This window comes from Streptomyces sp. NPDC004788 (assembly GCF_053601115.1).
This window is the reverse complement of the sequence record NZ_JBSGBF010000030.1, coordinates 1-57,671: the sequence shown is the minus strand read 5'-3', so window position 1 is coordinate 57,671 and position 57,671 is coordinate 1. Positions and strand designations below refer to the sequence as shown.

44 protein-coding genes (1 of these 44 running past the window's edge) are annotated in these 57,671 nt (G+C 71.4%); 23 read left to right on the top strand and 21 right to left on the bottom strand.

All coding sequences use genetic code 11. From position 1 onward, the window contains the following. The 3 genes in view from ACWEJX_RS16020 to ACWEJX_RS16010 are tightly spaced (at most 54 nt apart) and all read left to right on the top strand, a layout consistent with a single transcriptional unit that may run on beyond the window. Nucleotides 1-58, top strand: partial view of a glycosyltransferase family 2 protein gene (locus ACWEJX_RS16020; protein WP_451608052.1) — the end only. 851 nt of this gene lie to the left of the window's left edge; only the last 58 of its 909 coding nucleotides appear in the window; the start codon falls outside the window, past its left edge; it ends in the stop codon at nucleotides 56-58. A 49-nt stretch (nucleotides 59-107) separates the two neighbouring features. Beyond that, nucleotides 108-2,384: a bifunctional glycosyltransferase/CDP-glycerol:glycerophosphate glycerophosphotransferase gene (locus ACWEJX_RS16015; protein ID WP_451608051.1), complete on the top strand. Its 2,277-nt coding sequence runs from the start codon at nucleotides 108-110 to the stop codon at nucleotides 2,382-2,384. A gap of 54 nt (nucleotides 2,385-2,438) precedes the next feature. Then, a complete protein-coding gene (locus ACWEJX_RS16010) occupies nucleotides 2,439-4,010 on the top strand; it encodes a hypothetical protein (RefSeq protein WP_451608050.1) in 1,572 nt (523 codons plus the stop codon). 124 nt (nucleotides 4,011-4,134) lie between these two features. On the opposite strand, the gene obgE is transcribed toward ACWEJX_RS16010, so the two are convergent. The 19 genes from obgE to ACWEJX_RS15915 all read right to left on the bottom strand — a co-directional run bounded on the left by obgE (nucleotide 4,135) and on the right by ACWEJX_RS15915 (nucleotide 30,666). Continuing rightward, nucleotides 4,135-5,574: a GTPase ObgE gene (gene obgE, locus ACWEJX_RS16005; RefSeq protein ID WP_451608049.1), complete on the bottom strand. Its 1,440-nt coding sequence runs from the start codon at nucleotides 5,572-5,574 to the stop codon at nucleotides 4,135-4,137. A gap of 107 nt (nucleotides 5,575-5,681) precedes the next feature. Then, the gene (gene rpmA, locus ACWEJX_RS16000) at nucleotides 5,682-5,936 is read right to left on the bottom strand and encodes a 50S ribosomal protein L27 (protein WP_403792942.1); all 255 of its coding nucleotides are present in this window, start codon (nucleotides 5,934-5,936) and stop codon (nucleotides 5,682-5,684) included. Nucleotides 5,937-5,950: 14 nt separating this feature from the next. After that, the gene (rplU, locus tag ACWEJX_RS15995) at nucleotides 5,951-6,271 is read right to left on the bottom strand and encodes a 50S ribosomal protein L21 (protein WP_265862363.1); all 321 of its coding nucleotides are present in this window, start codon (nucleotides 6,269-6,271) and stop codon (nucleotides 5,951-5,953) included. Nucleotides 6,272-6,459: 188 nt separating this feature from the next. After that, the gene (gene galU, locus ACWEJX_RS15990) at nucleotides 6,460-7,380 is read right to left on the bottom strand and encodes a UTP--glucose-1-phosphate uridylyltransferase GalU (protein WP_451608048.1); all 921 of its coding nucleotides are present in this window, start codon (nucleotides 7,378-7,380) and stop codon (nucleotides 6,460-6,462) included. Between the two features lie 98 nt (nucleotides 7,381-7,478). Then, nucleotides 7,479-11,231 (bottom strand): Rne/Rng family ribonuclease, encoded by a 3,753-nt coding sequence (locus ACWEJX_RS15985; RefSeq protein ID WP_451608047.1) that lies wholly within the window; start codon nucleotides 11,229-11,231, stop codon nucleotides 7,479-7,481. A gap of 235 nt (nucleotides 11,232-11,466) precedes the next feature. Beyond that, nucleotides 11,467-12,258: a TIGR03936 family radical SAM-associated protein gene (locus tag ACWEJX_RS15980; RefSeq protein WP_451608046.1), complete on the bottom strand. Its 792-nt coding sequence runs from the start codon at nucleotides 12,256-12,258 to the stop codon at nucleotides 11,467-11,469. A gap of 122 nt (nucleotides 12,259-12,380) precedes the next feature. Further along, nucleotides 12,381-13,961, bottom strand: coding sequence for a hypothetical protein (locus ACWEJX_RS15975; RefSeq protein WP_451608045.1), 1,581 nt, complete (start codon nucleotides 13,959-13,961; stop codon nucleotides 12,381-12,383). Between the two features lie 70 nt (nucleotides 13,962-14,031). Continuing rightward, a complete protein-coding gene (locus ACWEJX_RS15970) occupies nucleotides 14,032-15,963 on the bottom strand; it encodes a TIGR03960 family B12-binding radical SAM protein (protein WP_451608044.1) in 1,932 nt (643 codons plus the stop codon). Between the two features lie 52 nt (nucleotides 15,964-16,015). After that, entirely contained in the window at nucleotides 16,016-17,569 is a 1,554-nt protein-coding gene (locus tag ACWEJX_RS15965) for a CYTH and CHAD domain-containing protein (protein WP_451608043.1), read from the bottom strand. Between the two features lie 109 nt (nucleotides 17,570-17,678). Then, complete coding sequence (gene rodA / locus ACWEJX_RS15960; protein WP_451608042.1) at nucleotides 17,679-18,878, bottom strand: rod shape-determining protein RodA; 1,200 nt, start codon at nucleotides 18,876-18,878, stop codon at nucleotides 17,679-17,681. A gap of 3 nt (nucleotides 18,879-18,881) precedes the next feature. Beyond that, nucleotides 18,882-21,152 carry a penicillin-binding protein 2 gene (gene mrdA / locus ACWEJX_RS15955; RefSeq protein WP_451608041.1) on the bottom strand — a complete coding sequence of 757 codons (2,271 nt, stop codon included), beginning with the start codon at nucleotides 21,150-21,152 and terminating at the stop codon, nucleotides 18,882-18,884. Between the two features lie 19 nt (nucleotides 21,153-21,171). Next, nucleotides 21,172-21,840 (bottom strand): rod shape-determining protein MreD, encoded by a 669-nt coding sequence (gene mreD, locus ACWEJX_RS15950; protein WP_451608040.1) that lies wholly within the window; start codon nucleotides 21,838-21,840, stop codon nucleotides 21,172-21,174. Continuing rightward, nucleotides 21,837-22,859 carry a rod shape-determining protein MreC gene (mreC, locus tag ACWEJX_RS15945; protein ID WP_451608039.1) on the bottom strand — a complete coding sequence of 341 codons (1,023 nt, stop codon included), beginning with the start codon at nucleotides 22,857-22,859 and terminating at the stop codon, nucleotides 21,837-21,839. Before mreC ends, mreD begins: the two co-directional genes overlap by 4 nt. A gap of 115 nt (nucleotides 22,860-22,974) precedes the next feature. Beyond that, nucleotides 22,975-23,994: a rod shape-determining protein gene (locus ACWEJX_RS15940; protein WP_403792923.1), complete on the bottom strand. Its 1,020-nt coding sequence runs from the start codon at nucleotides 23,992-23,994 to the stop codon at nucleotides 22,975-22,977. Between the two features lie 309 nt (nucleotides 23,995-24,303). Then, the gene (gene ndk, locus ACWEJX_RS15935; RefSeq protein WP_403792921.1) at nucleotides 24,304-24,717 is read right to left on the bottom strand and encodes a nucleoside-diphosphate kinase; all 414 of its coding nucleotides are present in this window, start codon (nucleotides 24,715-24,717) and stop codon (nucleotides 24,304-24,306) included. A 67-nt stretch (nucleotides 24,718-24,784) separates the two neighbouring features. Beyond that, on the bottom strand, nucleotides 24,785-25,141 hold the full coding sequence (locus tag ACWEJX_RS15930) for a DUF4233 domain-containing protein (protein WP_451608038.1): 357 nt from the start codon (nucleotides 25,139-25,141) through the stop codon (nucleotides 24,785-24,787). A gap of 5 nt (nucleotides 25,142-25,146) precedes the next feature. Then, a complete protein-coding gene (folC, locus tag ACWEJX_RS15925) occupies nucleotides 25,147-26,673 on the bottom strand; it encodes a bifunctional tetrahydrofolate synthase/dihydrofolate synthase (protein ID WP_451608037.1) in 1,527 nt (508 codons plus the stop codon). 60 nt (nucleotides 26,674-26,733) lie between these two features. Then, nucleotides 26,734-27,876: a sensor histidine kinase gene (locus ACWEJX_RS15920; protein WP_451608036.1), complete on the bottom strand. Its 1,143-nt coding sequence runs from the start codon at nucleotides 27,874-27,876 to the stop codon at nucleotides 26,734-26,736. Between the two features lie 168 nt (nucleotides 27,877-28,044). After that, nucleotides 28,045-30,666 (bottom strand): valine--tRNA ligase, encoded by a 2,622-nt coding sequence (locus tag ACWEJX_RS15915; protein ID WP_451608035.1) that lies wholly within the window; start codon nucleotides 30,664-30,666, stop codon nucleotides 28,045-28,047. A 150-nt stretch (nucleotides 30,667-30,816) separates the two neighbouring features. Here ACWEJX_RS15915 and ACWEJX_RS15910 point away from each other — a divergent pair, with 150 nt between their 5' ends. The 15 genes from ACWEJX_RS15910 to ACWEJX_RS15840 all read left to right on the top strand — a co-directional run bounded on the left by ACWEJX_RS15910 (nucleotide 30,817) and on the right by ACWEJX_RS15840 (nucleotide 48,039). Continuing rightward, nucleotides 30,817-31,785 (top strand): hypothetical protein, encoded by a 969-nt coding sequence (locus tag ACWEJX_RS15910; RefSeq protein WP_451608034.1) that lies wholly within the window; start codon nucleotides 30,817-30,819, stop codon nucleotides 31,783-31,785. A gap of 149 nt (nucleotides 31,786-31,934) precedes the next feature. Continuing rightward, on the top strand, nucleotides 31,935-33,695 hold the full coding sequence (locus ACWEJX_RS15905) for a peptidoglycan D,D-transpeptidase FtsI family protein (RefSeq protein ID WP_451608033.1): 1,761 nt from the start codon (nucleotides 31,935-31,937) through the stop codon (nucleotides 33,693-33,695). A gap of 61 nt (nucleotides 33,696-33,756) precedes the next feature. Then, the gene (locus ACWEJX_RS15900) at nucleotides 33,757-35,451 is read left to right on the top strand and encodes a UDP-N-acetylmuramoyl-L-alanyl-D-glutamate--2,6-diaminopimelate ligase (protein WP_451608032.1); all 1,695 of its coding nucleotides are present in this window, start codon (nucleotides 33,757-33,759) and stop codon (nucleotides 35,449-35,451) included. A 4-nt stretch (nucleotides 35,452-35,455) separates the two neighbouring features. Then, entirely contained in the window at nucleotides 35,456-36,886 is a 1,431-nt protein-coding gene (locus ACWEJX_RS15895) for a UDP-N-acetylmuramoyl-tripeptide--D-alanyl-D-alanine ligase (protein WP_451608031.1), read from the top strand. After that, nucleotides 36,883-37,953 (top strand): phospho-N-acetylmuramoyl-pentapeptide-transferase, encoded by a 1,071-nt coding sequence (gene mraY / locus ACWEJX_RS15890; protein ID WP_403798289.1) that lies wholly within the window; start codon nucleotides 36,883-36,885, stop codon nucleotides 37,951-37,953. The genes ACWEJX_RS15895 and mraY overlap by 4 nt, the downstream gene beginning before the upstream one ends. Continuing rightward, nucleotides 37,950-39,374, top strand: coding sequence for a UDP-N-acetylmuramoyl-L-alanine--D-glutamate ligase (gene murD, locus ACWEJX_RS15885; RefSeq protein WP_451608030.1), 1,425 nt, complete (start codon nucleotides 37,950-37,952; stop codon nucleotides 39,372-39,374). The genes mraY and murD overlap by 4 nt, the downstream gene beginning before the upstream one ends. 58 nt (nucleotides 39,375-39,432) lie before the next feature. After that, the gene (ftsW, locus tag ACWEJX_RS15880; protein WP_451608029.1) at nucleotides 39,433-40,776 is read left to right on the top strand and encodes a putative lipid II flippase FtsW; all 1,344 of its coding nucleotides are present in this window, start codon (nucleotides 39,433-39,435) and stop codon (nucleotides 40,774-40,776) included. 6 nt (nucleotides 40,777-40,782) lie between these two features. Next, nucleotides 40,783-41,874, top strand: a complete 1,092-nt coding sequence (gene murG / locus ACWEJX_RS15875; RefSeq protein WP_451608028.1) for an undecaprenyldiphospho-muramoylpentapeptide beta-N-acetylglucosaminyltransferase — start codon at nucleotides 40,783-40,785, stop codon at nucleotides 41,872-41,874. A gap of 144 nt (nucleotides 41,875-42,018) precedes the next feature. Further along, a complete protein-coding gene (locus ACWEJX_RS15870; protein ID WP_451608027.1) occupies nucleotides 42,019-42,798 on the top strand; it encodes a cell division protein FtsQ/DivIB in 780 nt (259 codons plus the stop codon). Nucleotides 42,799-43,077: 279 nt separating this feature from the next. Beyond that, entirely contained in the window at nucleotides 43,078-44,289 is a 1,212-nt protein-coding gene (gene ftsZ, locus ACWEJX_RS15865) for a cell division protein FtsZ (RefSeq protein ID WP_451608026.1), read from the top strand. A 4-nt stretch (nucleotides 44,290-44,293) separates the two neighbouring features. Next, nucleotides 44,294-45,034, top strand: coding sequence for a peptidoglycan editing factor PgeF (pgeF, locus tag ACWEJX_RS15860; RefSeq protein ID WP_451608025.1), 741 nt, complete (start codon nucleotides 44,294-44,296; stop codon nucleotides 45,032-45,034). 13 nt (nucleotides 45,035-45,047) lie between these two features. Continuing rightward, the gene (locus tag ACWEJX_RS15855; RefSeq protein ID WP_451608024.1) at nucleotides 45,048-45,767 is read left to right on the top strand and encodes a YggS family pyridoxal phosphate-dependent enzyme; all 720 of its coding nucleotides are present in this window, start codon (nucleotides 45,048-45,050) and stop codon (nucleotides 45,765-45,767) included. Between the two features lie 138 nt (nucleotides 45,768-45,905). After that, entirely contained in the window at nucleotides 45,906-46,529 is a 624-nt protein-coding gene (locus tag ACWEJX_RS15850) for a cell division protein SepF (protein ID WP_451608023.1), read from the top strand. A 75-nt stretch (nucleotides 46,530-46,604) separates the two neighbouring features. Then, nucleotides 46,605-46,895 carry a YggT family protein gene (locus ACWEJX_RS15845; RefSeq protein WP_451608022.1) on the top strand — a complete coding sequence of 97 codons (291 nt, stop codon included), beginning with the start codon at nucleotides 46,605-46,607 and terminating at the stop codon, nucleotides 46,893-46,895. Nucleotides 46,896-46,959: 64 nt separating this feature from the next. Continuing rightward, nucleotides 46,960-48,039, top strand: a complete 1,080-nt coding sequence (locus ACWEJX_RS15840; protein ID WP_451608021.1) for a DivIVA domain-containing protein — start codon at nucleotides 46,960-46,962, stop codon at nucleotides 48,037-48,039. 866 nt (nucleotides 48,040-48,905) lie between these two features. Here the strand turns inward: ACWEJX_RS15840 and ileS are convergent. Continuing rightward, nucleotides 48,906-52,046 carry an isoleucine--tRNA ligase gene (ileS, locus tag ACWEJX_RS15835; RefSeq protein WP_451608020.1) on the bottom strand — a complete coding sequence of 1,047 codons (3,141 nt, stop codon included), beginning with the start codon at nucleotides 52,044-52,046 and terminating at the stop codon, nucleotides 48,906-48,908. A 563-nt stretch (nucleotides 52,047-52,609) separates the two neighbouring features. Between ileS and ACWEJX_RS15830 the strand changes: the two genes are divergently transcribed. Genes ACWEJX_RS15830 through ACWEJX_RS15815 form a run of 4 tightly spaced genes read left to right on the top strand, consistent with a single transcriptional unit; the run spans nucleotide 52,610 to nucleotide 55,597 of the window. After that, nucleotides 52,610-53,491 (top strand): TraR/DksA family transcriptional regulator, encoded by an 882-nt coding sequence (locus tag ACWEJX_RS15830; protein WP_451608019.1) that lies wholly within the window; start codon nucleotides 52,610-52,612, stop codon nucleotides 53,489-53,491. Between the two features lie 34 nt (nucleotides 53,492-53,525). Beyond that, nucleotides 53,526-54,113, top strand: coding sequence for a signal peptidase II (gene lspA, locus ACWEJX_RS15825; protein WP_451608018.1), 588 nt, complete (start codon nucleotides 53,526-53,528; stop codon nucleotides 54,111-54,113). Nucleotides 54,114-54,152: 39 nt separating this feature from the next. Beyond that, the gene (locus ACWEJX_RS15820) at nucleotides 54,153-55,094 is read left to right on the top strand and encodes an RluA family pseudouridine synthase (protein ID WP_451608017.1); all 942 of its coding nucleotides are present in this window, start codon (nucleotides 54,153-54,155) and stop codon (nucleotides 55,092-55,094) included. Next, the gene (locus ACWEJX_RS15815) at nucleotides 55,091-55,597 is read left to right on the top strand and encodes a GNAT family N-acetyltransferase (RefSeq protein ID WP_451608016.1); all 507 of its coding nucleotides are present in this window, start codon (nucleotides 55,091-55,093) and stop codon (nucleotides 55,595-55,597) included. The genes ACWEJX_RS15820 and ACWEJX_RS15815 overlap by 4 nt, the downstream gene beginning before the upstream one ends. 125 nt (nucleotides 55,598-55,722) lie before the next feature. On the opposite strand, the gene ACWEJX_RS15810 is transcribed toward ACWEJX_RS15815, so the two are convergent. Then, nucleotides 55,723-55,911, bottom strand: a complete 189-nt coding sequence (locus ACWEJX_RS15810) for a hypothetical protein (protein WP_451608015.1) — start codon at nucleotides 55,909-55,911, stop codon at nucleotides 55,723-55,725. Nucleotides 55,912-55,988: 77 nt separating this feature from the next. Between ACWEJX_RS15810 and ACWEJX_RS15805 the strand changes: the two genes are divergently transcribed. Beyond that, a complete protein-coding gene (locus ACWEJX_RS15805) occupies nucleotides 55,989-57,575 on the top strand; it encodes a Na+/H+ antiporter (protein WP_451608014.1) in 1,587 nt (528 codons plus the stop codon). The last annotated feature ends 96 nt before the right edge of the window (nucleotides 57,576-57,671 follow it).

Genomic DNA, 57,671 nt, shown 5'->3' with positions numbered 1-57,671 from the left:
ACAGTCGAAGACCATACGAACCCTCCTCGGCTACGCCCTGTCGACGAGCCGACGCTGACCCGGCGGCCACGCCCCCTGTCTCCCACGTCAGATTCCACGGTATTGAGATGACTCAGACGCAAACCTCCTCCGGCTCCGAAGCCCCCCTCTTCAGCATCATCGTTCCCACGTACAAGGTGCAGGCGTTCCTGCGGGACTGCCTGGACTCGGTCCTCGAACAGTCCTTCCAGGACTACGAGCTCCTCGTCGTCAACGACTGCTCGCCGGACGGTTGCGGTGCGATCATCGACGACTACGCCAAGGCCGACCCGCGGGTCGTACCGATGCACCTGGAGCAGAACGTCGGCCTCGGCCGGGCCCGCAACGCCGGCATGGCCCGCGCCAAGGGCACGTACCTGCTCTTCCTCGACAGCGACGACACGATGCTGCCCGGCTCGCTCCAGGCCATCGCCCGCCGCATCGCCGAGACCGGTGACCCGGACCTCGTCGTCTTCGACTACTCCCGCACCCACTGGGACGGCCGCGTCACGCCGAACGCCCGCGCCGACGTGCTGGCCGAGGCCGCGAAGCACGGCACCTTCGCGCTGAAGGACCAGCCGGAGCTGCTCAACCTGCTCCAGGTCGCGTGGAACAAGGCGTACCGCCGGGACTTCATCGAGCAGTGGGGCTTCGAGTACCCGTCGGGCTACTACGAGGACACCCCCTGGACCTACCCGGTCATGATCGCCGCGGAGACCATCTCCGTCCTCGACCGCGTCTGCGTCTACTACCGCCAGCGGCGCCAGGGCAGCATCCTGCACAGCACCAGCCGCAAGCACTTCGACGTGTTCGACCAGTACGAGCTGGTCTTCAAGTTCCTCGCCGACAACCCGCAGTTCGACGAGTACCGGGGCGCCCTGTACGACCGGATGATCAACCACTTCCGCGTCGTCGACGTCTCCCCCGGCCGCCTCCCGGACGACGCGCGCGACGAGTTCCGGCAGCGCTGGGCCGAGGTCGACGCCCGGCTCCGACCGCAGGGCCACGTCGCGCCGAAACAGAAGGCCCAGCGGCTCAAGGGCCGGCAGTTGTCGACGGCCCGCAAGGCGGTCCGCGCCCTGCGGAACAAGAAGTCCGTGCCGGCCAAGCTGAAGAAGAAGCTGCGCAAGCGGCTGCTCCAGGGTTACTACCGCACCCAGCGGATGCTCCCGATCCAGCAGGACGTCGCCGTGTTCGCGGCGTACTGGAACGGCTCGTACTCCTGCAACCCGGCGGCCATCCACGAGAAGATGAAGGAACTGGCCCCCGGCATGAAGGCGGTGTGGGTCCTCAAGAACGAGGCCACCAGCCGTCCGCCGAAGGGCGTCCCGACCGTCCACCCCGGCTCGCTCGGGTTCTGGAAGGCCATGGCGCGCGGCAAGTACTTCGTCAACAACGTCAACTTCCCGCCGTCCATCGTCAAGCGCCCCGGTCAGGTCCACCTCCAGACCCACCACGGCACCCCGCTCAAGCGCATGGGCGTCGACCTGGCGGAGTACCCGGTCGGCCGCCGCGGCATGAACCTGGTCCGGCTGATGGACCGGGTGGACCGCTGGGACTACAGCCTCACGTCCAACAGCTTCTCCACCGCCGCCTGGGACCGCGCCTACCCGTCGTACTACGAGCCGCTGGAGTACGGCTACCCGCGCAACGACCAGCTCGTGAACGCGACGGCGGCGGACGTGGCCGCGGCGCGCAAGAAGCTCGGCGTGGCCGAGGTCACCAAGGTGATCCTCTACACGCCGACGCACCGCGACTACCACGACGCGCCCAGGCAGATGCTGGACCTGGAGAGGTTCGCCGAGACCCTCGGCTCCGGCTTCACCGTCATGGTGCGCGCGCACTACTTCTACGACCAGAGCCTGCTGGCCTCCGGTTCGAGCGGCAGCGCGCGGCTCGTCGACGTCAGCTCGCACCCCTCGGTCGAGGAGCTGTACCTGGCCGCGGACTGCCTGCTCACGGACTACTCGTCGGTGATGTTCGACTACGCCAACCTCGACCGTCCGGTCGTCATCTACGCGAACGACTGGGAGGTGTACCGCACCACCCGCGGCACCTACTTCGACATCACCGTCGACTCCCCCGGTCTGACCGTGCAGACCGAGGAGGAGCTGACCGAGGTCTTCACCTCCGGCCGCTGGAACGGCGCCGAATCGGATGCCAACCGGGCCGCCTTCCGCCGGACCTTCTGCGAGTTCGACGACGGCCGGGCCGCGGAGCGCGTGGTCCGCAAGGTGTTCCTCGGCCAGGACGAGGTGCCGCCGGTGCTGCCGCTCGACCAGCGGCCCGTGCCGCCGCGCCCGGGGCAGCAGCCGCTGTCCGAGGTGGCACGGCCGCGCGACCGAGAGACCGTCTCCACCGACTAGCCTCTCCTCGAACGAGCCGAAACGTCCGTCTTCGACCAGCCCAGCGGAGCCGAGTTGAAACTCCCGCGCAACGCCATTCTCAGCAAGCAGTGGAATCGAATCCCTGAGAAACGCAGACTGCCCCTCGCGGTCTACGCGACGACCCAGATCCTCTTCCTGCTGTGGTGGGCGGCGTTCTTCCCAGGAGCGCTGAGCTACGACTCGATCACCTACATCTGGCACGTCACCACCGGGCCGTGGGAGTCCAACCACTCGGTGGTCTACGACTCCCTGGTGTGGCTGACCCTCAACCTCACCGGTGACCTGTGGCTGCTGACGCTGGCACAGATCATCGCGATGTCGGCGGTGCTCGCCTACTGCTCCGGCACCCTGCGCGAGTGGGGCGTCCGGCAGCGGTGGGCGGCCATCGCCGCGTCGGTGCCGGCACTGGCTCCGCCGACGGCCGTCTTCGTCATCTTCGTGTGGAAGGACGTGCCGTACGTCATCGGCGCGATCCTCGCCTTCGGCGCGGCGGGCCGGCTCGCGGCCCGGCGGGCCGCCGGGCGGCAGGCCGTCCGTGACCGGTACTTCTACCGCACGGTCGGGCTGCTCTTCCTGGGCTTCCTGATGCTGGCGGTGTTCCGCAACAACGGCCTGCTCGTCGCCGTCGTCGCCGCGCCGATCCTGCTGATCGCGCTGCCGTCGATGCGGCGCTGGGTGCTCGCGGCGACGGCCGTGCCGGTCGCCGTCATGGTGATGCTGTCCACCGTGATCTACCCGGCGTCCGGCATCAAGACCCCGCCGAAGGACGCGGTGTACGCCTTCTTCTACGCGGACATCGCCGTCGCCTACGGTCAGCACCCCGGCTACTTCACCAAGGAGGACACGGCGCTGATGGCCTCCATCGCGCCGCTGTCCCACTGGAAGGGCCGCGCGGCCAACTGCTACAACGCCGACTGGGCGATGGAATCGCCGCCGATGAACCGGCCGCTCGCGGCCAAGCGCAACGACGAGCTCATGGCGCTGTGGAAGCGGGTCCTGAACCGGACCCCGGACCTGGTCATCGGCGCGCGGGTGTGCCGGGCGCACATCGCCTGGGCGATCTTCCCCGGCCCCAAGGAGCTGCGGGCGAACACGCTGCTGAGCGACCCGAAGACGTCGAAGACGCTGTTCACGTACCTCAACAACAACAAGGACATCCAGCAGAGCCCGTACCGCCCGAAGCTGAAGATCCGCCCGCTGTCGGAGCCGCTGCACAGTCTCGCGGACTTCTCGTGGCGCGCTTCCAAGGTGCCGCAGATGCAGTGGCTGTTCTTCCGCGGGGCGATCTGGTGCTACCTCACGTACCTGATCGTGCTGCTGTTCCGCCGCCGCACCAAGCTCAAGGGCACGCTGGCGCTGCTTTCGGTCACGCTCGGCCTCCAGCTGACGGTCCTCGCGGCGAACCCGGCCCCGCTGTGGCGCTACATGATCGGCCCGATCTTCATCGGCATCCTGATGCTCCCGCTGTGGCGCGCCAAGCCCCGCTTCGACGCGGCGGACGCCTCCGGGACCCTGGAGGCCAAGAAGTCCAAGCAGCCCAAGGACGCCAAGGACTCCGGTCAGCAGGACCCTGACCCGGAGCCCGAACCGGCCCAGGTCGCCTGACGCACGACAAAGGGCCTGTGCTCCCCTCGCGAGGGGAGCACAGGCCCTTTGTCGTGCGCCCGCGGATCGCTCCGGACGGCTGCGCCGGACTCCGTCCGACGGTCCCGGCGACCGCCGTGCGGTGCTAGAACGCCTCGAACTCGTCGAACTCGCGCTGCGCGTCGTCCTTCTCCGCCTGGCGCTCCTTACGGCGCTGCGTGGCCGGGCGGGGCGCGTCGAAGCGGTGGTCCTCGCCTCGGCGGCCGAGCATTTCGGCGCCGGCCATCATGGTGGGCTCCCAGTCGAAGACGACGGAGTTCTCGTCGGAGCCGATCGCGACGCCGTCGCCGGCGCGGGCGCCGGCCTTCATGAGTTCGTCCTCGACGCCGAGGCGGTTGAGGCGGTCGGCGAGGTAGCCGACGGCCTCGTCGTTGTTGAAGTCGGTCTGGCGGACCCAGCGCTCGGGCTTCTCGCCGCGCACGCGGTAGACGTCCTCGTGCTCGTCGTAGGTGACGCTGAAGCCGGCGTCGTCGACCGCCTTCGGGCGGATGACGACACGGGTCGCCTCCTCCTTCGGCTTCGAGGCGCGCGCCTGCGCGACGATCTCGGCGAGGGCGAAGGAGAGCTCCTTCAGGCCCGTGCGGGCGACCGCGGAGACCTCGAAGACTCGGTAGCCGCGCTCCTCCAGGTCCGGGCGGATCATGTCCGCGAGGTCCTGGCCGTCCGGGATGTCGATCTTGTTGAGGACGACGATGCGCGGACGGTCGTCGAGGCCGCCGTACTGCTTCAGCTCCTCCTCGATGACGTCGAGGTCGGTGACCGGGTCGCGCTCGGACTCCAGCGTCGCCGTGTCCAGGACGTGCACGAGCACCGAGCAGCGCTCGACGTGGCGCAGGAACTCCAGGCCCAGGCCGCGGCCCTGGCTGGCGCCCGGGATGAGGCCGGGGACGTCGGCGATGGTGTAGACGGTCGAGCCGGCCGTGACCACGCCGAGGTTCGGGACGAGCGTCGTGAAGGGGTAGTCCGCGATCTTCGGCTTGGCCGCCGAGAGGACGGAGATCAGCGAGGACTTGCCGGCGCTCGGGTAGCCGACGAGCGCCACGTCGGCGACGGTCTTGAGCTCCAGGACGATGTCCTGGAGGTCGCCGGGCTCGCCGAGCAGCGCGAAGCCGGGCGCCTTGCGCCGCGCCGAGGACAGCGCCGCGTTGCCGAGGCCGCCGCGGCCGCCCTGCGCGGCGACGTACGTGGTGCCCTGGCCGACCAGGTCCGCGAGCACGTTGCCCCGCTTGTCGAGGACGACGGTGCCGTCGGGGACGGTGAGGACCAGGTCCTGGCCGTCCTTGCCGGCCCGGTTCCCGCCCTCGCCGGGCTTGCCGTTGGTCGCCTTGCGGTGCGGCGAGTGGTGGTACTCGAGGAGCGTCGTGACGGACTGGTCGACGACCAGCATCACGTCACCGCCACGGCCGCCGTTGCCGCCGTCGGGGCCGCCGAGCGGCTTGAACTTCTCCCGGTGAACGGAGGCGCAGCCGTGGCCTCCGTTACCCGCGGCGACGTGCAGCTCGACGCGGTCCACGAAGGTGGTCATGGTTGTGCCTCCAGAAAGCTATGTGTCGGAATGTCTATCTAGTAACACGCGAAAGGCGGACCCGCTTCCCGACCGGGAAGTGAGGTCCGCCTCCGCAAAGTTTCCGATCAGGCGACCGGAACGATGTTCACGACCTTGCGGCCGTGGTGGGTGCCGAACTGCACCGCACCGGCCTGCAGGGCGAACAGCGTGTCGTCGCCGCCACGGCCGACGCCCGCGCCCGGGTGGAAGTGGGTGCCGCGCTGGCGGACCAGGATCTCACCCGCGTTGACGACCTGACCGCCGAAGCGCTTCACGCCGAGCCGCTGGGCGTTGGAGTCGCGACCGTTCCGGGTGGACGATGCGCCCTTCTTGTGTGCCATTGCTCAGTCCCTCTTTACTTCGCGGCCGTCGGGATGGACGTGACCTTGATCGCCGTGTACTGCTGACGGTGACCCTGGCGACGGCGGTAGCCGGTCTTGTTCTTGTAGCGCAGGATGTCGATCTTGGCGCCCTTGGTGTGGTCCACGACCTCGGCCTGGACCTTGATGCCCGCCAGGACCCACGGGTCGCTGGTCACGGCGTCGCCGTCGACAACGAGCAGGGTCGAGAGCTCGACCGTGTCGCCAGCCTTGGCGGTGGAAATCTTGTCAACCTCAACGATGTCGCCGACAGCAACCTTGTGCTGGCGACCACCGCTGCGCACGATGGCGTACACGCGGATCTCTCTCTCACTCGGTAATCGGGGCCTCTGACGCCAGCCGCCCACGCGCGGGCCGATGGCCCGCTGCGATCCGGAATCGGACGAGCGGCCTCTCCCGGCGAGCCGGGAGGGAGGTGCTCAGAGGATGCGGCATGTCAGTCGACACGCCGACGGTCTAGGTTACGGGCGGCTCCCGTAGGGGGTCAAATCCCGGCGGTCGCGTCCGTCTCGGCCACGAAGCCCTTCAGCCAGGCACGGAAGTCCGGGCCCAGGTCCTCGCGCTCGCAGGCCAGGCGCACGATGGCGCGCAGGTAGTCGCCGCGGTCACCGGTGTCGTAGCGGCGGCCCTTGAAGACGACGCCGTGCACCGGGCCGCCGAGTTCCGCGTCGACCGCCATCTTCTGCAGGGCGTCGGTGAGCTGGATCTCGCCGCCGCGGCCCGGCTCGGTCCCGCGCAGCACGTCGAAGACGGCCGGGTCGAGGACGTAACGGCCGATGATCGCGAGGTTGCTGGGCGCCTCGGCGGTGTCCGGCTTCTCGACGAGACCGGTGATGCGGACGACGTCGGCGTCACCGGTCGGGTCGACGGCGGCGCAGCCGTACAGGTGGATCTGCGACGGGTCGACCTCCATCAGCGCGACGACGCTGCCGCCGTGCTCGCCGAGGACCTCCAGCATGCGGGCGAGCAGCGGGTCGCGCGGGTCGATCAGGTCGTCGCCGAGCAGGACCGCGAAGGGCTCGTCGCCGACGTGCGGGGCGGCGCACAGCACGGCGTGGCCGAGGCCCCGCGGGTCGCCCTGGCGCACGTAGTGCATGGTGGCGAGCTCGCTGGACTCCTGGACCCTCGCGAGGCGCTCGTCGTCACCCTTGCGGGTGAGCGCCTCCTCCAGCTCGTAGTTGCGGTCGAAGTGGTCCTCGAGCGGACGCTTGTTACGGCCGGTGATCATCAGGACGTCGGAAAGCCCTGCCGAGACCGCCTCCTCCACGACGTACTGGATGGCCGGCTTGTCGACGACCGGCAGCATCTCCTTCGGCGTCGCCTTCGTGGCGGGAAGGAAGCGCGTTCCGAGACCGGCGGCGGGGATGACGGCCTTGCGTACGCGGGGAGCGGGGGTGTTGTTCATCCGGTGGGTTTCCTGGTTCCGATCGGGGGCAATGCCGTGTGGACCGTCCTCCGGGGGGAGGGACGGTCCACACGGTTCGCGGCATGGACTCGATCGAGTCAGTCCTGCGCGGGGGCGGCGGTCTTCTCGGCTGCCTTCTTCACGGCCTTCTTCGCGGTCGTGGTCTTCTTCGCCGCGGTCTTCTTGGCCGCCGTCTTCTTGGTGGCGGCCTTCTTCGCGGTGGCCTTCTTGGCGGTCTTGCGGACCGCCTTCTTGGCCGGGGCGGCCTCCTCGGCGACCGGCTCGGCCGCCTCCGCGACCGGCTCGACGGCCTCGGCGGGAGCCGTCGAAGGCACGACGACCACAGCGGCCTCCTCGGCACCGGACGGCGAACCGGCCGGGGCGGTGACCTTGCGGACCACCCGGCGGCGCGCCCGCGGCGGGGCGGCCACGGGGGCCTCCTCCACGACCGGCTCCACGACCGGCTCGGCGACCGGCTCTGCAGCGGCCGGGGCCTCCACCGCAGCCTCCTCGGTCACGACGGCCGGCTCGGCGACCTGCCCGGCGACGGCCTCGGGGGCCGGGGCCGAGACCTTGCGGGTGGCGCGACGGCGGGTACGAGGCGCCGGGGCGGCCTCCTCGACGACGGGCGCGGCGGCCGGCTCGGGCGCGGCGACGGGCTCCTCGGCCTTCGGCTCCGGGACGACGACCTCGTAGGTCTCCGTCTCGGTGACGACCGGCGAGGACACCGGCGCCGAGACCCGGCGGGTCGCCCGGCGACGGCCACGGCCGCGCGTGGCGGCCGCCTCGGCCTCCGCGGCGCTGCCGTACAGCTCCTCGTCCGCGCCGATCGGCTCGGGCAGCGCCACCGGGGCGGCCAGCTCGGCCGCGACCTCGGCCGCGGTCTCGACGTGCTCGGCCTCGGCCGGGGCCTCGACCTCGTGCGCGGCCTCGTGGACGTGCTCGTGCTCGCCGCCGCGGCCGCGCTTCTTCGAGCGCTTGCCGCCGCCACCGCCGCCGTGCGCGGCCGGCTGCTCCATGTGGACGATCACACCGCGGCCGTTGCAGTGGACACAGGTCTCCGAGAAGGACTCCAGGAGGCCCTGGCCGACCCGCTTGCGGGTCATCTGCACCAGGCCGAGCGAGGTGACCTCGGCCACCTGGTGCTTGGTCCGGTCCCGGCCCAGGCACTCCAGGAGGCGCCGGAGCACCAGGTCGCGGTTGGACTCCAGGACCATGTCGATGAAGTCGATGACGACGATGCCGCCGAGGTCGCGCAGCCGCAGCTGGCGGACGATCTCCTCGGCCGCCTCCAGGTTGTTGCGGGTGACGGTCTCCTCGAGGTTGCCGCCCTGACCGGTGAACTTGCCGGTGTTGACGTCGATGACGACCATCGCCTCGGTCTTGTCGATCACCAGCGAACCGCCGGACGGCAGCCAGACCTTGCGGTCCAGGGCCTTCATCAGCTGCTCGTCGATCCGGTACGTGGCGAAGACGTCGACCTCGCTCGTCCACTTCGACAGGCGGTCGGCCAGGTCGGGCGCGACGTGCGAGACGTACCCGTGGATGGTCTCCCACGCGTCGTCGCCGCTGACGATGACCTTGGAGAAGTCCTCGTTGAAGATGTCGCGGACGACCCGGACGGTCATGTCCGGCTCGCCGTAGAGCAGGCTCGGCGCGGACGTCGAGATCTGCGCGGCCTTCTTCTGGATGTCGGCCCACTGCGCCTGCAGCCGCTCGACGTCACGGCGCAGCTCGTCCTCGCTCGCGCCCTCGGCGGCGGTGCGCACGATGACGCCCGCGTCCTCGGGGACGATCTTCTTGAGGATGGTCTTCAGACGGGCGCGCTCGGTGTCCGGGAGCTTGCGGCTGATGCCGGTCATCGAGCCCTCGGGCACGTACACCAGGTAGCGGCCGGGCAGCGAGACCTGGCTGGTCAGGCGGGCGCCCTTGTGGCCGATCGGGTCCTTGGTGACCTGCACCAGGACCGACTGGCCGGACTTCAGGGCGGCCTCGATGCGGCGCGGGCCGTTGCCCATGCCGAGCGCCTCGAAGTTGACCTCGCCGGCGTACAGGACGGCGTTGCGGCCCTTGCCGATGTCGACGAAGGCGGCCTCCATCGACGGCAGCACGTTCTGGACCTTGCCCAGGTACACGTTGCCGACGTACGAGGTGGCCTGCTCCTTGTTGACGTAGTGCTCGACGAGCACGTTGTCCTCGAGGACGCCGATCTGCGTGCGCTCACCGTTCTGGCGGACGACCATCACGCGCTCGACGGCCTCACGGCGGGCCAGGAACTCGGCCTCGGTGATGATCGGCACGCGGCGGCGGCCCTGCTCACGGCCCTCGCGGCGGCGCTGCTTCTTGGCCTCCAGGCGGGTCGAGCCCTTGATGGACTGGACCTCGTCGGACGGCTCGGCCTTCTCGCGGGCCGGACGCGGCTCACGGACCTTGACGACCGTGCGGACGCCGTCCTCCTCGGTCGCCTCGGCCTCGGCACCGCCCTCGCCGGTGCGGCGGCGACGGCGACGGCGACGGCGGGAGCTGCTGGAGCCGAACGCGGCGGCCTCGGCCTCCTCCTCGGCCTCCTCGTCCTCGGCGTGGAGCTCCTCGGCGGCCTCCTCGGCCTCCTCCGGCTCCTCGCCCTCCTCGGCCTCCGCCTCGGCGAGCTCGCCACGGCGACGGCGACGGCCGCCACGGCGGCGACGGCGGGACGGGCGCTCCTCGTACCCCTCGGTCTCGTCGGCCTCGGCCTCGACCTCGGTCTCCGCCTCGGGGGTGGACTCGACCTCCGGCTCCTCGGCGACGGTGGCCGGCACCGGCTCGACGGCGACGGGCTCGCCGCGGCGACGCCGGCGGCGGCGCGAGCCGCTCTCGGCGCGCTCGGCGGTCTCGACCGCCGGGGCGGCCGTCTCGGCCTGCTCCTCGACCTCCTCGATCTCCTCGATCTGCTCCTCGAGCTCCTGCTCGGCGGCCTCGCGGGCCACGGCGGCGGCCGCGGTCTCCGGGGTCTGGAACATCGGCTCGGCGAAGACCGGGGCCTGGAAGACGGCGACGGCCGGGCGGGCGGCACGGCGGGTGCGCGGCGCCTCGGGCTCGGCCTCGGCGGGGGTGAACTGCGGCGAGGTGGCGCGACGGCGGGTACGGCCGCGGGTGGCGGCCTGCTCGGCGGCGGCGACCTCGACGGCGTGCGAGGCGATCTCCTCGACGGTGTCCGCGGGCAGCGCCTCGCCGGACGTATCGGCGGCGATCTCCGCGGCGGCGTCCTGGCTCACGGCCGGGGCCTGCTCGGGCGCGGTGGCCTTACGGGTGGCACGGCGGCGCGTCCGCGGAGCCGGAGCGGCCTCCTCGACGACGGGCGGGACCTCTTCGGCAACCGGGGCCGCGGCCTCGGCGACGACCGGCTCCGGGGCCGGAGCGGCAACGGCGCGGGTCGCGCGACGGCGGGTACGCGGAGCCGGAGCGGCCTCCTCGACGACCTCGGCAGCCGGGGCCTCGGCCTCGGCGACGACCGGCTCCGGGGCCGGAGCGGCAGCGGCGCGGGTCGCGCGACGGCGGGTACGGGGGGCCGGAGCGGCCTCCTCGGCCACGGGCGCGACCTCTTCGGCGGCCGGAGCCTCGGCCTCGGCCTGGACCGGAGCGGGCGCGGTGGCCTTACGGGTGGCTCGGCGGCGGGTACGCGGGGCCGGAGCGGCCTCCTCGACGACCTCGGCGGCCGGGGCCGGAGCGGTCTCGACGACCTCGGAGGTCTCGGCGGCGGCCTCGGCCGTCACCGGCGGACCGGCCGGCCGGGAAGCGGCGCGGCGACGACGTCGCGGCGGCAGCTTGTCACCGGGTGCGTTGTTCTCGTGTTCTTCGTGCTGTTCGAGCATGCGGGCGGTTCTCCCGTCACGCCCCCGGGCGCCGCGTCCGGTTCCGGTCCGGCGGCACGTACGCGCGTCGAGCGCGGTGCCGCCGTCCGGGGCGCGGGCGCCGCACGGGAGCTGTATGTCTGGCTCGCCGGTTCCGTACGCCTTGTGCGGACGGCCTGGCGAAAGTCTCCTGGTCAGTGCGCTGCCCGACCCAGGTGGCTCCCGAGTACCAGGGCTGCGCTACGACGACCGCTCCCTACGCGGTACCGGCACCCGGCGCCGTCGCTGAGGCGGTCGCGGCGGCCGTGGATGAAGCGGCCGTGACTGCCTCGCGGTCGGGCGCGAGCGGGTCGGTCACCGTGCCGGACTCCTCGTCGAAGAGCCCCTGCGCCAGCCTGGTCACCGCAGCGGGGACCGGCGGCGCCAGGTCGGCCACAGCTCGGAGACCGGACAGGACGTCGTCGGGTCGCACGGCAGGTGTCACGTGCCGAACAACCAGCCGCAGTATCGCACAGGCGCTGTCCACCGGCCTATCACCCCGGGGATCGCCCTGGGCGGGGGCCGCGGCCAGCTCCACGACGGCACCGCGGGTGTCGAAGGTACGGATTCCGTTCTTCGTCTTGCGCTGTACTTCCACGGTCTCGGCCGCGAGAAACGCCTCGACGGCCTTGTTCGCGTCGTCGACGCTCACGCCGTCGAGCCGCAGCTCCCACACGGAGGCGGTGAGCCGGTCGGCGAGACCGGAGGTCCGGGCCTCGACGGCGTCGACGATGTCGAGGCCGGTCGGCATGGACTCGTCGAGCAGGGCCCGCAGGGTCTCCGGGTCGCGCTGCTCGGTGAGGGCGATCTCCAGGTACTCGGCCTCGGAGCCGGTGCCCGTCGGTGCGGCGTTCGCGTACGACACCTTGGGGTGGGGGGTGAAGCCGGCCGAGTACGCCATGGGCACCTCGGCACGGCGCAGCGCACGCTCGAAGGCGCGCTGGAAGTCACGGTGGCTGGTGAACCGGAGGCGGCCGCGCTTGGTGTAGCGCAGTCGGATGCGCTGCACCGCAGGTGCGGGCGGCGGGCCTTCGGGCTGTCGCTTGCCCAGTGGTTCTTCTCCTCGGTGCGGGGCGGGCGCGGGGACGCGCCGCCCTCGAAATGCGGTGTGTCCCGGGGGTCCCGCCCGGCTCACCCCCGCTCGTGCGGGGAGATCTCGGGTGCGGGCGCCGCGCCGGGGACGTTCGTTGTACTACCCAGAGTACGCGCCCGGGCCACCTCCGGTTCCCCGACCAGGGCCCGCCAGGCGTCACGGCGGGCCTGCCGGACCGTGTCCCGGGCGGACGCGAAGGCGGCCCGCGCGGACTTCCGGGCCTCGGCGGCGGCCCGGCGCGCCGGACCCCACACGGCGTCCCGCACCCAGTGCCCGACGGGAGTGCACACCTCGCGGTACGCCCAGACCAGCGGCCGCCGCACCAGATTCCGCCCGAGCCAGCCGATGGGCCGCACGACCAGATTCCGAGCCGCCCAGGCCACGGGCCGCACGACCAGGTTCCGAGCCGCCCAGACCAGACCCCGAACCACCCAGGCGACCGGCCGCACGACCAGGTTCCGAGCCGCCCAGACCAGACCCCGAACCACCCAGGCGACCGGCCGCACGACCAGGTTCCGGGCCAGCCAGGCGAGGCCGCGGCCGACCGCGCGGGAGACGAAGCCGGCGGCGCGCCAGCAGATCGCGAGGGCGTCGCGGACCTCCCGGGCGAGGGGGACCAGGACGCGCCGCCAGATCCAGCGGACGGGGACGACGACGCCGTACGTCACGAACGGGACGAGCAGATGGCGCCAGGGCCAGACGAAGAGAAGGGTGCCGAGCCCGACGGCGACGAGCACGAGGCCACGGCCGAGCCGGGTGAAGGCCCGTCCGAGCCCGCGGCCGAGCCCGGTGAACGCCCAGGCGAGCCCGCGCAGGACGTGCCCGGCCGCCCACGCGATGCCCCGGCCGATCCCCGTGAACGCCCAGGCCAGGGCCCGCCCCGAACGGGTGAGCAGCCGGCCGGTCGCACCTGCGACCGGGGCCAGGACCCAGCGGTGGAGCCAGGCGACCGGGGCGACCACCCCGTACCGCCAGAGGGCACCGCCGGCCGGGGCGAGCAGTTGCCGCCAGAGCCACCGGGCCGGGGCGGCGACCCCGTGACGGGCGACCGGCACGATCACGTACCGCCAGACCACGACGAAGGGCCAGGCCAGCGCCCTGCCCAGCCACGGGCCCGCCACCGCGAGCCCCCGCCCGATGCCGGTGACCACCCAAGCCAGCCCACGAACGATCCCGGCACACGCCCGGCCGAGCCCCCGCCCGGCCGTGGTGAACGCCCAGCCGAGCCCGCGCCCGAGGCCGCCGAATGCCCAGGCGAGGCCCCACCACACCCCGCCGAAGGCCCACATGCCCCCGCGCCGAATCGCCACCGCGATCCGGGCGACGCCCCGGCCCACCCGGGCCAGGGCGCGCCCCACCGGGCGGAACGCCCATGCCAGGACCCGCGTCGTCCCGTCCACCAGCCGTTCCAGACCGTCGCCGATCGCGCCGCCCAGCCACGCCAGGCCCCGCCCGACCGGGCGGACGACGGTGCGTTCGAGAAGGTGGCCGGCGGCCTTGAGGGCGTCCCAAGTCAGACGGACCGGGAGGACGAGGAGCAGCACGACGACGCGGACCGGGATGCGGATCAGCGCATGCGGGGCGGGCGCCGGAGGCGGTGCCGAGGTTTGCGTGCTCATGTCCGACAGGACGCCGACGGCCCGGCGGAGGGTTCACCCTCCGCCGGGCCGTCGCGACAGCGTTACACGCCTACTTGTTCACGACCGTCAGCGGCAGCAGCTTCTTGCCCGTCGGGCCGATCTGGATGTGCGTGTCCATCTGAGGACACACGCCACAATCGAAGCACGGCGTCCAGCGGCAGTCCTCGACCTCGGTCTCGTCGAGGGCGTCCTGCCAGTCCTCCCAGAGCCAGTCCTTGTCGAGGCCGGAGTCCAGGTGGTCCCAGGGCAGGACCTCCTCGTAAGTGCGCTCGCGCGTCGTGTACCAGGCGACGTCCACGCCGAAGTCGGGGAGCGTCTTCTCGGCGCACTGCATCCAGCGGTCGTACGAGAAGTACTCGCGCCAGCCGTCGAAGCGGCCGCCGTCCTCGTACACCGCGCGGATGACGGCGCCGACGCGGCGGTCGCCGCGGGAGAGCAGGCCCTCTACGATGCCGGGCTTGCCGTCGTGGTAGCGGAAGCCGATCGAGCGGCCGTACTTCTTGTCGCCGCGGATCTTGTCCCGGAGCTTGGCCAGGCGCTCGTCGGTCTCCTCGGCGGAGAGCTGCGGGGCCCACTGGAAGGGGGTGTGGGGCTTGGGCACGAAGCCGCCGATGGAGACCGTGCAGCGGATGTCGTTCTGGCCGGAGACCTTGCGGCCCTCGGCGATCACGTTCATCGCCATGTCGGCGATCTGCAGGACGTCCTCGTCCGTCTCCGTCGGCAGGCCGCACATGAAGTACAGCTTCACCTGGCGCCAGCCGTTGCCGTACGCGGTGGAGACGGTCCGGATCAGGTCCTCCTCCGAGACCATCTTGTTGATGACCTTGCGCATGCGCTCGGAGCCGCCCTCGGGGGCGAAGGTGAGACCGGAACGGCGCCCGTTGCGGGTCAGCTCGTTGGCGAGGTCGACGTTGAACGCGTCCACGCGGGTCGAGGGCAGGGAGAGGCCGACCTTGTCGTCCTCGTAGCGGTCGGCGAGGCCCTTGGCGATCTCGCCGATCTCCGTGTGGTCCGCGGAGGAGAGGGAGAGGAGGCCGACCTCCTCGAAGCCGGTCGCCTTCAGACCGCGGTCCACCATCTCGCCGATGCCGGTGATGCTTCGCTCCCGCACGGGGCGCGTGATCATGCCGGCCTGGCAGAAGCGGCAGCCGCGGGTGCAGCCGCGGAAGATCTCGACGGACATGCGCTCGTGGACGGTCTCCGCGAGCGGGACGAGCGGCTGCTTGGGGTAGGGCCACTCGTCGAGGTCCATGACGGTGTGCTTGGAGACGCGCCACGGCACACCGGACTTGTTGGGGACGACACGGCCGATGCGGCCGTCCGGCAGGTACTCGACGTCGTAGAACGCCGGCACGTAGACGCTGCCGGTCTTCGCGAGGCGGAAGAGGACCTCCTCGCGGCCGCCGGGCCGGCCCTCGGCCTTCCACTGGCGGATGATCTCGGTCATGTCGAGCACGGCCTGCTCGCCGTCGCCGATGATCGCCGCGTCGATGAAGTCAGCGATCGGCTCGGGGTTGAAGGCGGCGTGGCCGCCGGCGAGCACGATCGGGTGGTCGACGGTGCGGTCCTTCGACTCCAGCGGGATGCCCGCGAGGTCGAGGGCGGTGAGCATGTTGGTGTAGCCGAGCTCGGTGGAGAAGCTCAGGCCGAAGACGTCGAACGCGCCGACCGGGCGGTGGCTGTCCACGGTGAACTGCGGCACACCGTGCTCGCGCATCAGTTCTTCGAGGTCCGGCCACACGCTGTAGGTGCGCTCGGCCAGGACGCCCTCGCGCTCGTTCAGTACCTCGTAGAGGATCATGACGCCCTGGTTGGGCAGGCCGACCTCGTACGCGTCCGGGTACATCAGCGCCCAGCGGACGTCGGCGGACTCCCACGGCTTGACCGTGGAGTTCAGCTCTCCACCGACGTACTGAATCGGCTTCTGCACGTGCGGGAGCAGAGCTTCGAGCTGCGGGAAGACAGACTCGGCAGCAGACATCTCGAACCTTCGTGAGCTGGCAGGGGGGCGACTCTCAAGCGTACCCCGGTGCTCAGTGGCTCAGCGCCGCCCGGATTTCCGGGGCCGCGGCCCGCTTCCAGAGCGCGGGGAGCTCGCGCTCGCCTGCCTGGGCGGCGGCCTCCTCGCGGCCGTACAGAAGTCCCCAGGTGAAGGCGGTCTCGCCGGCCGCGTGGGCCTGGACGGCGATCTCGCGCAGCGCGACGCGGGCGACGACGCTGTCCTGGTGGTCGCCGAGCAGTGACTGGACGGCCTTGACGCGCTTGGCGAGCCGCTTCGCGGGTTTGCCGAGGGTGGGGCGGGCGGCGTCGGCGGCGTAGCGGGTGCGCTTGGCGGCCTTGCGGGCGGCGTGCAGGGCGAGGTCGCGCTCGTGGCCGGGGTCGAGCGCGAGGGCGTGCTCGACCCGGCCGGCGAGCCGGTCGAAGTCCTTGCGGACGGCGTGGGCGAGGACCTCGGGGGCGTCGTGGGCGGCCGCTTCGCGCAGGGGCGGGTCGGCGAGGAGCGCGGCGAGGGCGTCGAGGAGCGCCAGGTGGCGCGGGGAGTCCAGGGCGGCGAGGGCCCTCGCCCGGGCGTCCTCGGCGCGGCGGGCGCCGCGGGCGCGCAGCCGGGCGCGGACGGGGCCGAGGCGGAGGGTGTTCGGCAGCTCGTCGAGACGGGCGTTCAGGCGGGCGGTCAGCACTTCCTCGTCGCGGGCCGCGCCGAGCTCGCCGGCGAGCCACTTGAGCTCCTCGCCGACGCGGTCGGTGACCTCGCGGTCGAGGACCTTGCGGTACGACTTGAAGGCGCTGCGCAGCCTGCGGCAGGCGACCCGCATCTGGTGCACGGCGTCGGGCAGGTCGCGCCGGACGGCGGGGTCGAACGCGACGACGGCGTCGATCTGGTCCCGTACGTAGGCGAGGACGGCGTGCCCGGCGGTCCCGGGGGCTCCGCCCGCGTCCTCTCGTGCGGGCAGGGAGGCGCCCGTCTCCGCCAGGGCCCTGGCCAGCTTCGACGCCGACTCCGACGGGTGGATGCCGGCCTTCTTCAGGCGTTTCTCGACGGCGTCGAGGAGGGCCTCGTCGGCGCCGTCGGCGAGTTCGACCTCGATCTCGGTCCAGGCGGCCTCGCCCGTTCCGGTGAGGCGGTCGGCGTGGACGGTGTCGACGGAGAGTTCGGCGAGCGGGCGGCCGTCGAGGTCGAGCAGGTGGCGGACGTCGCGGCTGGAGCGGAGGCGGACGACGGGGACGACCGCGGCGCCGCGGACGCGGGAGCGCAGGAGCCCCGCCAGGGAGGCCGGGAGGGTCTCCGAGAGCGGGGCTCTGATCTCGTCGCGGATTCCGGAGGCGACGGGGAACTTGAGGTGCCAGCCCTCGTCCGCGCCGCCGGTGCGGCGGCGCAGCGTGAGGGCGTCGGCGGCGAGCCGCAGGTCCTCGGTGTCGTAGTAGACGGCGTCCAGTTCCATGACGCCCTCGTCCCGGACGGCGGCCACTCCCCCGGTGCCGACGAGGTCGGGCACCGCCGTCTGCTCCGTGGCCTCGTACTTGCGCTCGATCTCGCGTTTCGTCTCCGGCCGCTTCTCCTGCTGCTTCTCCTGCCGCTTCTCCGCCATGCAACGAATCTACGACCGGAGGACGGCGAGGGGGAGGCGAACTACGCCGTTGTCCGCACCCCGCCGTTGTCCGTACTACGCCGTTGCCGGCACTGCGCAGCCACCGGCACTACGCCGACATCGGCCGCTGCACCCTGATCGACTGCAGCAGGCCGATCGCCACCCACACCGCGAACATGGACGAGCCGCCGTACGACACGAACGGCAGCGGCAGGCCCGCCACCGGCATGATGCCGAGCGTCATGCCGATGTTCTCGAACGACTGGAACGCGAACCACGCGATGATGCCGGCCGCCACGATCGTGCCGTACAGCTCGCTCGTCTCCCGCGCTATCCGGCAGGCGCGCCACATGATGACGCCGAGCAGGAAGAGGATGAGGCCCGCGCCGACGAAGCCGAGTTCCTCGCCCGCGACCGTGAAGACGAAGTCGGTCTGCTGTTCGGGGACGAACTGGCCCGTGGTCTGGGAGCCCTTGAAGAGGCCGGCGCCGAGGAGGCCGCCGGAACCGATGGCGATACGGGCCTGGTTGGTGTTGTAGCCGACGCCGGCCGGGTCGAGGTCGGGGTTGGCGAAGGCGGCGAAGCGGTTGATCTGGTACTCGTCGAGCATGCCGAGCGCGGTGACGAGGACCGCGCCGAGGACGCCCGCGCCGATCAGGCCGAGCACCCAGCGGTTGGAGGCGCCGGAGGCGAGGAGCACGCCGAGCACGATGACCGCCATGACCATCACGGAGCCGAGGTCCGGCATCAGCATGACGATGCCCATGGGGAGGGCGGCGAGGCCGAGGGCCTTGGCGACGGTGCGGTGGTCGGGGTGGAGCTGGTCGCCGGCGTCGACCTTCGCGGCGAGCAGCATGGCCATCACCAGGATGATGGTGATCTTGACGAACTCGCTCGGCTGGAGCGAGAAGCCGCCGCCGATCACGATCCACGCGTGCGCGCCGTTGATGGTCGCGCCGAGCGGGGTGAGGACGGCGAGGATCAGCAGGATCGAGAGGCCGTAGAGGAAGGGCACGGCCCCGCGCAGGGTGCGGTGGCCGAGCCAGATCGTGCCGACCATCAGGGCGAGGCCGATGCCGGTGTTGAGGACGTGCCGGAACAGGAAGTAGTACGGGTCGCCCTGGTTGAGCTGGGTGCGGCCGCGGGTCGCGGACCACACGAGCAGCGAGCCGATGAGCGAGAGCGCGAGCGCCGAGAGCAGGATCGGCCAGTCGAGCCGGCGCAGCACCGAGTCGCGGGCGGTGAGCCTGGCGAGGGCGCCGCGCTCGGGTGCGTACCGCGAGACGGAGAAGCCGTGGGGTGCGGTCATCGGTCAGAGCCTCCCGCGGGTGGCGGGCGGGCCCGCGAGCTGTGGGTCGTCGTCCGGCTTCTTGGGGGGCGTGACGGGGTCGGTCGGCGGGGCCGGGGGCTGGGTGCCGCCGGGCTGGACGCCGTCGACCTGCTGCTTCGTCTCGTCGACCTTCTGCTCGTCGGGGTCGTACGGCTTGATCTTCGGCGCGTCGATCGACCCGTCCGCCTCGATCTTCGGCAGCGTCTGCTGGGGCTGCGGCAGCAGCGCCCGCTTCAGGTCCTGCTTGCCGGAGTCGTCGAGGCCGTACAGCGCGTCGTAGATGTTGCGCACGGCGGGGCCGGAGGCGCCGGAGCCCGTACCACCCTGGGAGATCGTCATGACGATCGCGTAGTCCTTGGTGTACGTGGCGAACCAGGAGGTCGTCTGCTTGCCGTAGACCTCGGCGGTACCCGTCTTGGCGTGCATCGGGATCTTGTCCTGCGGCCAGCCGACCTGGGCGAAGCGCCAGGCGGCCGTACCGCGGGTGGCGACTCCCGCGAGGGCTTCGTCTATCAAGTCGCGGGTGGCCTTGTTGAAGGGCAGCCGGCCGTGCGACTTGGGCTTGATCTCGGTGACCTTCTTGCCGTCGGCGCTGATGACGGCCTTGCCGACGGTGGGGTTCCACAGGGTGCCGCCGTTGGAGATGGCGGCGTAGATGGTGGCCATCTGGATGGGGGTGACGAGCGTGTCGCCCTGTCCGATGGAGTAGTTGACGGAGTCACCGGCGCGCATCAGGTTGCCTTCGAGGCAGTTCTCGTAGGAGAGCTGCTGGACGTAGGTGCCGCCCTTCTTGCCGTTCTTGCACCACCAGTCCTTGTTGTCCTCCCAGAACCGCTGCTTCCACTGGCGGTCGGGGACGCGGCCGGTGACCTCGTTGGGCAGGTCGATGCCGGTCTCGGCGCCGAGGCCGAACTGATGGGCCGTCTTGTAGAACCAGTCGCCCGGGTTCTTCTTCGGCTTCATCCCGCCGTCCTTGATCCACTGCTGGTGGGCGAGGGCGTAGAAGACGGTGTCGCAGGAGACTTCGAGGGCGCGGCCGAGGGAGATGGGGCCGTGGTTCTGCGACTCGAAGTTCTTGAAGACCTGGTTGCCGATGGAGTACGAGCTGGTGCAGGGGTAGCGGCCGTCGAAGTCGTAGCCCGCGTTGACGGCGGCGGCGGTCGAGACGACCTTGAAGATGGAGCCGGGCGCGGCCTGGCCCTGGATGGCCCGGTTGAGCAGCGGGAAGTTGGAGTTCTTGCCGGTGAGGGCCGCGTAGTCCTTGGCGGAGATGCCGCCGACCCAGGCGTTGGGGTCGTAGTCGGGCTGGGAGGCCATGGCGACGACGCGGCCGGTCTTGGCCTCCATGACGACGACGGCGCCGGCGTCGGCCTTGTAGTTCTCGTTGGTGTTCTTGTCGAAGGTCTTGCGGGCCTCGACCATCGCGTTGTGCAACTCCCATTCGGCGACCGCCTGGACGCGGGCGTCGATGGAGGTGACGACGTTGGCGCCGGGCTCGGCCGGGTCGCTCTTGGCCTGGCCGATGACGCGGCCGAGGTTGTCGACCTCGTAGCGGGTGACGCCGGCCTTGCCGCGCAGCTGCTTGTCGTAGGTGCGCTCCAGGCCGGAGCGGCCGACCTGGTCGGAGCGCAGGTACGGCGAGTCGGTGTCCTTGGCCTTCTCGATCTCCTGGTCGGTGACCGGCGAGAGGTAGCCGAGCACCTGGGAGGTGCGGGACTTGCCGGGGGCCGGGTAGCGGCGGACGGCGGCGGGTTCGGCGGTGATGCCGGGAAAGTCCTCGGCGCGCTCGCGGATCTGCAGGGCCTGCTGGGTGGTGGCCTTGTCGGTGACCGGGATCGGCTGGTAGGGCGAGCCGTTCCAGCAGGGCTTGGGCGTCTTGGAGTCGCAGAGCCGGATCTTGTTGACGACGTCCTGGGGCCGCATGCCGAGGACGTCGGCGAGCCGGGTGAGGACGGCCTTGCCGTCGTCCTTCATCTTCATCAGCTCGGTGCGCGAGGCGGAGACCACGAGCCGGGTCTCGTTGTCGGCGAGCGGGACGCCGCGGGCGTCGAGGATGGAGCCGCGCACGGCGGGCTGGACGACCTGCTGGACGTGGTTGTTCTTCGCCTCGTCGGTGTACTCCTTGCCGTTGCGGATCTGGAGGTACCAGAGGCGTCCGCCGAGGGTGAAGAGCAGGGAGAAGACGAGGACCTGGATGATCACGAGCCGGATCTGGACCCGGGGGGTCCGCCCGGTCTCGGGGATGTTGCTCATGCTGCCGCTGCCCCCTGGATCACAGTCGCTTGACTCCCTTGATGCGTCCGGCGCGCGCGGCGCGGTTCCGTGCGGCCTTGACGCGCAGGCCGCCGCGCTGGGTTCCGATCCTCAGGCCGGTGCCGGAGGAGAGCCAGCCGGAGGAGACGTCGGCGCCGCCCGCGCCTTCGGCGCCGGCCAGCGGGTCGTTCTCGGCGCGCCGGGCGACGGCCATGATGAGCGGCACAGTGAACGGCGCGAGGAGCAGGTCGTAGAGGGCCGCGGTGAACAGCAGGAAGCCGAGGCCGACATGGCGGGCGGCGGTGTCGCCGACGAGGGCGCCGACGCTCGCGTAGAGCAGGGTGGAGCCGAGGGCGGCGACGACGACCACGGTCATCGGGCCGCTGGCGGACTTGAGCCGGCCGTTGTCGGGACGGGCGAGGCCGCAGAGGTAGCCGACGACGCAGAGCACGAGGGCGTACCGTCCGGCGGCGTGGTCGGCGGGCGGGGCGAGGTCGGCGAGCAGGCCGGCGGTGAAGCCGACGAGGGCGCCGGTGACGTGCCCGTACACCAGGGCGAGGGCCACGACGGTGAGCAGGACGAGGTCGGGGACGGCGCCGGGGAGCTGGAGGCGGGCGAGGACGGAGACCTGGACGACGAGGGCGACGACGATCAGCGCGGCCGAGAGGAGGATGCGGTTGATCTTCATCGTGTCTCCCCCTGGTCCTGCTGCTGGTTCTGCTGGTCCCCCGGCTGCTGGGCCGCCCCGGGCTGCTGGGCACCACCGGGCTGCTCGCCGGGCTTCTGCTGTCCGTCCGGCGCGGTCGGCGTCGGAGTGACCGTCACGGTGACGGTGGGCGCGGGCTTGGGCTTCTGCGGCAGGACCATGTCGCGCGGGTCGGTGCGCGGGGCCTGGACGACGACGCCGACGATGTCGAGCTTGGTGAAGCCGACGAACGGGCGGACGTAGACGTTACGGGTCAGGCCGCCGCCGGACGGGTCGACGCGGACCACCTGGCCGACCGGCACGCCGGGCACGAAGGGCTTGTCGGCCTGCGAGCCGAAGGTGACGAGCCGGTCGCCGGGCTTGACCTTGGCCTTGCCGTTGAGGAGCTGGACGAGCAGCGGGCGGTCGCCCTGGCCGGTGGCGAAGCCGAGTTCGTCGGTCTTCTCCATCCGGGTGCCGACGGTGAAGTCGGGGTCGTTGGCGAGCAGCACGGTCGACGTGGAGGGGCCGACGGTGGTGACCCGGCCGACCAGTCCCGAGCCGTTGAGCACGGTCATGTCGCGCCGGATGCCGTCGCGGGCGCCGACGTCGATGGTGACGGTCCAGGAGAAGCCCTGGGCCGACCCTATGGCGATGACCTCGGCGCCCTTGATGCCGTACTGGCCGGCGCCGGCGGTCTTCAGCATGGCGTCGAGTTCGCGCAGCCGGCTGCGGTTGCGGTCGTCGCTGCCGAGCTTGGCCTTGAGGGCGGCGTTCTCCTGTTCGAGCGCGGCGATGCGGTTGTGCCGCTCGCCGGAGTCGCGAACGGCCCCTATGGCGTTGCCGATCGGGTCGACCGCCGAGGCGACTCCGTTCTCGACGGGACCGAAGACCGCGGCCGCGGCCTGTCGGGCACCGTCGACCGGCGACTCCTGGCCTCCTCGGATGTCCACCGTGATCAGTGCGAACGCGATGGCGATCAGCAGCACCAGGAGCAGCCGGCTCTCTCGTGTGTCCCTCACGTGCGGCGGCCGTGCCCTTCCTCAGTAAGACGGGATGTGACGGGTGATGAGGTTGATGAAGTCGGTGATGGAGTTGTACGTGGGTGCGGGGCGCCCCGGGCGGGCGCCCCGTCGGTCAGCGGCGCGGCTGGGCGTCGAGGACCTGCTGCAGCGCCTCGAACTCCTCGACGCACTTGCCGGAGCCGAGGGCCACGGAGTCCAGCGGGTCCTCGGCGATGTGGATCGGCATGCCCGTCTCGCGGCGCAGCCGCTCGTCGAGGCCGCGCAGCAGAGCGCCGCCACCCGTGAGAACGATGCCGCGGTCCATGACGTCACCGGAGAGCTCCGGCGGGCACTTGTCGAGGGTGGTCTTCACCGCGTCGACGATGGCGTTGACCGGTTCCTCGATGGCCTTGCGGACCTCGGCGGCGGAAATGACCACGGTCTTGGGCAGGCCGGAGACCAGGTCGCGGCCGCGGATCTCGGTGTGCTCGTCCTCGCCGAGGTCGTAGGCGGAGCCGATGGTGATCTTGATCTGCTCGGCGGTGCGCTCGCCGAGGAGGAGCGAGTACTCCTTCTTGACGTGCTGGATGATCGCGTTGTCGAGCTCGTCGCCGGCCACCCGGATGGACTGTGCCGTGACGATTCCGCCGAGGGAGATGACGGCCACCTCGGTGGTGCCGCCGCCGATGTCGACCACCATGTTGCCGGTGGCCTCGTGGACCGGGAGGCCCGAGCCGATGGCCGCGGCCATGGGCTCCTCGATGATGTGCACCTGACGGGCACCGGCCTGGGTGGACGCCTCGATGACGGCGCGGCGCTCGACGCCGGTGATGCCGGAGGGCACGCAGACGACGACCCGCGGGCGGGCCAGGTAGCGGCGCTTGTGGATCTTGAGGATGAAGTAGCGGAGCATCCGCTCCGTGATCTCGAAGTCGGCGATGACGCCGTCCTTCAGCGGGCGCACGGCGACGATGTTGCCGGGCGTCCGGCCGATCATCTTCTTCGCCTCGGCACCCACCGCGAGGATGCCACCGGTGTTGGTGTTGATCGCGACGACGGACGGCTCGTTCAGAACGATGCCTCGACCCCTGACGTACACCAGCGTGTTGGCGGTCCCGAGGTCGACAGCCATGTCACGGCCGATGAACGACATTGAGTTCCCCTTGTTTCCCATGAGGATGCGTCGGGCCTTCCCTAGCGGAGCGTTGACGGCTTCTCAGGTCGGCGAGGTGGTGGCTGAAGGTGGTACGGCGTGGAGTTTTCCATCGTAGTGCCGCCCACACGGATACCGCGCGGCGGACCGCCTCAGGCCACCTCTGTATAGGTGACGGAATGACGCGGCGATCCGTTCCCGGGATCGGCGTTCATATGCCTGGGGGCGACCGAATTCCTTCGGTCGCCCCCAGGTCATGACGCTGATCGGCTGACACCGGGTGACAACGGGTCAGACAGCGGCTCCGCCTCAGCCGAGACCGGGGAAGAAGATCTTCAGCTCGCGGGCCGACGACTCCTCGGAGTCCGAGGCGTGGATCAGGTTCTCGCGGACGATGGTGCCGAAGTCGCCGCGGATCGAACCCGGGGCGGCGGCGATCGGGTCGGTCGGGCCGGCCAGCGTGCGCAGGCCCTCGATGACCCGCTCGCCCTCGACGACGAGCGCGACGACCGGGCCGGACTGCATGAAGCCCATCAGCGGCTCGTAGAAGGGCTTGCCCTTGTGCTCGCCGTAGTGCTGCTCCAGCGTCGCCTGGTCCAGCTCGCGCATCTCCAGGGCCGTGATGGTCCAGCCCGCCTTGCGCTCGATACGGCCGATGATCTCGCCGATCAGACCACGGCGGACGGCGTCGGGCTTGAGCAGGACGAGCGATCGCTGGCTCACGGTGGAACTCCTTCAGACAACGGTGTGCGGGGCCCTACTGAATCTACAGGGCCCGCACCAGCCGTCATCACGCAGCGTCAGGCCCTGCGGAGCCCTGGTGGGCGGCCCAGCTCGCCTTGATGGCGTCGATCCTGCGCCCGTAGTGCACCGAGGCCCACCACAGCACGGCGAAGACCGCGCCGAGGAAGAACATGCTCGGCACGAAGAAGCCGCTGGCGATCAGCGCGATCTGCAGCGCCCAGCCGAGCTGCACGCCGCCCGGACGGGTGATCATCCCGCACAGCAGCACCGAGAGGACCATGGCGATCCCGCAGACCGTCCAGACCGTCGACATCGCCAGGGAGTCGTCCTTCATGGCGACGAGTCCGGCGAAGCCGATCACGAAGAACTCGCCGATCAGCGTCGAGGCGCAGAGCGTACGCACAGGATTCAGCCCCTCTTGAGCAGCAGCCGGGCGTCGCCGACCGTGAAGATCGAACCGGTGACGAGGACGCCCGCGCCGCCGAACTCGCCCTCCTCCTCGGCGAGCGTGATCGCTGCCTCCAGGGCGTCGTCGAGCCGCGGCTCGACCACGACCCGCTCCTCGCCGAAGACCTCGACCGCGAGCGCGGCGAGCTCGTCGACGTCGGTGGAGCGCGGGTTGGAGTTCGTGGTGATCACGACCTCGGCGAAGATCGGCTCGAAGGCCTCCAGCAGCCCGCGGGCGTCCTTGTCGGAGCTGGTCGCCACGACGCCGACGAGCCGGGAGAAGCCGAAGGACTCGGTGATGCCGTCGGCGGTGGCCCGGGCGCCGTGCGGGTTGTGCGCGGCGTCCAGGACGACCGTCGGGGACTTGCGCACGACCTCCAGGCGGCCCGGCGAGGCCACCTGGGCGAACGCCCGGCGGATCACGTCGATGTCGAGCGCGCGGGCGTGCTGCGCGCCGATGCCGAAGAACGCCTCGACGGCGGCGAGCGCCACCGCCGCGTTGTGCGCCTGGTGCGCCCCGTACAGCGGCAGGAACACCTCGGGGTACTCGCCGCCGAGGCCGCGCAGGGTCAGCAGCTGCCCGCCGACCGCGACCTCGCGCGAGACGACGCCGAACTCCATGCCCTCGCGGGCCACGGTGGCGTCGACGTCGACGGCCTTCTTCAGGAGCACCTGGGCCGCGTCCACGGGCTGCTGGGCGAGGATCACGGTCGCGCCCGGCTTGATGATCCCGGACTTCTCGCCGGCGATCTCGCCGGGCGTCTCGCCGAGCCGGTCCGTGTGGTCGAGGTCGATGGGGGTGACGACGGCGACGGAGGCGTCGATGACGTTCGTCGCGTCCCAGGTGCCGCCCATGCCGACCTCGACGACGGCCGCGTCGACCGGGGCGTCGGCGAAGGCCGCGTACGCCATTCCGGTGAGGACCTCGAAGAACGAGAGCCGGTACTCCTCGCGCTCGTCGACCAGCTCCACCATCGGCGCGATGTCCCGGTACGTCTCGACGAACCGCTCCGGGTCGATCGGGGCGCCGTCCAGGCTGATGCGCTCGGTGATGGTCTGCACGTGCGGCGAGGTGTAGCGGCCGGTGCGCAGGTCGAAGGCGCCGAGCAGGGACTCGATCATGCGGGCGGTGGAGGTCTTGCCGTTGGTGCCCGTGATGTGGATCGACGGGTACGCGCGCTGCGGCTCGCCCAGCACGTCCATCAGGGCCGCGATGCGCTTGACCGAGGGCTCCAGCTTGGTCTCGCCCCAGCGGGTGGACAGCTCGGTCTCGACGTCGCGCAGCGCCTTGTCGACCTCGGGGTCGGCGGGACGGCTCGGCACCGGGTCGCCCTGCGGCGGACCGGCCATGGCGCGCAGGGTGCGACTGCCGGCCTCGATCACCGCCAGGTCGGGGTCGCGGTCGGTTTCGGTGTCGACGATGTCGTCGAACACGTCGCCGTGGTCGCTGTCGTCGAACTGGTCGCGGTCGTCGCGGGGCTCACTCACGCACCCAGTCTACGAAGCGCCACCGACAACACCCCACAGGACCCGGCAGGGCGCCCCCGGCTACCGCAGCCCCGCCGGCAGCGACGCCCGCACCACGTACGCCCCGTGCTCGCGCCCCGCGTCCAGCGTGCCGCCCATGCTCGTGACGCGTTCGGCCATGGAGACCAGGCCGGTGCCGGTGGAGACGGGGGCGCGGTCGAGCGGGGCCGGGGGCAGCGGGTTGCGGACCTCGATGCGGAGGGCGTCCGGGTCGTCGACCGTGATCGTGACGGTCACCGGGAGGCCCGGCGCGTGCTTGGCGGCGTTGGTGAGGCACTCGCGCACCACACGGTGGACGGCCGTCTGGCGCAGCGGCGACAGCGCCTTGGCCTCCTCCGCCACCTCCAGGTGCACCGGGCTGCCCGTCCGCTCGCTCTCTTCGGCGAGCGCGGCGAGACCGTCCAGGCCGGGCGTGGCGGCGGGGTCGTCGCCGCGCCGCACGATGGTCTCGTTGAGCATGCGGTGGGCCCGCCGGGCGGTCTCGGAGAGCTCCTCGAAGTCCTGCTGGTGCGCCTCTCCCCTGGCCCGTACGGCGAGCACCTCGGCCCGCACCGCGAGCAGCGTCAGCTCCCGGCCGACCAGGTCGTGGACGTCGCGGCCGACGGAGATCCGCTCCTCCTGGACGGCCTGCCGGGCGGCGGCCTCGCGGCGCTGGACCTCCAGGGCGCGCACCAGGTCGTGGCGGTAGGCGGCGATGCCGACGCCGGCGGCGAGGACGCCGATGGGGACGACGAGACTGAGGAAGTCGCTGAGGGTCTCGCCGTGGCGTTCGGGCCAGCCGGGCAGGTTGAAGTAGACGTAGGCGGCGCCCGCGTAGAGCAGGGTGGCGAGCCCGGCGACCCGGCGGCCCCGGAAGCGGCCGAGCGAGTACAGCGCGAACTGGATCATCGTCAGCTCGTGCAGCCAGCCCATCATGAGGATCGCCACCACGAAGGGCACCCAGGGTGCCTTCCGCCGCAGCACCAGCGTCGCCGCGCCGGCCGCGAGGACCAGGGTCGCGGTGATGCCGGTGAGCGAGTTGTCGGCGCGGGCCAGGCCCGGCACGTCCAGGACCATCAGGCCGAAGGCGAAGACCGCGGCGACGACGTCCATCGCCCGGGGCGACACCGCCCACCGGTCCATGCGGCGGCGCAGCGCGCGGACGGAGGCGGGAAGCGGAAGCATGCGTTCCATCATCCAGGGTCCTTGGTCCCGGCGCCGATGACCTGAAGTCCCGTCGAATGTGAGATCGGACATGTCAGGCATATGTGAAAGGGGCCCGGAACCGTGAGTGGTCCCGGGCCCCTTCGTCGTGCGATCGCCGTACGGCGGCCGTACGGGCGGCCGTACGGGCTACGCCTGCGGCAGGCGCTCCAGCTGCGTCCGGATGCGGGCGATGTCCTCGTCCGCCTTGGCGAGCCGGCCCTTGATCTTGTCCACGACGTTGTCCGGGGCCTTGGCCAGGAAGGCCTCATTGCCCAGCTTGCCCTCGGCCTGAGCCTTCTCCTTCTCGGCGGCGGCCAGGTCCTTGGCGAGCCGCTTGCGCTCCGCCGCCACGTCGATCGTGCCCGACAGGTCGAGCGAGACCGTCGCACCGGCGACCGGCAGGGAGGCGGTGGCGGCGAAGCCCTCGCCCTCCGGCTGGAGGCGCAGCAGCTGGCGGATGGCGGCCTCGTGGGCGGCCAGCGGAGTGCCGTCCAGCTCCAGGCGGGCGGGGACCTTCTGGCCGTCGTTGAGGCCCTGCTCCTTGCGGAAGCGGCGGACCTCGGTGACGACCCGCTGGACCAGCTCGATCTCGCGCTCGGCGGCCTCGTCGCGGAAGCCGGAGTCCTTCGGCCAGTCCGCGATCACCAGCGACTCGCCGCGAGTGAGGGTGGTCCACAGGGTGTCGGTGACGAACGGGACGATCGGGTGCAGCAGGCGCAGCATGACGTCCAGGACCTCGCCGAGGACGCGGCCGGAGACCTTGGCGCCCTCGCCGCCCGCGAAGAACGTGGTCTTCGACAGCTCGACGTACCAGGCGAAGACCTCGTCCCACGCGAAGTGGTAGAGCGACTCGCTCAGCTTGGCGAACTGGTAGTCCTCGTAGTACGCGTCGACCTGCGCGACCGTCTCGTTGAGCCGGGACAGGATCCAGCGGTCGGTCGCGGACATCTCGGACGGGTCCGGCAGCGGGCCCTCGATGTTCGCGCCGTTCATCATGGCGAACCGGGTCGCGTTCCAGATCTTGTTGCAGAAGTTCCGGGACGCCTGGACCCAGTCCTCGCCGATCGGCACGTCGGCACCCGGGTTGGCGCCCTTGGCCAGGGTGAAGCGGACGGCGTCGGAGCCGTACTCGTCCATCCAGTCCAGCGGGTCGACCGCGTTCGGGTTCGACTTCGACATCTTCTTGCCGAACTCGTCGCGGACCAGACCGGTCAGCGCGATCGTCGTGAACGGGACCTGGCCGTCCATCGCGTACAGGCCGAACATCATCATCCGGGCGACCCAGAAGAAGATGATGTCGTGGCCGGTCAGCAGGACGTCGGTCGAGTAGAACTTCTCCAGATCCGGGGTCTGCTCCGGCCAGCCGAGCGTGGAGAACGGCCACAGGCCGGAGGAGAACCAGGTGTCCAGGACGTCGGAGTCCTGGGTCCAGCCGTCGCCGGTCGGGATCTCGTCGTCGGGTCCGACGCAGACGACCTCGCCGTCCGGTCCGTACCAGATCGGGATGCGGTGGCCCCACCACAGCTGGCGCGAGATGCACCAGTCGTGCATGTTGTCGACCCAGTCGAAGTAGCGCTTCGACATCTCCTCGGGGTGGATCTTCACGCGGCCGTCGCGGACGGCGTCGCCGGCCTCCTTGGCCAGCGGGCCGACCTTGACCCACCACTGCATCGACAGGCGCGGCTCGACCGTGGTCTTGCAGCGCGAGCAGTGGCCCACCGAGTGCATGTACGGGCGCTTCTCGGCGACGATCCGGCCCTGCTCCTTGAGCGCGCCGACGATCGCCGAGCGGGCCTCGAAGCGGTCCAGGCCGAGGAAGGGGCCGTGGACGGTGACGACGCCGTGCTCGTCCATGACCGTGAGGGCCGGCAGGTCGTGGCGCTGGCCGATCGCGAAGTCGTTCGGGTCGTGTGCCGGGGTCACCTTGACGGCGCCGGTGCCGAACTCCGGGTCGACGTGGGTGTCCGCGACGACCGGGATCGTACGGTCGGTCAGCGGCAGCTTGATCTGCTTGCCGACCAGGTGCTTGTAGCGCTCGTCGTCCGGATGGACGGCGACCGCGGTGTCACCGAGCATCGTCTCGGCCCGGGTCGTGGCGACGACCAGGGACTCCTCGCCCTCGCCGTACCGGATGGAGACCAGCTCGCCGGCGTCCTCCTGGTACTCGACCTCGATGTCGGAGATCGCGGTGAGGCAGCGCGGGCACCAGTTGATGATGCGCTCGGCGCGGTAGATCAGCTCGTCGTCGTAGAGCTTCTTGAAGATGGTCTGGACGGCACGGGACAGGCCCTCGTCCATGGTGAAGCGCTCGCGGCTCCAGTCGACGCCGTCGCCGAGCCGGCGCATCTGGCCGAGGATCCGGCCGCCGTACTCCTCCTTCCACTGCCAGACGCGCTCGACGAACTCCTCGCGGCCCAGGTCGTGGCGGGACTTGCCCTCCTCGGCGAGCTGCTGCTCGACCTTGTTCTGGGTGGCGATGCCGGCGTGGTCCATGCCGGGCAGCCACAGGGCCTCGAAGCCCTGCATGCGCTTGCGGCGGACCAGGGCGTCCATCAGCGTGTGCTGGAAGGCGTGGCCCAGGTGGAGCGAGCCGGTGACGTTCGGCGGCGGGATGACGATGGTGTACGGCGGCTTCTCGCTCTTCGCGTCCGCCGTGAAGTACCCCCGGTCCACCCAGCGCTCGTACAGCGCCCCCTCTACCTCGGCCGGCGCGTACGTGGTCGGCAATTCGGTGGTGGTTGCTGGCTGATGCTGAGTGTTCTCGGTCACGGGCTCAGTTTAGGTGTGTCCCGGGGCCGTCCTGAAACTCGATTGTTCGGTAACGGTGTGCCCCCCACCGCCCCGGCGCCGCACGGCTTCCGACAGGATGTTCGCTACGCATAAACATCCTGTGAGGGATCTTGTGAGGGGAAGCAGTCGATGAGCTACAACCAGCCAGGGCCGTACGGCGGCGGTCAGCCGAACCCGTACGGGCAGCAGCCCGGCCAGCCCGGTCCGTACGGCCAGCCGCCGCAGGCTCCGTACGGTCAGCCGCCGCAGGCCCCGCAGCCCGGCTACGGCTACCCCCAGCAGGCTCCGCAGGGCGTCCCGCCGCAGCAGCCGTACGGCGGGCAGCCGGGATACGGGCAGCAGCCGCCGAACATGTACGGCCAGCCGCCGCAGGCCCCGTACGGCGCGCCGCAGGGCCCCGGTGGCTACATGCCTCCGCCGCCGGCGCCGAAGAAGTCCAAGGCGGGTCTGACCATCGGCATCGTCGCCGCGGTCGTCGGCCTCGCGATCGGCGCGTACTACGCGTTCGGTGGCGGTGGCGGCGCGAACGTGGCGGACGACGGCCCGCACAAGCTGATCACCCCGGCGACGGTGCTCACCGAGTACAAGAAGTCCGACACGGGCAAGCCCTCCAACGACAAGAAGTCGCTGGAGGAGGCCGAGAAGGCCGGCGTCAGCAACGCCACCGAGGTCGAGGCCCAGTACCAGGTCAAGGACGAGGCCAACCCGATGGCCGGCAAGCTGATCCAGTTCAACGGCCTCTACGGCAAGATCGACGACCCGGAGAAGGTCGTCGACGCCGTCTTCGCCTCCATCAAGACGGAGTCGGCGAAGGGTGACGACAAGGACGCGCCGACGTTCGAGGGCGACCCGGTGGCGTACACGCCGGCAGGCCTCGACGGCGCGATCCTCAAGTGCCAGTCGGGCAAGACCAAGGCCGACCCGACCGAGAAGATCCCGGCGTTCGGCGTGACGGCCTGCGTGTGGGCCGACCACAGCACCGTGGGCATCGTGATCCCGGTCGACGCGGCCTCGATGCTCACGGGCAAGGGCTCCACCGGCGCGGAGGCCGCGGACATCACGGCCAGGTTCCGCAAGGAGGTCCGCGTCAAGGCCTGAGCCGAGGCGCACACCAAAGGGGCGCCCCCGCCCAGCGGTCCGCCCCGCCCCGCCGGCCCGCCGCCCGGCCCGCCGCGAAGGCGCGCACGATCCGGCTCGGCAGCCCCAAGCCCCGGCTGCGGCTGATCTCCCTGGGCCTGACCCTGGTCATGCTGGTCTTCGTGGTGCGGCTGCTCCAGGTGCAGGCCGTGGACGCCTCCGCGTACGCCGCCAAGGCCGAGAAGCACCGCTACCTCGAATACACCCTCACCGCCGACCGCGGTGAGATCACCGACCGGGCCGGCATCGCGCTGGCCGCCAGCGTCGACGCGTACGACATCACCGCCGACCCCAAGCTCTTCACGCCCGAGGAGTCCAGGCTCGCCGACGCCCCGGAGCAGGCGGCGGCGCTGCTCGCGCCGATCCTCGGCAAGGAGCCGGCCGAGCTCGCGAAGAAGCTGCGCACCCCCAAGTCCCGCTACACGGTGCTCGCCCGCAAGCAGACCCCGCAGGTCTGGAACCAGATCAAGGACCTGAAGAAGGTCTACGAGCAGAAGGCCGCGCCCGCCCACGGCGGCAACGGCGTCAATCTCCTCGGCGGCATCCTCAGCGAGCCGGCCACCAAGCGGGTCTACCCGAACAGGGAGCTGGCCGCCGGGATACTGGGCTACGTCAACGCCGAGGGCCGCGGCGCCGGCGGCATCGAGTCCATGCTCGACAAGGAGCTGGCCGGCCAGGACGGCAAGATCCGCTTCGCCCAGTCCGGCGGGCGCCGGGTGCCCACGGTGGGCTCCCAGGGCACCCCGGCCGTCCCCGGCTCGACCATCGAGCTGACCATCGACCGGGACATCCAGTGGGCCGCCCAGCAGGCCATCACCGACCAGGTCCGCAAGTCGAAGGCCGACCGCGGCTACGTCATCGTCCAGGACACCCGCACCGGCGAGGTCCTGGCCATGGCCAACGCCCCCGGCTTCGACCCCAACGACCTCTCCCAGGCCAACGCCACCGCCATGGGCAACGCGGCCCTCCAGGACGCCTACGAGCCCGGCTCCACCAGCAAGGTCATGTCCATGGCCGCCGTCCTGGAGGAGGGCGTCGCCGCCCCCGACACCCACGTCACCGTGCCCAACCGGCTGCACCGCGGCGACCGCCTGTTCAGCGACGACGTCGACCACATCACCTGGTACCTGACCCTCAACGGCGTCCTGGCCAGGTCCAGCAACATCGGCACCATCCTCGCCACCGGCCAGCTCGGCAAGACGCAGGCCGAGTCGAACCAGGTGCTCTACGACTACCTGCGCAAGTTCGGCATCGGCAGCCCCACCGGGCTCGACTACCCGGGCGAGACCCCCGGCATCCTCGCCAAGCCGCAGGACTGGTCGACCTCGCAGCAGTACACGATCCCGTTCGGCCAGGGCCTGTCCATCAACGCCATGCAGGCCGCCTCCGTCTACTCGACCATCGCCAACGGAGGCGTACGGATCGAGCCGACCCTCATTCGCGGCATCAGGGGCCCGGACGAGCGCTTCACCCCGGCGCCCGCGCCCAAGGAGCGCCGGGTCGTCAGCGAGAAGACCGCCAAGACCCTGGCGCAGATGCTGGAGTCGGTCGTCGACGACGAGGACGGCACGGGAACCAAGGCCGCCATCCCCGGCTACCGGGTGGCCGGCAAGACCGGCACTGCCAACCGCGTCGACCCCGAACTCGGCCGCTACAAGGGCTACACCGCGTCCTTCGCCGGCTTCGCGCCGGCCGACCAGCCCCGCATCGCCGTCTACTGCGCCATCCAGAACCCCACCAGGGGCAGCTACTTCGGCGGCCAGATCTGCGGACCCATCTACAAGAAGGTGATGGAGTTCGCCCTCAAGACCCTGCACATCCCGCCGACCGGCAGCCAGCCCGCCCGGCTCCCGGTGACGTTCAAGCCATGACGTTCCGACCGTGAAAGCCGTAACACCGCGTGAAACACCGCGTGAAACTCCGGGAGCACCAGTGAGAACGATCACCCAAGATTCCGGGAACCGGAAATCGAACTCCAGCGACGCAGCGGCTCGATTTAGCCCTGCGCAGGGTGCGCCCGGTACGCTCACCGCCGTGCCACACGCTGATCAGTACCGAACCACCCCGCCCCGCCCGGAGCGGGTCCGCCCCACACCCCTGGGCGAGCTCGCCGCGCGGCTCGGCACCGAGACCTCCGGCGGCTCCGGCCGTCCCGACGGTGACGTCGAGGTCTCGGGCATCACGCACGACTCGCGGGCGGTCCGCCCCGGCGACGTCTACGCGGCCCTGCCCGGCGCCCGCGCGCACGGCGCCGACTTCGTCGCCCAGGCCGCCGGGCTCGGCGCCGCCGCCGTCCTGACCGACCCGGCCGGCGCCGAACGCGCCGCCGCGACCGGCCTGCCGGTCCTGGTCGTCGAGGACCCGCGCGGCCGGATGGGCGAGCTGGCCGCCGAGATCTACGGCCGCCCCGGCGCTGACCTGCTGCAGATCGGCATCACCGGCACCTCGGGCAAGACCACCACCGCCTACCTCGTCGAAGGCGGGCTGCGCGGCGCGGGCAAGGCCACCGGCCTGGTCGGCACCGTCGAGATGCGCATCGGCGACGAGCGCATCAAGTCCGAGCGCACCACCCCCGAAGCCACCGACCTCCAGGCCCTGTTCGCCGTCATGCGCGAACGCGGCGTCGAGGCCGTCGCCATGGAGGTCTCCAGCCACGCGCTCGTGCTCGGCCGGGTCGACGGCTGCGTCTTCGACGTCGCCGTCTTCAACAACCTGAGCCCGGAGCACATGGAGTTCCACTCCGACATGGAGGACTACTTCCAGGCCAAGGCGCGCCTGTTCACCCCCGAGCGCAGCAGGCGCGGCGTGGTGAACCTCGACGACGAGTACGGCCGCCGGCTCGCCAAGGAGGCGTCCGTCCCGGTCGTCACCTTCTCCGCCGCCGGGGACCCGAACGCCGACTGGCGCGCCGAGGACGTCGTCACCGGCGCCGCCGACTCCACCTTCACGGTGGTCGGCCCGGACGGCGAGCGGTTCTCCGCGACCGCGCCGCTGCCCGGCCCGTTCAACGTCGCCAACACCCTCGCCGCGATCGTCACCCTCGCCGCCGCCGGGATCGACCCGCGGACCGCCGCCGACGGCGTCGCCGCCGTCCCGGGCGTGCCCGGGCGCCTGGAGAAGGTCGACGCGGGCCAGCCGTACCTCGCCGTCGTGGACTACGCGCACAAGACGGACGCCGTCGAATCGGTCCTCCGCTCGCTGCGCGAGGTCACCCGCGGCAAGCTGCACGTCGTCATCGGCTGCGGCGGCGACCGCGACACCACCAAACGCGGCCCGATGGGCGCCGCCGCGGCCCGGCTCGCCGACACCGCCGTCCTCACCTCGGACAACCCGCGCTCCGAGGACCCGCTCGCGATCCTCACCGCGATGCTCGAAGGCGCCGCCGAGGTACCGGAGTACCAGCGCGGCGAGGTCCTGGTCGACGCCGACCGCGCGGCCGCCATCGCCGCCGCCGTGGCCCGCGCCGAGCCGGGCGACACCGTCCTGGTCGCCGGCAAGGGCCACGAACAGGGCCAGGAGACCGCAGGCGTGGTGCGCCCCTTCGACGACCGTCAGGTCCTGCGCGAGGCGATTCTCAGCCGCCAGAGCCAGCAGGACGCACACCGTCACCAGAACAGTCAGGGATGAAGCAGTGATCGCCCTCTCCCTCGCCGAGATCGCCGAAATCGTCGGCGGGCAGCCGCTCGACATACCGGATCCGACCCTCCAGGTCACCGGTTCCGTCGTCATCGACTCCCGTGCGGTCGAGCCCGGCAGTCTCTTCGCCGCCTTCGCCGGCGAGAACGTCGACGGCCACGACTACGCGGAGCGCGCCGTCCAGGCCGGCGCGGTCGCCGTGCTCGCCACCCGCCCCGTCGGCGCGCCCGCCATCGTCGTCGCCGACGTCCAGGCGGCGCTCGGCGCCCTCGCCCGTACCGTGGTCGAACGCCTCGGCACCGATGTCGTCGCGCTCACCGGCTCGGCCGGCAAGACCTCCACCAAGGACCTGATCGCCCAGGTCCTGCAGCGCCACGCGCCCACCGTGTGGACCCCCGGCTCCCTCAACAACGAGATCGGCCTGCCGCTCACCGCGCTCACCGCCGACGCCGGCACCCGCCACCTCGTCCTGGAGATGGGCGCGCGCGGCATCGGCCACATCCGCTACCTCACCGGACTGACCCCGCCGCGCATCGGCCTCGTCCTCAACGTGGGCACCGCGCACATCGGCGAGTTCGGCGGCCGCGAGCAGATCGCCCAGGCCAAGGGCGAGCTGGTCGAGGCGCTGCCGGCCGCCGAGGACGGCGGCGTCGCCGTCCTCAACGCCGACGACCCCCTCGTACGCGCCATGGCCGCACGCACCAAGGCCAAGGTGACTCTGTTCGGAGAAGCGGACGAAGCGGCCGTACGTGCCGAGAATGTCCGGCTCACAGAGAACGGACAACCCTCTTTCAGGCTTCACACACCCACCGGGTGCAGCGACGTGACCTTGCGCCTGTACGGTGAGCACCACGTGTCGAACGCGCTCGCCGCGGCCGCCGTCGCCCACGAGCTGGGCATGGCCGCCGAGGAGATCGCCACCGCGCTCTCCGAGGCAGGCACCCTGTCGCGCTGGCGCATGGAGGTCACCGAGCGTCCGGACGGCGTGACGATCGTCAACGACGCCTACAACGCGAACCCCGAGTCCATGCGAGCCGCTCTGCGCGCGCTCGCGGCCATGGGCAGGTCTGCACAGGCCAGGGGCTCCCGTACGTGGGCGGTGCTCGGCAAGATGGCCGAGCTCGGCGACGAGTCGCTCGCCGAGCACGACGCGGTCGGACGGCTCGCCGTCCGGCTCAACGTCAGCAAGCTCGTCGCGGTCGGGGACAGGGAAGCGTCCTGGCTGCAACTGGGCGCCTATAACGAGGGTTCGTGGGGTGAGGAGTCGGTGCACGTGTCCGACGCGCAGGCGGCGGTCGACCTGCTGCGCAGTGAGCTGCGGCCGGGGGACATCGTCCTGGTGAAGGCATCCAGGTCGGTCGGTCTGGAGCGGGTCGCCCTGGCACTGCTCGAGAACACCGGCGAGGGTGAGGTCGCCGGCCGATGAGGCAGATCCTCTTCGCGGGGGCCATCGGGCTCTTCCTGACCCTCATCGGCACCCCGCTGCTCATCAAGCTGCTCGCCCGCAAGGGATACGGCCAGTTCATCCGCGACGACGGCCCGCGCGGCCACCTCGGGAAGAAGGGCACGCCCACCATGGGCGGCATCTCCTTCATCCTGGCCACCCTCATCGCGTACGCCCTGGCCAAGGTCATCACCGGCGAGGACCCGACGTACTCGGGCGTCCTGGTGCTGTTCCTGATGGCTGGCATGGGTCTGGTCGGCTTCCTCGACGACTACATCAAGATCGTCAAGCAGCGCTCGCTGGGCCTGCGCGCCAAGGCGAAGATGGCCGGCCAGCTGATCGTCGGCATCGCCTTCGCCGTGCTCTCGCTGCAGTTCGCCGACCTGCGCGGCCTGACGCCGGCCTCCACCCGGCTGTCCTTCATCGCCGACTTCGGCTGGTCCATCGGCCCGGTGCTCTTCGTGGTCTGGGCGCTCTTCATGATCCTGGCCATGTCCAACGGCGTGAACCTGACGGACGGTCTGGACGGCCTGGCCACCGGCGCGTCGGTGATGGTCTTCGGCGCCTACACCTTCATCGGTCTGTGGCAGTTCCAGGAGTCGTGCGCCAACGCCATGACCCTGACGAACCCGAACGCCTGCTTCGAGGTGCGCGACCCGCTCGACCTCGCGGTCGTCGCCTCCGCGCTGATGGGTGCCTGCTTCGGCTTCCTGTGGTGGAACACCTCGCCCGCCAAGATCTTCATGGGCGACACCGGCTCGCTGGCCCTCGGCGGCGCGCTCGCCGGTCTCGCCATCTGCTCCCGTACGGAGCTGCTGCTCGCCCTCCTGGGCGGCCTGTTCGTGATGATCACGATGTCCGTGGTCATCCAGGTCGGCTCCTTCAAGATGACGGGCAAGCGCGTCTTCCGGATGGCACCCCTCCAGCACCACTTCGAGCTCAAGGGGTGGTCCGAGGTCCTGGTCGTCGTCCGGTTCTGGATCATCCAGGGCATCTACGTCATCGTCGGCCTGGGCCTCTTCTACGCGGGATGGGCATCCGAAAAGTGAGCGAACAGCTGGACTGGCAGGGCAAGAAGGTCACCGTCGCCGGGCTGGGCGTGAGCGGCATCCCGGCCGCCCGCGCGCTGCACGGCCTGGGCGCGGTCGTCACGGTCGTCAACGACGGCGACGACGAGCGCTCCCGGGCCCAGGCGGCCGAGCTGGAGGCGGAGGGCATCACCGTCCGCCTCGGCGACGGGGCGACCCTGCCGCCCGGCACCGAGCTCATCGTCACGGCGCCGGGCTGGCAGCCCGACAAGCCGCTCTTCCGGGCCGCCGCCGAGGCGGGCGTGGAGGTCTGGGGCGACGTCGAGCTGGCCTGGCGCCTGCGCGGCCCCGAGGCCGCGCCCTGGCTCGCGGTCACCGGCACCAACGGCAAGACCACGACCGTACGGATGCTCGCCTCCATCCTGGAGGCGGCCGGCCTGAAGACGGCCGCCGTCGGCAACATCGGGGTCTCGCTGCTCGACGCCGTCCTCGGCGAGGAGCGGTACGACGTCCTCGCGGTCGAGCTGTCCAGCTACCAGCTGCACTGGGCGCCGTCCCTGCGCGCCCACTCGGCCGCCGTGCTCAACCTGGCGCCCGACCACCTCGACTGGCACGGCTCCATGGAGGCGTACGCCGCCGACAAGGGCCGCGTCTACGAGGGCAACCGGGTCGCCTGCGTCTACAACGTGGCCGACCAGGTCACCGAGGACCTGGTCCGCGAGGCCGACGTCGAGGAGGGCTGCCGCGCCATCGGCTTCACCCTCGGCACCCCCGGCCCCTCGCAGCTCGGCGTGGTCGAGGGCATCCTCGTCGACCGGGCCTTCGTCGAGAACCGGCAGAAGAACGCGCAGGAGCTCGCCGAGGTCTCCGACGTCCAGCCGCCGGCCCCGCACAACATCGCCAACGCGCTCGCCGCGGCCGCCCTCGCCCGCGCCTTCGGCGTCGAGCCGAAGGCCGTACGGGACGGGCTGCGGGCCTTCCGGCCGGACCCGCACCGCATCGAACTCGTCGAGGAGATCGAGGGCGTCGCGTACGTCGACGACTCCAAGGCCACCAACACCCATGCCGCGGAAGCCTCGTTGGCGGCCTACGACCCGATCGTCTGGATCGCCGGCGGCCTCGCCAAGGGCGCGACCTTCGACGAGCTGGTGCAGAAGTCGGCGAAGCGGCTGCGCGGCGTCGTCCTGATCGGCCAGGACCGCGCGCTGATCCGCGAAGCCCTGACGCGACACGCCCCGGAAGTCCCGGTGGTGGACCTCGACCGGACCGACACTGGGGCGATGTCCGCGGCGGTGCAGGAGGCGGCCGCGCTCGCCCAGCCCGGGGACACGGTCCTGCTGGCCCCGGCCTGCGCGTCGATGGACATGTTCACCAACTACAACAAGCGGGGCGAGGCCTTCGCGGACGCCGTCCGCACGCTCGCCGCCACCGGGCGCGCCTGACCTGACCAGCGGAAGGGTCCCGGCCGCGGGCCGGGCACGACTGGAGGGGACAGCGACCATGCCGAGCAGAACCGCCGGGACGCGAAAGGCCGCCGCCGCGCGCGGGGGCGGCCGACCCGCCCCCGCCGCGCCGCGCGGCCGGCGCCCGGGCGGGCCGCGGGGGCTGTACGAACGGGCCCGCCGGGCCTGGGACCGGCCGCTCACCGCGTACTACGTGATCGTCGGCGCCGGACTGCTCATCACCGCGCTCGGCCTGGTGATGGTCTACTCCGCCTCGATGATCACGGCGCTCCGCTACGACCTGGTGCCCTCGTACTTCTTCCGCAAGCAGTTCTTCGCCGCCCTGATCGGCGGCGGGCTGCTCCTGGCGGCCTCCCGGATCCCGGTGAAGCTGCACCGGGCGCTGGCCTACCCGATCCTGGTCGGGGCGATCTTCCTGATGGTGCTGGTCCAGATCCCCGGGATAGGGGTCTCGGTCGGCGGCAACCAGAACTGGATCTCGCTGGGCGGCCCCTTCATGCTCCAGCCCAGCGAGTTCGGCAAGCTGGCGCTGATCCTGTGGGGCGCCGACCTGCTGGCCCGCAAGCAGGACATGAAGCTGCTGACGCAGTGGAAGCACATGCTGGTCCCGCTGGTGCCCGGAACGTTTCTGCTGCTCGGTCTGATCATGCTGGGCGGTGACATGGGCACGGCGATCATCCTCACGGCGATCCTCTTCGGCCTGCTGTGGACCGCCGGCGCGCCCACCCGGCTCTTCGTCGGCGTGCTCGGCGTCGCCGCCGCGATCGGCGCGCTCCTGATCAAGACCAGCCCGCACCGGATGGAACGCTTCGGCTGCCTCGGCGCCAGCGACCCGGGCGGTGCGGGCGACCCGTGCTGGCAGGCCGCGCACGGAATCTATGCTCTGGCCTCGGGCGGATGGTTCGGTTCCGGCCTCGGGGCGAGTGTGGAAAAATGGGGTCAACTCCCCGAAGCGCACACCGACTTCATCTTCGCCGTCACCGGGGAGGAACTGGGTCTGGCGGGGACGCTGTCGGTGCTGGCCCTGTTCGCGGCTCTAGGCTATGCGGGTATCCGCGTGGCCGGAGGCACGGAGGACCCCTTCGTCAGGTATGCCGCGGGAGGCGTGACCACCTGGATCACGGCCCAGGCCGTGATCAACATCGGTGCGGTGCTCGGTCTGCTGCCGATCGCCGGAGTCCCGCTCCCGCTGTTCTCCTACGGGGGGTCGGCCCTGCTGCCGACCATGTTCGCCGTCGGACTCCTCATCGCCTTCGCGCGACAGGAGCCCGCCGCGAAAGCGGCCCTGGCCATGCGCCGCCCCGGCTGGGGCAAGCGGGCCGGGGGGAGATGGAAGTCGATGCGACGGCGCGTCAAGAAGCGTCCGTCCGGAGAGCGGTGAATTTCGGTGCATGTCGTACTCGCCGGCGGAGGTACCGCCGGTCACATCGAGCCCGCGCTCGCCCTCGCGGATGCCCTGCGCAGGCAGGACCCCACCGTGGGCATCACGGCGCTGGGCACGGAGAAGGGCCTGGAGACCCGGCTGGTCCCCGAGCGGGGCTACGAGCTGGCGCTCATCCCCGCCGTGCCGCTGCCCCGCAAGCCCACGCCCGAGCTGATCACCGTCCCTGGACGGCTGCGCGGCACGATCAAGGCCGCCGAGCAGGTCCTGGAGCGCACCAAGGCGGACTGCGTGGTCGGCTTCGGCGGCTACGTGGCGCTGCCGGGCTATCTGGCCGCCAAGCGGCTCGGCGTGCCGATCGTGGTCCACGAGGCCAACGCCCGGCCCGGCCTGGCCAACAAGATCGGTTCGCGGTACGCGGCCGGGGTCGCCGTCGCCACCCCGGACTCCAAGCTCCGCAACGCCCGTTACATCGGCATCCCGCTGCGGCACTCCATCGCGACCCTCGACCGGGCCCGGGTCCGCCCGGAGGCGCGCGCCGCCTTCGGTCTCGACCCGAACCTGCCGACCCTGCTGGTCTCCGGCGGGTCCCAGGGCGCACGCCGGCTCAACGAGGTGATCCAGCAGATCGCCCCGGTGCTCCAGCGCTCCGGCATCCAGATCCTGCACGCGGTCGGTCCGAAGAACGAACTGCCGCGGGTCGACAACATGCCCGGAATGCCGCCGTACGTGCCGGTACCGTACGTGGACCGGATGGACCTCGCGTACGCCGCCGCCGACATGATGCTCTGCCGCGCGGGCGCGATGACCGTCGCCGAGCTCTCCGCCGTCGGACTCCCGGCCGCCTACGTCCCGCTGCCCATCGGCAACGGCGAACAGCGGCTCAACGCCCAGCCGGTGGTCAAGGCCGGCGGCGGTCTCCTCGTCGACGACGCGGAGCTGTCGCCGCAGTGGGTGCAGTCCAACGTCCTGCCCGTGCTCGCCGACCCGCACCGGCTGTACGAGATGTCCCGCGCCGCCGCCGAGTTCGGCCGCCGGGACGCCGACGACCTGCTCGTCGGCATGGTGTACGAGGCGATCGCGGCCAGGGCACGCTAGCGCGAGCGAGCCGAAGGGGCGCGCGGCTGTCGAAAGGGAGAACGCGCGCAGGCGGCGAGGAACGAGCCGCCGAGCACGATCGACCGTCGACAGGCGCACAAGCGCCCCGGAGGCGAGCCGAGCCGCAAGGAATGGAGACACGCGGTGGCAGCGAAGAGCGGGAGCAGCAGGTCCGAGGGCTCCTCGCGGCAGCCGTCCCGACCGGGCGCCCGGAACCTCCGGGTGCCCGGCCCGCGTGCCCTCCTGCTCGGCCTCGCCGGTCTCGCCCTGCTCGCCGGCGGCATCTGGGCGCTGTACGGCTCCACCTGGTTCCGGGTCGAGAAGGTGAGCACCTCCGGTACGGAGGTGCTCACCCCGGAACAGGTCGAGCGTGTCGCGGCCGTACCGCTCGGCGCGCCGCTCGTCTCCGTCGACACCGACGGCATCGAGGCGCGGCTGCGCCGGGAGCTGCCGCGGATCGACAGCGTGGACGTCGTACGGTCGTGGCCGCACGGAATCGGTCTGAAAGTGACGGAACGTCGGCCGGTCCTTCTCCTCGAAAGCGGCGGAAAGTTCGACGAAGTGGACTCCGGTGGTGTGCGGTTCGCCACCGTCGCCACCCCGCTCCGCGGCGTACCCCGGCTCCGCCTCGACGTGGCCGGCTCCCCGAGCCTGCGCCGCTTCGACGCCCGGCGGCTGCTCACCGTCGCGGTAGGCGTGACGGGCGAACTCCCGGAGAAAATCGCCCAAGACGTCCGTGTCGTCCGGATCACGTCGTTCGACTCCATCACTCTGGAGCTCGGCAAGGACCGCACCGTCTTCTGGGGCAGCGGCGAGGACGGGCCGGTCAAGGCCCGTGTTCTCACCGCGCTGATGAAAGCGACTCCCAAAGCGGGGCACTTCGATGTAAGTGCCCCCACCGCGCCCGCTTCGTCCCGGAGTTGACGCCCATCCGCCCAGGCCAGGGCCCTGGTTGGCCATGGCTACGGGTGATCACATAGGGTGAAAAGAAAAACGGGAGGTTCGGCGTGTTCGTTGAACGTGCGCCACTTGTCGACTTAGTGTCCTGTTCGGAAGAGTCCAAGGAACAGGGACACTGGTAACCCTAAACTTCAACGTTAGGGTTTGGGTCGGCGTTTCGGACCGTCCCCATCGGCATCCGTCGCCGCGACGCGCTACCACCGCGAAGCGGCGACACGTAACTCGAGGCGAGAGGCCTTCGACGTGGCAGCACCGCAGAACTACCTCGCAGTCATCAAGGTCATCGGTGTCGGCGGCGGTGGTGTCAATGCCATCAACCGAATGATCGAGGTCGGTCTCAAGGGCGTCGAGTTCATCGCCATCAACACCGACGCGCAGGCGTTGTTGATGAGCGACGCCGACGTCAAGCTCGACGTCGGCCGTGAACTCACCCGTGGCCTCGGGGCCGGGGCCAACCCGGCAGTCGGCCGCAAGGCGGCAGAGGACCACCGCGAGGAGATCGAGGAGGTCCTCAAGGGGGCCGACATGGTCTTCGTCACCGCCGGCGAGGGCGGCGGCACCGGCACCGGCGGCGCGCCCGTCGTCGCCAACATCGCGCGCTCGCTCGGCGCCCTGACGATCGGTGTGGTCACCCGCCCGTTCACCTTCGAGGGCCGCCGGCGCGCCAACCAGGCGGAGGACGGCATCGCCGAGCTCCGCGAAGAGGTCGACACCCTCATCGTCATCCCGAACGACCGGCTGCTCTCGATCTCGGACCGTCAGGTCTCCGTGCTCGACGCCTTCAAGTCGGCCGACCAGGTGCTCCTCAGCGGTGTCCAGGGCATCACCGACCTCATCACCACCCCCGGTCTGATCAACCTCGACTTCGCCGACGTCAAGTCGGTCATGTCCGAGGCCGGTTCGGCCCTCATGGGCATCGGCTCCGCCCGCGGCGACGACCGCGCGGTGGCCGCCGCCGAGATGGCGATCTCCTCGCCGCTCCTGGAGGCGTCCATCGACGGCGCCCGCGGTGTGCTGCTCTCCATCTCCGGCGGCAGCGACCTCGGCCTCTTCGAGATCAACGAGGCCGCGCAGCTGGTGAGCGAGGCCGCCCACCCGGAGGCCAACATCATCTTCGGCGCCGTCATCGACGACGCCCTCGGCGACGAGGTCCGGGTCACCGTCATCGCGGCCGGTTTCGACGGCGGTCAGCCGCCGGCCCGCCGCGACAACATCATCGGCTCGGCCTCCGCCAAGCGCGAGGAGCCCGCCCCGGCCCCGCGCCTCGCCGAGACCTCCCGCCCGCTGGGCGGCCTGGGCACGGTGACCCCGCGCGAGGAGCCGGCCGCCCCGGTCGAGCCGGCGCCGGTCAGCGAGACCCCGCTGGCACCCGTCACCCCGCCGGTGGTCCCGCCGGCCCGCCCGTACCCCGACACCCAGGCCGAAGAGCTGGATGTCCCGGACTTCCTGAAGTGACGCCTTGATAGGGCAGCGTTACGACACGAGCGGCGCGCACTTCGCCTTCACCGACCGGTGGGGCGGAGTGAGCGCCGTTCCGTACGAGGAGCTCAACCTCGGCGGCGCCGTGGGCGACGCCCCCGAGGCCGTCCGCGCCAACCGGGCGCGGGCCGCCGCCGAACTCGGGCTCGACCCGGCGCAGGTCGTCTGGATGAACCAGGTGCACGGCGCCGACGTCGCCGAGGTCGACGGACCCTGGTCCGGCACCGGTGACGCGATCCCGTCCGTGGACGCGGTCGTCACCGCCCGCCGCGGCCTCGCGCTCGCCGTGCTCACCGCGGACTGCGTGCCCGTCCTGCTCGCCGACCCCGTCGCCGGGGTCGTCGCCGCCGCCCACGCCGGGCGGCCCGGGATGGTCGCCGGGGTCGTCCCGGCGGCGGTGAAGCGGATGACCGAACTCGGCGCCGACCCCGCCCGGATCACCGCCCGCACCGGTCCCGCCGTCTGCGGGCGCTGCTACGAGGTTCCCGAGGCGATGCGCGCCGAGGTCGCCGCGGTCGAGCCGGCCGCGTACGCCGAGACGAGCTGGGGCACCCCCGCCGTCGACGTCGCCGCCGGAGTGCGCGCCCAGTTGGCGCGGCTCGGAGTGACGGACGTCGCGGACGCTGGGGTCTGCACCCTGGAGTCCGGCGACCACTACTCGTACCGCCGCGACCGCACCACGGGGCGACTCGCGGGATATGTCTGGCTTGAGCTGAGCTGAGCTGAGAAGAGATATGACGGACCGCAAGTCGGAACTCGCCGCGAACCTCGCCCGGGTGGAGGAGCGCATCGCCGCCGCGTGCGCCGCCGCCGGGCGGGAGCGGGAGGACGTGACCCTGATCGTGGTCACCAAGACCTACCCGGCGAGCGACGTGAGGCTTCTGCACGAACTCGGTGTGCGGCACGTGGCGGAGAACCGCGACCAGGACGCCGCCCCGAAGGCCGCCGCGTGCGCGGACCTCGATCTGACCTGGCACTTCGTCGGCCAGTTGCAGACGAACAAGGTCCGTTCCGTGGTGGGTTATGCCGATGTGGTGCAGTCCGTGGACCGTTTGAAGCTCGTTTCCGCCCTCTCCGTCGCCGCGCAGAAGGCGGAGCGCGAGCTCGGCTGTCTGGTCCAGGTCGCCCTCGACGCCGAGTCCGGGCACCGCGGCGACCGCGGCGGAGTGGCGCCGGACGGTGTCGAGGAGTTGGCCGCGGCGATCGACGCCGCTCCCGGACTGAGGTGCGACGGGCTGATGACCGTCGCACCGTTGGCCGGCCCGTTCGCGGGCCGGCAACAGGCCGCCTTCGAGCGGCTGATGGATTTGTCGACTCACCTGCGCACGACCCGTCCTGCTGCGAACATGGTGTCAGCAGGGATGAGTGCGGACCTCGAAGAGGCCGTGGCGGCCGGAGCGACACACGTACGCATCGGTACGGCGGTACTCGGAGTCCGCCCGAAGCTCGGGTAACGTCGCGAAGCAGGTCGGACCACAGCAGAAAATATGGTCATTCCGCCGAGGGGCGGAGGGACCCGTGGATCGCGGGCACTTGGTGACACTGCGACATTCGGTAAGGGCGATCCACCACAGAGCGGAGGATGCGGAGATATGGCCGGCGCGATGCGCAAGATGGCGGTCTACCTCGGCCTCGTGGAGGACGATGGCTACGACGGCCGGGGGTTCGACCCCGACGACGACTTCGAACCCGAGCTGGAGCCGGAGCCCGAGCGGGACCGGCGCCACCACCAGCCGCCGCGGCAGGTGGAGCGGGAGGAGCCGGTGCGCGTGGTGACGCCGCCGGCGCCCCGCGAGCCTGTCGCTCAGTCTGTGCCAGTACACGCGGAAAGCGGGCGTCCTGCCCGAATTGCCCCCGTGGCATCCATCACACCCGAACGCCCGAATCTGGAGAAGAACGCACCGGTGATCATGCCCAAGGTCGTGTCTGAGCGGGAGCCTTACCGCATCACCACGCTGCACCCGCGGACCTACAACGAGGCCCGTACCATCGGGGAACACTTCCGCGAGGGCACCCCGGTGATCATGAACCTCACGGAGATGGACGACACCGACGCGAAGCGACTTGTCGACTTTGCGGCCGGACTCGTCTTCGGTCTCCATGGCAGCATTGAGCGCGTGACGCAGAAGGTGTTCCTGTTGTCGCCTGCTAACGTCGATGTCACGGCGGAGGACAAGGCCCGCATCGCTGAGGGCGGATTCTTCAACCAGAGCTGAGAGAACGAGACCGAGAAGGCCGGTCGCCGAGGGCGGCCGGACAAGTACGAGAGCCAGGGGAGAGGGAACCGCGGGATGGGCGTCGCACTGCAGGTGGTCTACATCGCGCTGATGTGCTTCCTCGTCCTCCTGATCTTCCGGCTGGTCATGGACTACGTCTTCCAGTTCGCCCGGTCATGGCAACCCGGGAAGGCGATGGTGGTCGTCCTTGAGGCCACCTACACTGTCACCGATCCACCGCTCAAGCTGCTGCGGCGGCTCATCCCGCCGCTGCGTCTCGGGGGCGTGGCACTCGACCTGTCCTTCTTCGTTCTGATGATCATCGTCTACATCCTGATCTCCGTCGTGCGCGGTTTCGCGGGGTGAGTGAGGTGAATGTGGACGATACGGTCTTGCCGACTGCCGACGACTACGTAGAGGTGAAGAAGAGATGCCGCTGACCCCCGAGGACGTGCGGAACAAGCAGTTCACGACCGTCCGCCTTCGAGAAGGCTATGACGAGGACGAGGTCGATGCCTTCCTCGACGAGGTCGAAGCCGAACTGACCCGACTGCTCCGCGAGAACGAGGACCTGCGCGCCAAGCTGGCCGCGGCGACCCGTGCCGCCGCGCAGAACCAGCAGCAGGGCATGCGCAAGCCGCCGGAGCCGCAGGACCGTCCCGTCGGACCCGGTGCTCCCGTGCCCGCCGCCATATCCGGACCGCCGGCCCAGCAGCAGCCGCAGATGGGTCCGCCGCAGCTGCCGTCCGGTGCCCCTGCGCTTCCCGCCGGCCCGATGCAGGGTGGCCCCATGCAGGGCGGCCCCATGGGCCCCGGCCCGATGCAGGGTGGCCCGATGGGCCCCGGCCCGATGCAGGGCGGCCCCATGCAGGGCGGCCCCATGGGTCACCCGCAGCAGCAGCCGATGCAGCCGCAGGCCCCGCAGGGCCCCGGCGGCGACAGCGCCGCGCGCGTCCTCTCGCTCGCGCAGCAGACCGCCGACCAGGCGATCGCGGAGGCCCGTTCCGAGGCCAACAAGATCGTCGGCGAGGCGCGCTCGCGCGCCGAGGGCCTGGAGCGGGACGCCCGCGCCAAGGCCGACGCGCTGGAGCGGGACGCGCAGGAGAAGCACCGCGTCGCGATGGGCTCGCTCGAGTCCGCTCGCGCCACCCTCGAGCGCAAGGTCGAGGACCTGCGGGGCTTCGAGCGTGAGTACCGGACCCGCCTGAAGTCCTACCTGGAGTCCCAGCTGCGTCAGCTGGATTCCCAGGCGGACGACTCGCTGGCCCCGCCGCGCACCCCGGCGACCGCGTCCCTGCCGCCGTCCCCGTCGATGGCCCCGGCCGGCGCCGGCGCCCCGTCCTACGGTGGCAACGCGACGATGGGCGGCGCCCCGTCCTACGGCGGCCAGCAGCAGATGACCCCGGCCATGACCCAGCCCATGGCCCCGGTCCGTCCGCAGGCCCCGCAGCCGATGCAGCAGGCGCCGGCGCCGATGCGCGGGTTCCTGATCGACGAGGACGACAACTGAGGGGGCGGGTCTACGCGTGGTGAGCGCGTAAGCCGTCGTCGGCAGTCCTGAAGGGCCGGGCCCCGGGTTTCCCCGGGGCCCGGCCCTTTGGCGTGCGGGTGGGTGGTGGGGGCGGCGCGTGTTGGGTGGGGTGGGAGCGCCTGCGGCGGGCTCTTCCCCCACCCCGCCCCTTCCCGAAACCGGGGCTGCGCCCCGGACCCCCTGGGGGGAGGGAACGGGGGCGGGGCCCCCGAGCCCCCTTGGGTGCGGCAGCTCCGCGCCGCGGGGCGGTGACCGCTGTCCCCCGGGGGGCGGCGGCTTCGGGCCGCGGGGTGGTGGCCCCTGCCTCGGAGGCGCGGCGGCTTCACAACGTGGGGGCGAGGGGGCGGTGGCCTTGTGCGCGCAGGCCGCTGCCTTTGCCCCCAGGGGGCGGTAGCTTCGCGCCGCGCGGACGGTGGCTCCCGGCCCCTAGGGGCGCGGCAGCTTCGCACCGCGGGTTCGGAAGGGGCGGTAGCTTCACGCACAGGCGCCCCCGGCGCCCGGAGGCGTGGCTGCTTCGCGCCGCAAGGCCGTGGCCACCGGCCCTGCAGGTGTGGCGGCTTCGCACCGCGGGGCGAGGGGGCGGTGGCTTCGAGCCGCAGGCGGATGGCCCTGGCGCCGGGGGCGGCTTGTCGCGCAGTTGGGGGCAGTTGTCCCGCTGGGGGTCTCCCCAGGGCGAAGCCCTAGGGGGAGGGACGGGTGGGTACAACCCGCGAGGGCGGCGGCCGGGCATGGGCGGTGCGGTGTCGGACCCCGCCACGAGCGCGGTGGGCCAGGAGGCCTCGCTCTGTGGGTACGGCGAAGGGCCCGGCCCCCCACGCGGGAGGCCGGGCCCTTCGCCGTGGCCGTTACGCCTTGCGGAGGCGGAAGGTGAGGGCCAGGCCCTCGTCCTCGAACGGAGCGCCGTACGTGTCGTCGGCAGGGCCCTGCGCGTGGTCCGTTGCCAGGACCTCGTCGGCGATGAGGGCCGCGTGGGCCGTGAGGGCCTCCACCGTCTCGTCGGACGTGGACGTCCAGCGCAGCGCGATGCGGTCCGCGACGTCGAGGCCGCTGTTCTTGCGGGCCTCCTGGATCAGGCGGATCGCGTCACGGGCCAGACCCGCCTTGCGGAGCTCCGGGGTGATCTCCAGGTCGAGGGCGACCGTGGCGCCTGAGTCGGAGGCGACCGACCAGCCCTCGCGCGGGGTCTCGGTGATGATGACCTCCTCGGGGGTGAGGGCGATCGTCTCGCCGTTCACCTCCAGGGACGCCTCGCCGGAGCGGAGGGCGAGGGAGAGGGCCGCGGCGTCGGCCGCCGCCACCGCCTTCGCCACGTCCTGGACGCCCTTGCCGAAGCGCTTGCCCAGGGCGCGGAAGTTCGCCTTGGCCGTCGTGTCGACGAGCGAGCCGCCGACCTCCGACAGGGACGCCAGCGAGGAGACGTTGAGCTCCTCGGTGATCTGCGCCTGGAGCTCCTCGTTCAGGTCCGCGAAGCCCGTCGCCGCCACCAGCGCGCGCGACAGCGGCTGGCGGGTCTTCACGCCGGACTCGGCGCGGGTCGCGCGGCCGAGCTCGACCAGGCGGCGGACCAGGATCATCTGCTCGGACAGGACCGGGTCGATCAGGGCGGCGTCCGACTCCGGCCACGAGGACAGGTGGACGGACTCGGGGGCCTCGGGGGTCACCGGGACCACGAGGTCCTGCCACACCCGCTCGGTGATGAACGGGGTCAGCGGGGCCATCAGCCGCGTGACCGTCTCGACGACGTCGTGCAGCGTGCGGAGCGCGGAGGCGTCGCCCTGCCAGAAGCGGCGGCGCGAGCGGCGCACGTACCAGTTGGAGAGGTCGTCGACGAACGCCGAGAGCAGCTTGCCGGCGCGCTGGGTGTCGTACGCCTCCATCGCCTCGGTGACGCCGGCGACGAGCGTGTTCAGCTCGGACAGCAGCCACTTGTCGAGGACGCTGCGGTCGGCCGGCGCCGGGTCGGCGGCGGACGGCGCCCAGCCGGACGTACGGGCGTAGAGCGCCTGGAAGGCGACCGTGTTCCAGTACGTCAGGAGCGTCTTGCGGACGACCTCCTGGATCGTGCCGTGGCCCACCCGGCGCGCCGCCCACGGCGAGCCGCCGGCCGCCATGAACCAGCGGACCGCGTCGGCGCCGTGCTGGTCCATCAGCGGGATCGGCTGCAGGATGTTGCCGAGGTGCTTGGACATCTTGCGGCCGTCCTCGGCGAGGATGTGGCCCAGGCAGACCACGTTCTCGTACGAGGACTTGTCGAAGACCAGCGTGCCGACGGCCATCAGCGTGTAGAACCAGCCGCGGGTCTGGTCGATCGCCTCGGAGATGAACTGCGCCGGGTAGCGCTGCTCGAACAGCTCCTTGTTCTGGTACGGGTAGCCGTACTGCGCGAACGGCATCGAGCCCGAGTCGTACCAGGCGTCGATGACCTCCGGGACGCGGACGGCCTCCAGGGAGCAGCCCTCGGCCGAGCACGTGAAGGTGACGTCGTCGATGAACGGGCGGTGCGGGTCGAGGCCCGACTGGTCCGTGCCGGTCAGCTCGGTGAGTTCGGCGCGCGAGCCCACGCACGTCAGGTGGTCGTCCGCGCAGCGCCAGATCGGCAGCGGGGTGCCCCAGTAGCGGTTGCGGGAGAGCGCCCAGTCGATGTTGTTGTTCAGCCAGTCGCCGAAGCGCCCGTGCTTGACCGAGTCCGGGAACCAGTTCGTCTTCTCGTTCTCTTCGAGGAGACGGTCCTTCACGGCGGTCGTGCGGATGTACCAGGACGGCTGCGCGTAGTAGAGCAGCGCGGTGTGGCAGCGCCAGCAGTGCGGGTAGCTGTGCTCGTACGCGATGTGCTTGAAGAGCAGGCCGCGCGCGTCCAGGTCGGCGGTGAGCGCCTCGTCGGCCTTCTTGAAGAAGACGCCGCCGACCAGCGGCACGTCCTCCTCGAAGGTGCCGTCGGGGCGCACCGGGTTCACGACCGGCAGGCCGTAGGCGCGGCAGACCTTGAGGTCGTCCTCACCGAAGGCGGGGGACTGGTGGACCAGACCCGTACCGTCCTCGGTGGTCACGTACTCGGCGTTGACGACGTAGTGCGCCGGCTCCGGGAACTCGACGAGCTCGAACGGGCGCTGGTACGTCCAGCGCTCCATGTCCTTGCCGGTGAAGGACTCGCCCGTGGTCACCCAGCCCTCGCCGAGCGCCTTGTCGAGCAGCGGCTCGGCGACGACCAGCCGCTCGTCGCCGTCCGTGGCGACGACATAGGTCACCTCGGGGTGGGCGGCGACGGCCGTGTTGGACACCAGGGTCCACGGGGTGGTCGTCCAGACCAGGAGCGCGGCCTTGCCGGCGAGCGGGCCGGAGGTCAGCGGGAAGCGGACGAAGACGGACGGGTCGACGACCGTCTCGTAGCCCTGCGCCAGCTCGTGGTCCGACAGGCCGGTGCCGCAGCGCGGGCACCAGGGGGCGACGCGGTGGTCCTGGACGAGCAGGCCCTTGTCGAAGATCTGCTTGAGCGACCACCAGACCGACTCGATGTACGAGGGGTCCATGGTGCGGTACGCGTCGTCCATGTCGACCCAGTAGCCCATGCGGGTCGTCAGCTCGGCGAAGGCGTCGGTGTGGCGGGTCACCGACTCGCGGCACTTGGCGTTGAACTCGGCGATGCCGTACGCCTCGATGTCCTTCTTGCCGGAGAAGCCGAGCTCCTTCTCGACGGCGAGCTCGACCGGCAGGCCGTGGCAGTCCCAGCCGGCCTTGCGGGCCACGTGGTAGCCGCGCATGGTGCGGAACCGGGGGAAGACGTCCTTGAAGACGCGGGCCTCGATGTGGTGCGCGCCCGGCATGCCGTTGGCCGTCGGCGGGCCCTCGTAGAACACCCACTCGGGGCGTCCCTCGGACTGCTCGAGGCTCTTGGCGAAGACCTTGTTCTCGCGCCAGAAGTCGAGCACGGCGTGCTCGAGCGCGGACAGGTCTACCTGGGCGGGTACCTGGCGGTACTGCGAAGACATCGATCTTCCTCCGGCGGATGTGCCACGTTTCCGTCCGGAGGGACGAGAGCCGTGCTCCCGCGGTACCACCCTCCTTGGCCCCGGGCGCGGACGCCCTGAGCCCCCTCATTGGGGTCGCGACGCCGGGTCTAGTCGCCGCACGGTCCTCACGGTCCGGCGGCTTTCTTCCGGCAGCTCCGGGGTGATGCTTCACATCGGGCACGCCCCCGGGCTCGCACCGTCCCCGGGTCGCTCATGGCTGCGTACGACGCTACTCGTCCCCATCCAAGCCTTTCGCTCAGCCCAGTGTACGGGGCGGAGCGGACACCGGCCGACCGTATTTCGCGCGACTCCCCGTGACCCGAATGGGCAGACGGCTCGGCGCGGACTTGCGCTGCGGCCAAGTGGGGGAGCGGTGGCGCGGATAACCCGCCGTGGAGCTGGGCACAACCGAGTCAGACCCGACCGGCACGGCGCCGGGGCGGGCGGAACGGGCGGCGTGCCCCGTTGCCGCGGACCTTGGGCCGATTTATCGTCCCAGCACGATTCGCGCGCAAGATCACAAAATGTGAAGGGGCCGCGACATGGTGGCGAAGAAGACCGCCGCGAAGAAGACGGCGGCCACGAAAACGGCGGCCGAGAAGACGACGAACACGGCGAACGCGACGAACGCGACGGAGAAGGCGGTCAAGACGGCGGTCAGGACGGCGGCGAAGAAGGCTCCGGCGGCGAAGAAGGCCCCCGCCGCGAAGAAGGCGACGGCGAAGAAGACGGCGGCGAAGAAGGCGCCGGCGTCGAAGTCGGCGGCCAAGAAAGTGGCGGCGAAGAAGGCCGCCGCCAGTCGGGCCGTCGTCGACGACACTCCGGCCGCCGCGCTCGCGGCCCCCGCGAAGACCTCGGCGAAGAAGACCTCCGCCAAGAAGACCCCGGCGAAGAAGACGCCGGCGAAGAAGGCCCCGGCCGGGAAGGCCGCGACCGAGAAGACAGGAGCCAGGACGGTGGCAGCGAAGAAGACCGCGGGTGGCGTCACGACGGCCGGCGACGACGCCGCGGTGCCCCAGGCCAGGGCCGGCGAGCTCGCCGTACGCCCCGGCGAGGAGCCGTGGACCCCCGAGGAGGTCGCCGAGGCCCGCAGCGAGCTGCAGGCCGAGGCGCTGCGGCTGCGCAACGAGCTCGTCCACTCCAAGGAGGAGCTGACCGGTCTGATGCGCGACTCCGGCGACGGGGCCGGCGACGACCAGGCCGACACCGGTACGAAGAACATCACGCGCGAGCACGAGCTGGCCCTGGCCGCGAACGCCCGCGAGATGCTGGAGCAGACCGAGCACGCCCTGGAGCGGCTCGACGCGGGCACGTACGGCCTGTGCGAGGTCTGCGGCAAGCCCATCGGCAAGGCGAGGATGCAGGCCTTCCCGCGGGCCACGCTGTGCGTGGAGGACAAGCAGAAGCAGGAGCGGCGCGGCTGACGCCGGCGGAGGTGCGTGTCGTACCCTCGTGGGCATGGCAGAGGCGGACAGCGTCATCGGGGAGAGCGTCATCGGTACTCCGGATTCGGCAGGCGCCGGCGAGACCACGGCTCCCGAGGTGGAGGGGCGGCCGAAGGGCAGGCGGAGGATCGCCGCGCTCTTCGTGGTGGCCGTCCTCGCCTATCTGCTCGACCTCGGCAGCAAGATGCTCGTGGTCGAGAGGCTGGAGGGGCACGAGCCGATCAAGGTGATCGGCGACCTGCTGCGCCTGGAGGCCATCCGCAACCCCGGTGCCGCCTTCGGCATGGGCGAGGCGTTCACGATCATCTTCACGGTGATCGCGGCCGTCGTGATCGTGGTGATCGTCCGGCTGGCGCGCAAGCTCTACAGCCTGCCCTGGGCCATCGCCCTCGGCCTGCTGCTCGGCGGCGCGCTCGGCAACCTCACCGACCGGATCTTCCGCTCGCCCGGCGTCTTCGAGGGCGCGGTCGTCGACTTCATCGCGCCCGCGCACTTCGCCGTCTTCAACCTCGCCGACTCGGCGATCGTGTGCGGCGGCATCCTCATCGTCCTGCTGTCGTTCCGCGGCCTGGACCCGGACGGCACCGTCCACAAGGACTGAGTGCCGGGCCATGTCCCGGGGCAAGGCATACTCGACAGGGTGAGCACGAGTCCCGAGATCCGCACGCTGCCCGTACCCGACGGCCTGGAGGGCGAGCGCGTCGACGCCGCCATCGCCCGTATGTTCGGGTTCTCCCGTACGAAGGCGGCGGAGCTGGCCGCCGCAGGCAAGGTCCTCGTCGACGGCAGTGTCGTCGGCAAGTCCGAGCGGGTCAGCGGTGGCGCGTGGCTCGAGGTCGAGATGCCCGGCGCGCCCGCCCCGGTGCAGATCGTCGCCGAGCCCGTCGAGGGCATGGAGATCGTCCACGACGACGACGACATCGTCGTGATCATGAAGCCGGTCGGCGTGGCCGCGCACCCCAGCCCCGGCTGGACCGGCACCACCGTGATCGGCGGCCTGGCCGCCGCCGGCTACCGGATCTCCACCTCCGGCGCCGCCGAGCGCCAGGGCATCGTGCACCGCCTCGACGTCGGCACCTCCGGTCTGATGGTGGTGGCCAAGTCGGAGTACGCGTACACCTCGCTGAAGCGCCAGTTCAAGGAGCGCGTGGTCGACAAGCGCTACCACGCCCTGGTGCAGGGCCACCCGGACCCGCTGAGCGGCACCATCGACGCGCCCATCGGCCGGCACCCGAACCACGACTACAAGTGGGCCGTGACCGCCGACGGCAAGGCGTCCGTGACGCACTACGACCTGATCGAGGCGTACCGGGCCGCGTCGCTGCTCGACATCAAGCTGGAGACGGGCCGCACCCACCAGATCCGGGTGCACATGTCCGCCCACCGCCACCCCTGCGTCGGCGACCTCACCTACGGCGCCGACCCGACCATGGCCAAGCGCCTCGGCCTGACCCGGCAGTGGCTGCACGCCGTGCGGCTCGGCTTCGAGCACCCCGGCGACGGGCGGTGGGTCGAGTTCGAGAGCACCTACCCGGCCGACCTGCAGACCGCCCTCGACCGGATCGCGTCGGAGAGCCGGTGACCGCCGAGCCGGTGGCCGCCGAGGGCCGGCCGGAGGAGCCCGTCGCGTACGCGGTCCGCGAGGCCGTGCGGCGCGCCGACCGTGACGCCTGCTTCGCCGTGCGCCGCGAGGTCTTCGTCGAGGAGCAGGGCGTGCCGCAGGAGATCGAGTACGACACGTACGACGAGACCGCCGTGCACGTCCTCGCGATCCGTGCGGACGGCCTGCCGCTGGGCACCGGGCGGCTGCTCTTCGGCGCGGACGCGGTCGGCAAGACCGGCGCGGACGCCTCGGTGGGCTCCCTCGGGCGGCTCGCGGTGTCGAAGGCGGCGCGCGGCCTCGGAGTCGGCGCTGCTCTGGTGCGGGCCATCGAGGACGCGGCCCGCGAGCGCGGGCTCGCCGCCGTCGACCTGCACGCGCAGACGCAGGCGCTGGGCTTCTACGAGCGCCTGGGCTACGCGGCGTACGGGCCGGAGTTCCCGGACGCGGGGATGCCGCACCGCGCCATGCGCCGCGTTCTGTAGCGGACAGGGGGCAGCGGAGCGGGCATGACTCAGGGCCTGATCCGGTGGGACAGGCCCTGTCGGCAGGCGTCCGGGGAACGGTGTTTCCGGCCCGGGCGCGGTGATCGCTGACGTGCGGGTGGCCGCTACTTGTAGGTGTGGCACCCGGCCGGACGGTCGTAGACGGATCCGGTGCACTGGCCGCTGTGGCCCCCGCCGTTTCCGCCGTTGGTGGGCGGGCTCGGGTTCGCCATCGCGGCGGAACCGGCGCCCAGGATGCCGGCGACGGCCAGCAGAACGGCTGCCGCCTTGCGCCCCACGTGCTGTCTCAACATGACATCCTCCTGGCGAGTGGTCGGAATGTCCCTTTTATGATAGGCGCCCGATCTTCGTCGCGCTGAAGGGGACCTCCGTGGACCAGCTCGCCCTGCTGTTCCTGCTGCTGCTCGGCGCCGTGCTGACCGTCCCCCTCGGAGACCGGCTCGGACTGCCCGCACCCGTCCTGATGACCCTCGTCGGGATCGTGCTCGCGTACCTGCCCTTCGTGCCGAACGTGGACATCCCGCCCGAGTTCATCCTGCCGCTGGTGCTGCCGCCGCTCCTCTACGCCTCCGCGCAGCGCACCTCGTGGCGCCAGTTCGCGGCTAACAGGCGCCCGATCTTCCTGCTCGCCGTGGCCCTGGTCTTCGTGACCACGGCCGCCGTCGGCGCGGTCGCCGACGCGCTGGTGCCCGGCATCCCGCTGGCGGCCGCACTCGCCCTCGGCGCCCTGGTGGCGCCGCCCGACCCGGTCGCGGCCACGGCCGTGGCCGGGTCGCTCGGGCTGCCCCGGCGGCTCGTGTCGATCCTGGAGGGCGAGGGGCTCTTCAACGACGTCACCGCGATCGTGCTCTACCACGTGGCGATCACCGCGGTCGTCACCGGCAGCTTCTCCTGGCCGCGGGCGCTCGCCGAACTCGTCCTGTCGGCCGTCGTCGCCGTCGCGGTCGGCATCGCGCTCGGCTGGATCACCAACAAGCTGATCGGCGTCCTCGGCGACGCCACCCTGCAGACCGGGCTCACCCTCCTCGTGCCGTTCGTGTCGTACGTGCTCGCCGAGGAGCTGCACGGCTCCGGGGTCCTCGCCGTCCTGGTCACCGCGCTCTTCCTGGCCGAGTACGCGAGCGACGCCGACGACGTGATGGGACGGCTCGCCGGGCAGACCTTCTGGGAGGTCGTCGACACGCTCGTCACCGGCATCGCCTTCGGCCTGATCGGCCTGGAGCTGGTGCACGTCTTCGGGGTCGCCGAGGGCCGCGGCCGGCAGATGCTCGGCTGGGGCGCGGCGGTCGTCGGCGTGGTGGTCGTGGTGCGGCTGCTCTGGCTGCTGCCGGCCGCCTGGGTGGCGAAGAAGCTGCACGACCGGCGGGACTACGCCGAGGACATCCCGATGAGCTGGCGGGAGAGCGTCGTCATGTGGTGGGCCGGGATGCGCGGGGTGGCCTCGGTCGCTCTCGCGCTCGCCATCCCGCTGCGTACCGACGACGGCGCACCCTTCCCCGGCCGGGACGAGCTGGTCTTCATCGCCTTCTGCGTGATCATCGCGACCCTGGTGGTGCAGGGCCTCACGCTGCCCCGGCTGGTGAGGCTGCTCGGCGTGAAGGCCGACACGGACGCCGAACGGGCCTTCGAGCGGGACCTGGCGATCCGGGCGGCGAAGGCGGCGAAGGCGCGGCTCAAGGAGATCGAGGAGGTCGAGGAGCTGCCCGAGGAGGTGGCGGAGCGGCTGCTCCGCGGCGCCTTCGACATCGGGGCGCGGATCAGCGTGGACATGGTGGACGAGGAGCGGAGGGCCGCGTTCGCCCAGCGCGTGGACCGGCTGAAGTCGATCCACCGGATCCAGCGGGAGATGATGTCGGCCGCCCGGCACGCGGTGCTCTCGGCGCGCAGCGAGCCGGGCGCCGACCCGGAGGTGGTGGACCGGGTGCTGCGCCAGCTGGACGTGCGCAGCATGCGCTAGGTGTATTGATCACGAGCGTTGTTGACACTGGTCTGGTCTTGAACATGGCGAAGACCTCCGGTGTGGTGGGAGCTGTCTAGGAACTCACCGCCCGGA

Bases quoted from the DNA above. Each gene is read 5' to 3' on its own strand.
- ACWEJX_RS16015 (WP_451608051.1), top strand. From the start codon at position 108: ATGACTCAGACGCAAACCTCCTCCGGCTCCGAAGCCCCCCTCTTCAGC.
- obgE (WP_451608049.1), bottom strand. From the start codon at position 5,574: ATGACCACCTTCGTGGACCGCGTCGAGCTGCACGTCGCCGCGGGTAAC.
- rpmA (WP_403792942.1), bottom strand. From the start codon at position 5,936: ATGGCACACAAGAAGGGCGCATCGTCCACCCGGAACGGTCGCGACTCC.
- galU (WP_451608048.1), bottom strand. From the start codon at position 7,380: ATGAACAACACCCCCGCTCCCCGCGTACGCAAGGCCGTCATCCCCGCC.
- ACWEJX_RS15985 (WP_451608047.1), bottom strand. From the start codon at position 11,231: ATGCTCGAACAGCACGAAGAACACGAGAACAACGCACCCGGTGACAAG.
- ACWEJX_RS15975 (WP_451608045.1), bottom strand. From the start codon at position 13,961: ATGAGCACGCAAACCTCGGCACCGCCTCCGGCGCCCGCCCCGCATGCG.
- ACWEJX_RS15970 (WP_451608044.1), bottom strand. From the start codon at position 15,963: ATGTCTGCTGCCGAGTCTGTCTTCCCGCAGCTCGAAGCTCTGCTCCCG.
- ACWEJX_RS15965 (WP_451608043.1), bottom strand. From the start codon at position 17,569: ATGGCGGAGAAGCGGCAGGAGAAGCAGCAGGAGAAGCGGCCGGAGACG.
- rodA (WP_451608042.1), bottom strand. From the start codon at position 18,878: ATGACCGCACCCCACGGCTTCTCCGTCTCGCGGTACGCACCCGAGCGC.
- mrdA (WP_451608041.1), bottom strand. From the start codon at position 21,152: ATGAGCAACATCCCCGAGACCGGGCGGACCCCCCGGGTCCAGATCCGG.
- mreD (WP_451608040.1), bottom strand. From the start codon at position 21,840: ATGAAGATCAACCGCATCCTCCTCTCGGCCGCGCTGATCGTCGTCGCC.
- ACWEJX_RS15940 (WP_403792923.1), bottom strand. From the start codon at position 23,994: ATGTCGTTCATCGGCCGTGACATGGCTGTCGACCTCGGGACCGCCAAC.
- ACWEJX_RS15920 (WP_451608036.1), bottom strand. From the start codon at position 27,876: ATGCTTCCGCTTCCCGCCTCCGTCCGCGCGCTGCGCCGCCGCATGGAC.
- ACWEJX_RS15910 (WP_451608034.1), top strand. From the start codon at position 30,817: ATGAGCTACAACCAGCCAGGGCCGTACGGCGGCGGTCAGCCGAACCCG.
- ACWEJX_RS15905 (WP_451608033.1), top strand. From the start codon at position 31,935: ATGCTGGTCTTCGTGGTGCGGCTGCTCCAGGTGCAGGCCGTGGACGCC.
- mraY (WP_403798289.1), top strand. From the start codon at position 36,883: ATGAGGCAGATCCTCTTCGCGGGGGCCATCGGGCTCTTCCTGACCCTC.
- ftsW (WP_451608029.1), top strand. From the start codon at position 39,433: ATGCCGAGCAGAACCGCCGGGACGCGAAAGGCCGCCGCCGCGCGCGGG.
- ACWEJX_RS15855 (WP_451608024.1), top strand. From the start codon at position 45,048: ATGACGGACCGCAAGTCGGAACTCGCCGCGAACCTCGCCCGGGTGGAG.
- ACWEJX_RS15850 (WP_451608023.1), top strand. From the start codon at position 45,906: ATGGCCGGCGCGATGCGCAAGATGGCGGTCTACCTCGGCCTCGTGGAG.
- ACWEJX_RS15845 (WP_451608022.1), top strand. From the start codon at position 46,605: ATGGGCGTCGCACTGCAGGTGGTCTACATCGCGCTGATGTGCTTCCTC.
- ACWEJX_RS15840 (WP_451608021.1), top strand. From the start codon at position 46,960: ATGCCGCTGACCCCCGAGGACGTGCGGAACAAGCAGTTCACGACCGTC.
- ileS (WP_451608020.1), bottom strand. From the start codon at position 52,046: ATGTCTTCGCAGTACCGCCAGGTACCCGCCCAGGTAGACCTGTCCGCG.
- ACWEJX_RS15830 (WP_451608019.1), top strand. From the start codon at position 52,610: ATGGTGGCGAAGAAGACCGCCGCGAAGAAGACGGCGGCCACGAAAACG.
- lspA (WP_451608018.1), top strand. From the start codon at position 53,526: ATGGCAGAGGCGGACAGCGTCATCGGGGAGAGCGTCATCGGTACTCCG.
- ACWEJX_RS15810 (WP_451608015.1), bottom strand. From the start codon at position 55,911: ATGTTGAGACAGCACGTGGGGCGCAAGGCGGCAGCCGTTCTGCTGGCC.